The sequence below is a fragment of the Ferruginibacter profundus genome, from assembly GCF_054783275.1.
Genome location: NZ_BAAGQW010000002.1, coordinates 1,326,443 through 1,384,113, shown reverse-complemented (window position 1 = coordinate 1,384,113; position 57,671 = coordinate 1,326,443). Strand labels below are relative to the sequence as shown.

Here is a 57,671-nt window from a genome sequence, read left to right as displayed (position 1 = left end):
ACTAACATCTTTAAAATAAAAGGGCTGAATATCTCTTTTATGAAAAGGTTCATCAATAAAAGCATTTACTGTAAGATTAATCCAAATGGTTTTAGCCCTGGCATCTATTGATTTTTTGAGAAGGTGAAAACCCGTAACAAGGCTTTCTTTTTTGCCGCAGCTACCGGCAATTCTTTTTTTGATGATGGATTCATCTGCTGCTTCTGCAGGAAGCAATTTGAAAGAAATTTTTTGTTGCATGCCCCTGAATCCCCTGAAGGGGACTTTGAAGAGAATGAAAATTTTTCATTCTCTTCAAAGTTTATAGATTTAATGGTTGAATATTTAAAAACTATTTTACTCCAAGTTGCCCTTTGGGGGCGGAGGGGCTAAAATGGCAAATCATCTACTGCATCCGGCGGTGCAGAAGAAAATGTATCCAGGGGTTCCAGGTATTCATTGTCTGTTTTAGCAGTAGTGCCAGGTTGTAAAATCTGTTCAATTCTCCAGGCATCCAAATTGGTGATATAATTTACTTTGCCATCTTTTTCCCACTTACTGCCTTTGATATTAAAGTACACTTTTACATCGTCGCCGATGTTCACCCTGTCTACAATGGCTGTTTTATCCTGTACACACTGAAATTTTACATAATTGGTGATGGTGCGGCCATTGATATCCTCTGTTTTTTCAACCGCAAATTCCCGTGTTTTAAAAGTCTCTGTACGTTGAACGATGTCGTATTTGGCAACTAATTTGCCTGTTAATTCATAACTCATAATGATAATTTAATATGCCAAAAGTAATTCTATTTATTGATAAAATTTTTATTCGCTATTTTCTTTGCTGTTAAAAAAAATAACTACCTTCCTTTTGTATTTCGTCTTAACCCTCAGCTAAAACCAGCATATTCTTTTTTCAGGAAAAAATAGTAGGATTTGTGAGATTGGTAAACCCCCTTGCCACCGGGAAATTTTTGTGTGAACGGGATAGTACCGGATAGTTTGTGTGAAAAATAAAATAATCCCGAGCCATAAAGAAAAAAAATGCTGTAAAAAACTAAAACGATTGCCTGCAGTGCTTTTCAAGGATAAGTAAGCCGAAAAAATGACTGGCAGAATAACGATATGCAGGATGAAACCAGTGTGTTTTTTAGATACTGAACGGCGATAGGGTTTTAAGAGGGTTCAACCAAAAAAAATGTCAAAATCCAATACTGTGATTATTGCGAAAAAAACAATTGAATAAAAAATTTTTTTTTCAATAATTTATTCGATATTCGCTGTCCTGCTAAAAATTAATTTTCATTTAAAACTGAAACTGATTTTGGTAAGAAAATCCCCCGGAAAATAATATTCTTAAATCAACATAAATTCTAAATTGCTTAAGTAAGGACTGATGGATAAAGCGTTTGAAAAAGTTTGGGCTAATTGTTTAGAGATCATCAAAGACATTGTTGAATGGCAACATTTCAAAACGTGGTTTGAACCTATTAAGCCGGTTGCACTTAAAGAAAAAATATTAACGATCCAGGTACCAAGTCAGTTTTTTTATGAGTACCTTGAAGAACATTATGTTTCGCTTTTAGCAAAAACATTAAAAAGAGAATTAGGAAAAGAGGCCCGTTTGGAATACAGAATTATGGTGGATAGCGGTAACAGCAAAAATAAGCCGCTTACGATGGATGTTCCGGGCCATGGTTTTAAATCATATTCAAATAATGAAATGGATTTTCCGCTCGTAATAAATAATCCTGTTAAGAACCCATTTGTAATTCCGGGGCTTAAAAAGATGCAGATTGATCCGCAGCTGAATCCTGCTTATACATTTGATGCATTTATAGAGGGGGATTGTAACCGTGTTGCCCGCCGTGCCGGTAAAACCGTTGCCGAAAAACCGGGTACCACTTCTTTTAATCCTTTAGTAATTTATGGTGGTGTTGGTTTGGGTAAAACGCATTTGGCCCAGGCAATAGGCAATGAGGTAAAAAGATTGCACACGAATAAAGTAGTGTTGTATGTCAGCTCAGAAAAATTTATCAATCAGTTTATAGATCATAGCCGTAACCAGGCCATCAACGATTTTATACATTTTTACCAGTTAATTGATGTATTGATCATTGATGATGTACAATTCTTCAACCGGGCAGAAAAATCGCAGGAAGCTTTTTTTGCAATTTTCAACCATTTGCACCAAAGCGGTAAGCAACTGATCTTAACCAGTGATAAGCCTCCAAAAGACCTGGAAGGTGTGCAGGAAAGATTACTAAGCCGTTTCCGCTGGGGATTAAGTGCCGATTTGCAGGTGCCCGATTACGATACCAAGATTGAGATACTGGAAAAGAAAATGAAGAATGACGGGCTGGATATGCCTCGTGAAGTTGTAAAATATATAGCTTACAATATTAATAGTAATGTAAGAGAGTTAGAAGGTGCATTAATATCATTATTGGCACAATCTTCGCTTAATAAGAGGGAAATAGACCTCGAATTGGCTAAAAAAGTATTAAGAAATTTTGTAAAATCCTCCAGTAAGGAAATCACCATCGATGCCATCCAGAAAATGGTATGCGAATATTTTGATGTGCCTTACGATAAGCTACTGCAAAAGACCCGTAAAAGGGAAATTGTACAGGCAAGGCAGATCACGATGTTCCTGTCTAAAGCTTTTACTAAAAACTCATTAAAAACTATCGGCGAACATTTTGGTGGCCGCGATCATACCACTGTAATTCACAGCTGCCAGACAGTAAAAGATCTGATGGATACGGACAGCCTTTTTAAAGAAAGTGTATTGGAGCTTCAGCAGAAAGTGCAATTGGCAGCTATGTAAGTAAATAGTGTATCAACATAATTGAATCCAGATCCGGCAACGGGTTTGGATTTTTTGTTTGATTTCATTACACAATTGACTTGTATACAATAAAAGTTCAAGATCAGGGCTGTTCTGCAGGATGGTAAAATTTGAACTTGCGAACTTATCTATACGAATCGGGACAGGAAAATCGGGGGACACTATTTCAGAAAAATATTCCTGACAGTTTACCCAATAAAAAAGCCCCTCAATAAAAATTGAAGGGCTTGGGTTGTTCTGTCGGGATGGTTACGCCCCGAAGCGTGACGACCTTCCCGCCTCAAAGCGGGACGCTATAATTCAATTTGAATGTTATTATCTAAAAGGAATCTTCTGATCCCTCTTTTTTTTATTTTGACCTCCAATTGCATAGCCGTCGATTTATCGACACATTCAATTGTGAAAATTAATTTCCATGGCAAGCCGGCTTTAGTGCTTAAGCTTTGGCCACTATTATGCCTTTCTAAACGATCTGAAATATCATTAGAAACACCAACATAATATCTTTTTAATTTGTCACTATACAAAAAATACACAAAGCAAGGCATAACAGAAGATTTTGAACATAAAAAAGCCCCTCAATAAAAATTGAAGGGCTTGGGTTGTTCTGTCGGGATGGCAAGATTCGAACTTGCGACCTCCTGGTCCCAAACCAGGCGCGATAACCGGGCTACGCTACATCCCGAACGAAAAATATTTGCTGGGGTTTATTGGGAGCACCCGAACAATGTAAAAAGTTAATAAGAGCTTTTTTGCGGAGAGGGTGGGATTCGAACCCACGGTACAGTTTAACCCGTACGACGATTTAGCAAACCGTTCCTTTCGGCCACTCAGGCACCTCTCCTAACCTGCCCAAACCTTTACCATTTAACCGGTATTGTTTAAGGGGTGGCAAAAATACAATTCCGTACGGTATTACCCAAAACTAAATGCATTTTTAATGTAAATAATTTTCAGCGTGGCTAAAGGTGCTTATTTAATTTACTTTTTTGTTCTATACAAGCCCAACCGGCAGCTTTGTTTTAAATAAGGCAGTTTCATTTATTTTCTTTAATTTATGGTTAATTAAAATGTGCATATGAAATACGCCCCGCTAAAAAATTATATCAACGGAAAATTTGTTGATAGCGCCGCTTCCAGGGTAATGGAAGTGATTTCTCCCATCGACGGCAATTTGTTATCCACCGTGCCCATGTCATCAACAAAAGACCTGGATGACGCGGTGAAAGCTGCCAAAGCCGCTTTTCCTGCATGGAGTAAAATGCCCATTAAAGAAAGAGTACAGGTTTTCTTTCGCTATAAAACTTTATTGGAAAAGAACCTGGAAGCGCTGGCACAATTATGCAGCGAAGAAAATGGCAAAACATACAGTGAGTCTGTTGCTGAAATAGAAAAATGTATTGAACTGACAGAATTTGCCACTTCTTTACCACAATTAATTACCGGTGAGTTACTGGAGGTAAGTAAAGGCGTGGAATGCAGAACAGAACATGTGGCATTAGGGGTGGTAGCTTCGATAGTACCCTTTAATTTTCCCGCCATGGTACCAAACTGGACGATGCCGAACGCCATTGCATTGGGCAATTGTATGATTATGAAACCATCAGAAAAAGTGCCGTTGAGCTGCGGACGATTGGCCGACCTTTTAAAAGAAGCCGGTTTACCCGACGGCGTTTTTAATATTGTACATGGCGATGTGGAAATTGTAAATGCCATCTGCGATCATCCGGGTATTGAAGCAGTTTCATTTGTGGGGTCAACTAAAGTGGCCAAGATTGTTTATCAAAGAGCCACCTCCAATTATAAAAGATGTTTAGCGTTAGGCGGCGCAAAAAATCATCTGATGGTTTTGCCCGATGCCATCCCCGGCATGACGGCACAAAATGTTGCTGCCAGCATGAGCGGTTGTGCAGGGCAGCGTTGCATGGCTGCCAGTGCAATGATCGGCGTAGGCAATGTAGATGCCATCATTGATAAGATTTGTGATGAAGCCAGGAAAATTATTCCCGGTGAAAATTTAGGCGCTGTTATCAGTAAAGAAAGTAAAGCAAGGATTGAAAAATTTATCGGTGAAGCAGAAAGGGATGGCGCTAAAATTTTAGTGGATGGCAGAAATACCATCGTTGCCGGAAAAGAAAACGGTACGTATGTTGGCCCTACAGTAATTGATTTTGTAACACCAACCATGAGTGTGGCTACGGAAGAAATTTTTGGCCCGGTGATTTCCATCATGCGAACGAATACGGTTGATGAAGCGTTGGCTATTGAAAATGCCAATCCTTATGGCAATGCGGCCAGTGTGTTTACCCAGAATGGTGGTATGGCGAGGTATATAATCGACAGGGCCAGTGCCGGTATGATCGGTGTGAATGTGGGTGTACCCGTACCACGTGAACCTTTTAGCTTTGGTGGCTGGAACGAAAGTAAATTTGGTGTAGGTGATATTACCGGAAAAAGTTCGATCGGGTTTTGGACGAAGTTGAAGAAGAGTACGATCAAGTGGAATGCGGAGGCTGGGGTTAATTGGATGAGTTAGGCGGGAACACGGATTGGACGTTGAACGGATGTGAAAGGGATTTTTTGCTATGCAAAACTTTGGATGCTTCTTTTTTTGAAGACTGATTTTTTGAATAATTAGATACCTGATGAAACACGAAGAAATTACCGAAAAGATTATTAAGGCATTTTATAAGGTTTATAATACGCTTGGGTACGGATTTTTAGAAAGAGTTTACGAGAATGCCATGTTTATTGAATTAACTGCTATGGGATTTAAAGTTGAAAAACAGAAGAAGATATTAGTTTATTACTTTGGAAATATTGTTGGTGATTATAACGCCGACCTGATTGTTGAAGAAATGGTTACGGTAGAATTAAAAGCGAATGAAATTCTGGTTGGCGAAAATGAAAACCAATTAATAAACTACCTGAAAGCTACAAGTATAGAAGTGGGATTGTTATTGAATTTTGGAAAGAAGCCACAAGTAAAAAGGAAGATATTTGATAACGATAAGAAGCCGATGTTACAAAGTAAATAATTCGTGAAGCACTTATTTTTTGTAAAAAAAATAGAACACGGATACCGGAAATCGGATGAATTTAAAGGGATAAAACAATAGGTTTAATTTATCCCGATTTTCTGTGTAACAGAAAAATATCCGTTTCCCATCCGTTGAAACCGTGCAATCCGTGTTCTGAAAAATAAAAATTATGAATACAAAAACATTATCCGAAGCAACTGAAATTATTCAAGATAATCTTGATTACACATTATTCTCCTGGAGTAAACAAAAAGGTATTGCGCCTATTGCTGTAAAATATGCTGAAGGGGTTTACCTGCATGACTATGATGAAAAAAGGTATATCGATTTTTCGTCGGGGTTGATGAATGTGAATATTGGCCATGGCGATCAGCGTATAACCGATGCTGTGGTAAAGCAAATGCAGGAAGTAAGTTATGTTACCCCAAGCTGTGTAACAAAAGTGAGGGGAGCGTTGGGGAAGAAGCTGGCAGAGATTTGTCCGGGAGACCTGAACAGGTCATTCTTTACTTTATGTGGAGCCACATCAATAGAGAATGCGATTAAACTAGCAAGGCTGTATACGGGCCGCCATAAAATTATTACCCGTTATCAATCTTATCATGGCGCTTCTATAGGTGCCATGGCTGCCAGTGGCGACCCACGCAAATTGCCGGTAGATGCACAACAGGCACCTAATTTTGTGCATATTGATATCCCGGTTTTATACCGTTGGGAATATGGCGAAGAAAAATTATTGAAAGAAACCGTAGCACAATTAGAAAGAGTGATTGCTTATGAAGGGCCCGGAAATATTGCCGCTATTTTATTGGAAGGTGAAAGTGGTTCATCCGGTTGTTTAAAATACCCGGTGGGTTATTTAAAAGCGGTAAGGGCGATATGTGATAAGCATGGCATACTGTTAATTATGGATGAAGTGATGAGTGGTTTTGGAAGAACGGGTAAATGGTTTGGATTTCAAAATCATGATATCATTCCTGATATGATTGCAATGGCGAAGGGATTAACCTGCGGGTATTTACCTTTTGGTTGTTTGCAGGTGAGTGATAAAATTGCAGCTAAATATGATGATGCCATGTTGCCACTTGGATTAACGTATTCTGCACACCCGGTTAGTTGCGCTGCAGCTTTAGCCACTTTAAAAATTTATGAGGATGATAATTTAATTGCCAATACTGTGGCTATGGGGAAATATATGGAGCAGCAGGTGGAAGCAATGAAAGCCATCCATCCTTCAATTGGCGAATTCAGGAATACTGGTTTATTAGGTTGCATAGAATTAGTGAAGAACAGAACTTCCAGAGAACCCATGGCGCCTTTTAATGCAAAGCCTGACGAAATGGAAGTGATGAATAAAGTGGCGGCTAAAATTAAAGAACTGGGTATGTACACATTTGTAAGATGGAATTATATTTTTACTGCACCACCACTGTGTGTTACTAAAGAGCAAATAGACGAAGGGTTGGCGATAATAGGTGAGGCGATAAAAATTGCGGATGCGGCAACAAAATAATTTTGCCCAAAGCAGTAAATAGCAAAGAAATACATAAGAAAAATTAGGGGCCTTATTTCGGTTACGCCTTTACGAAAAAACCAGGGTAAAAAATAATGACAGAAACTACAGCCATATCTGATCCTTCTCTCATCAATGAAGACCTTGCGCCTATACCGCAATCCAGGCGTACCTGGGGCACATGGAATTATGCTGCGCTATGGATAAGTATGAGCTTATGTATACCTACCTACATGCTGGCAAGCTCACTTATACAGGGCGGCATGAATTGGTGGCAGGCCATCCTTACTATTTTTTTAGGTAACACTATTGTATTGATACCAATGATCCTGAACGGGCATGCCGGTGCTAAATATGGCATTCCTTTTCCTGTTTTGGCAAGGGTAAGTTTTGGAACAAAGGGGGCTAATATTCCAGCGATGTTAAGGGCTATTGTAGCATGTGGTTGGTTCGGTATACAGACATGGATCGGTGGCGCATCGCTCTATAATATTTTACGGGTATTAAATCCTTCCTTGGAAGAGATCAGTTATGCAGGTTTATTTCCGCAGGCATTGCCGTTGTTATGTTTTTTTATTTTCTGGTTACTGAATATGTTTATTGTTTATTTAGGAGTAGAAAGTATCAGGAAATTACTGGTGTTTAAAGCGATCTTTTTACCGGTTGCTGCATTGGCATTATTATTCTGGGCAATCAGTGCAGCACATGGGCTTGGACCCATATTACAACAACATTCAAAATTTACCGACACGCCTTCTTTTTTAAATTTCTTTTTTCCTGCATTAACAGGCATGGTAGGTTTTTGGGCTACACTCTCTTTAAACATTCCTGATTTTACACGGTATGCAAAAAGTCAAAAGGCACAGATCAACGGACAGATCATTGGCTTGCCACCCAGCATGACCTTGTTTGCATTTATTGGCGTGGTGGTAACTTCTGCCACCGCCATTGTTTACGGCCAAAGCGAATGGGATATTGTAAAACTGGCCGGAAGATTTGATAGTAAGCTGATGGTGATTATTGCAATGATTGGCATTATTATTTCAACGCTTGCAACAAATATTGCTGCAAATATTGTAAGTCCTGCCAATGATTTTGCTCACCTGGCACCTGGAAAAATAAATTTTAAGACCGGTGGTTATATTACAGGTATCATTGGCATTTTAATTTTTCCATGGAAATTAATTGCCAGCCCGGATGGATATATTTTTACCTGGCTGATTGCTTATTCCAGTTTGCTGGGTCCGGTTGGAGGTATTATGATCGTGGATTATTTTTTTATAAGAAAGAAAAATTTAGTGGCAGAGGATTTGTATCAACATGCAGGAGCCTACGGTTATAAAAACGGGTTTAATTATAAAGCGATCATTGCATTGCTGATTGGTATTGCACCAAACCTGCCGGGATTTTTATTGCAGGTAAAACTAATTGCTGTTACGGCATTCCCGGCATGGCTATCAGACCTGTATCATTATGCATGGTTTGTTGGATTTATTGTGAGCGGATTAGTGTATTTATTATTGATGAAGCAGATTGAAAACAAGAACACGGTTAACACAGATCAGATAGATGAAAACGGGTTATTTTGATAGATCAAAATCCAGGATTTCTGCAAAGCAGAAAAAAGCCGTTATCATCCGTTCAACCTGCCCAGCCCATGTTCAAAAAAAATAAAATAACATGAGCGTTCTAATTAAAAATGGAAACATCATCACGGCTACTGATAATTATATAGCCGATATTTTTATTGAAGGCGAAGTCGTAAAAATTATTGGAAAAGATTTATCTGTTACTGCAGATAAAACGATTGATGCAACAGGTAAACTGGTTTTTCCCGGAGGTATCGATCCCCATGTGCATTTAGACATGCCTTTTATGGGAACCTATTCAAGTGATAATTATGAAACAGGTACGAGGGCTGCATTGTATGGTGGCACCACCATGGTGATAGATTTTATCCTGCAAAAGCAAGGTAACAGTTTGCATGATGCATTAAATGAATGGAAAGGCAGGAGCGATAATAATTGTGTGGGAGATTACAGTTTTCATATGGCGGTCACCGATTTTAATGACCATACAAAAACAGAAATAAAAGATTTTATTGACGCAGAAGGCATCACTTCTTTTAAAACTTTTATGGCATACAAAGGGGCATTAATGATTGATGACAGGCAGATGATCGGCCTGATGGAAGAAGTGAAAAAGCATGGCGGTTTAATAAATGTGCATGCCACCAATGGAGACATGATCGATTACCTGACACAAAAACATCGTGGTGAAGGAAAACTTTCACCATTGTATCACTATCTATCGCAACCTGAAATTACTGAAGCCGAAGCCAGTGAACGTTTTGTGGATATGGCATCCTACACCGGTTGCCCGGGTTACATTGTACATCTTACCTGCGAAGGCGCATTGAATGCTGTACGCAATGCAACAAAGCGCAATCAAAAAATGTTTGTGGAAACCTGCATCCAGTACTTGATTTTAGATGCATCGTTATACGAACAAAATTTTGAAGGTGCCAAATGGGTAATGAGTCCGCCATTAAGGGAAAAAAAAGACCAGCAAACTTTATGGGCGGGTATTAACCAGGGATTAGTGCAAGTGGTGGCAACCGATCACTGCCCGTTTAAATGGGAGCAGAAATTAATGGGCAAAGATGATTTTAGTAAAATTCCCAACGGCCATCCTGCAATAGAGAACCGGATGGAATTATTATTCAGTGAAGGGGTTGCTAAAAATAAAATCACACTCAATAAATATGTTGAAGTAGCCTGTACCAATCCTGCCAAAATATTCGGCATGTTTCCCCGCAAAGGAACCATCGCTGTTGGCAGTGATGCCGATATTGTAATTTTTGATCCCTATGAAAAACATACGCTCTCTGCAACAACGCATCACATGAATGTGGATTACAGTGGCTATGAAGGATGGGAAGTAACCGGTAAAGTAAAAACTGTTGTATTAAGAGGAGTAGTGGCAATTGAAAATAATGAATGCAAAATTGAAAAAGGATTCGGTAAATTTATAAAACGCAATAAAGTGTCTCAGACAATTTAATACAGGAACAGCGGAACACGGATTGAATGGGTTGAAAGGATGGTAACAGATTTTTTTCTGCTTTGCAGAAATCCCGGATTTTGATTTATCACAACAATCCATTTTTATCCGTTCAGCCCATTCAATCCGTGTTCCCCAAAAATAAAATATATACTATGCCAAGAATTATTAAATCAGGACTCATTCAAATGAGTTTGCCCAAAACAGAAGGTGAAGGAACCATTGAGGAAATTAAAGAAGCAATGGTGCAAAAACATATTCCGCTGATTGAAGAAGCCGGAAAAAAAGGGGTGCAGATATTGTGCCTGCAGGAAATTTTTAATACCCCTTATTTCTGCCCGGGGCAGGACAGGGCCTGGTATGAAAGTGCTGAAACTGTTCCCGGTCCTACAACAGATCGAATGGCGGAGTATGCGAAGAAATACAATATGGTGATGATTGTGCCTGTATATGAAAAAGAACAGGCGGGAGTGTTGTACAATACTGCCGCTGTAATTGATGCCGACGGTACGTACTTAGGCAAATACAGGAAAAATCATATTCCGCATACTTCCGGTTTTTGGGAAAAATTTTTCTTTAAACCCGGAAACCTTGGTTATCCTGTATTTCAAACCAGGTATGCTAAAGTTGGGGTATATATTTGTTATGACCGCCATTTTCCTGATGGCGCAAGATGTTTAGGATTGAATGGCGCTGAAATTGTTTATAATCCATCTGCAACAGTTGCAGGACTCTCACAATATTTATGGAAATTAGAACAGCCTGCGCATGCAGCAGCCAATGGTTACTTTATGGGTTGCATTAATCGTGTGGGTGAAGAGAAACCCTGGAACCTCGGCAAGTTCTATGGCAGTAGTTATTTTGTTGATCCGAGGGGACAAATATTTGCGCAGGCCAGTGAAGACAAAGATGAATTACTGATCGCAGAATTTGACCTGGATATGATTGAAGAAGTAAGAAGTGTATGGCAGTTTTTCAGGGATAGAAGACCGGAGACTTATGGTAAGCTAACGGAGTTGTAAATACAGGCACATGGAATAAAATGGGAACACGGATAACACAGATTGGATGGATACAATTGGATGGTTTTGATAAATTAAGATACTGAATTTCTGCAAAGCAGCAATGAATCCATTATTATCCGTTCAACCCTTTTCATCCGTGTTCCCAAAAAAATAATTATGGCAATAACGAATAATAAATTATCACCACAACAATACGCCGAAAACTTCAGCGATATTCATCCGCCGTTTGAAACGCATAACGCGGCATTGGTGGAAGCTAACCGTTGTTTATTTTGTTATGATGCGCCTTGTATTAAAAGTTGTCCTACCGGAATTAATGTTCCGAAATTTATTAAACAAATTACTTCTGATAATATCAAAGGCAGTGCACACACTATTTTTTTGTCGAACATTATGGGAGCCGGTTGCAGTAAAGTATGCCCGGTAGAAAAATTATGCGAAGGCAGTTGTGTTTTTAATTTAATGGATGAGCCACCCATTCCCATTGCTAAACTGCAACGGTACAGCACAGAAAAAGCGATGCAACAAAAATGGCAATTGTTTGAAAGAAAAAAATCTTCGGGGAAAAAAGTTGCGGTTGTTGGTGCCGGCCCGGCTGGTTTAAGTTGTGCCCATGTTTTATCAAGAGAAGGTATTGATGTTACCATTTATGAAAAGGAAAGTAAAGGCGGCGGCTTAATGACATACGGTATTGCAGCTTATAAAGTAACACCGGAGTTTTGCGAAGAAGAAGTGAATTATATTTTATCAGTAGGGGGCATAAAAATAAAATACAACCAGGAATTAGGTAAGAATATTTCATTAACAGAATTGCAAAAAAATTATGATGCTGTATTTCTGGGCATTGGTGTTGGTTTAGCGAGGCAATTGGAAATTCCCGGTGAAGACCTGGAAGGTGTGGAAGATGCGATTGAATTTATTTACAACCTGAGAGATAAAGGATTTTCTGCAATACCTGTTGGCGATAAAGTGGCCGTAATTGGTATGGGCATGACAGCGATTGATGCAGCTACACAGGCAAAACGCCTGGGTGCAAAAGAAGTAACGATGCTGTACAGGAGAACACAGGAAGAAATGCCCTGCACACAACATGAGTTGGATATTGCGATGCTGGATGGCTGTAAAATAATATGGTTAGCTGCACCAAGAGAATTAAAAGGTGTTAACGGAAAAGTTTCTGAAATTATCTGCAGTGCAATGCAACTGGGGGAGCCCGATGCCGGCGGCAGAAGAAGCCCTGTTGAAACGGGTGAAACGTTTTCATTGGAAGTTGATATGGTAATTAAAGCCGCAGGGCAAATGCCTTTTGAGCAATTGATAACGGCTAATGGAATAATGAATAATAAAGGGAAAATTAATATTGAAAATAGTGCCACCAATCTTAAAGGTGTGTTTGCCGGTGGTGATGCAGTGAATGGTGGTAAAGAAGTGGTGGATGCCGTGCAGGCGGGTAAGGATGGGGCTGCGTCGATTATAAAGTATCTTCAAAATAATTAATAATTATTAATCAATAATTACTTAAGCATTCTTTATGGCTGATATCTCTTCAAATTTCCTCGGCATAAAATCTCCCAATCCATTCTGGCTTGCTAGTGCGCCGCCTACGGATAAAAAATATAATGTGCTTCGTGCATTTGAAGCCGGCTGGGGAGGTGTGGTATGGAAAACATTAGGCAGCCAGGTAAAAAATGTTTCTTCCCGTTATTCTGCTGTGGATTATGGCGGACAAAGAGTAATGGGTTTTAATAATATTGAACTGATCAGTGATCGTCCTTTAGCAATAAACTTAAAAGAGATTGCGGCATGTGTAAAATTATTCCCCGACAGGGCAATGATTGTTTCACTAATGGCCGACAATGATAAAAACAGCTGGCATGAACTGATAAAAAAAGTAGAAGATACCGGTGCACATGGATTGGAATTAAATTTCGGTTGTCCGCATGGCATGACAGAACGTGGCATGGGTGCGGCTGTAGGGCAGGACCCTGAAATTGCCTCTATGGTAGTAGAGTGGGTAATGGAAAGGGCAACGATTCCTGTGATAACAAAGCTTACGCCTAATGTACATTCAGTGGTACCCACAGGAAGAGCAGTTGTAAAAGCAGGTACTAATGCATTATCATTGATCAATACCATTCAATCTGTAACCGGTGTTGACCTGGATACACTGGTACCCAACCCTTATGTGGCGGGTAAATCTGTTTTTGGTGGTTACTGTGGCCCTGCAGTAAAACCAATTGCATTAAAAATGCTCACTACTATTGCACAGGATGAGTTGACTAAAAAAGTGCCCATAAGTGGTATTGGTGGTATAGAAACATGGAAGGATGCTGCAGAATTTATGTTACTGGGTGCTACTAACGTTCAGGTGTGTACGGCAGCAATGAAACACGGGTTCAGAATTATAGAAGATATGTGCGAGGGATTGAACAACTGGATGGATGAAAAAGGTTTTGCAAAACCGGATGATTTTATTGGCAAAAGTGTGGCCACCATTACACATTGGGAAGACCTTGACATCAACTATCACCACATCGCAAAAATAAACCAGGATAAATGTATCCACTGCGGTTTATGTTATATTGCCTGTGAAGATACTTCTCATCAATCTATTAAACTGGATTACGGGAAGCCCTACAATAAATACACGATCATCGATGAGGAATGTGTTGGTTGTAATTTGTGTAAATTGGTTTGCCCGGTTGATGATTGTATCACTATGGAAGAACATCGTGTAGCACCTGAATATTTAAACTGGATCGATTTTCAGAAAAAAGGCCTGCCATTGAACGATCATTAAATTTTCTTCTTCATTATTTACGCTTTATTAATCTGCTTAGTTATACCTTGCAGCCCAACCTTATTCAGCATGATCAGATTAGAATATTTTACCAATAAAGATTTTACGGAGTTAATGGGATGGATCTGTGATGAAGAAATTTTAATGAACTGGTCGGGTGCCTTATTCAGTTTTCCATTAACACAGTCCAGCATGGAATGGTATGTGGAAGATGTGAATGATATTAAAAGATCGGAAGCCTTTATTTACAAAGCTGTGGATGTAGCAAGCGGAAAAACAGTGGGGCATATTTCATTAGGCGGCATCAGCAAAAAAAACAGGGCCGGAAGGATCAGCAGGGTATTAGTAGCGCCTGAGTACCAGGGTAAAGGTTATTGCAGGCAAATGGTAAGTGCAGTGTTGAAAATTGGGTTTGAAGATTTAAAGCTGCATCGTATTTGTTTAGGGGTGTATGATTTTAATAAAGCTGCTATCAGTTGTTATCAAAAAGCAGGATTAGTAATTGAAGGTACCAACAGGGATTGTTTATTGTTTAAAGACCAATGGTGGAGCCTGGTAGAGATGAGTATTTTGGAAGAAGAGTGGGCAGCCCCTTCCGCCCCCTAAAGGGGGAGCTTGCGAAGATGCCCCTATCCCCTAAAGGGGAAATGGAGAAGAACTTAGCAAAGATCATGAAGGAGATTTTGCTTTTTGTTCCGTAGAAGCTTAAGGCGGGTAGAAAAAGTATGCAAGAAATTTCACATCGTGCCGTAGGGACCACAGGTGCTTGTGCAAAACACAATTAATGCTCAACCTGCCTGCCGGCAGGTAAAGAAATATAGTTGAAGAGTGCGACGCCACCGCAGCCAAGCAGAATTACAAATGATTGTCTTAAAAATAAAAATGGAACATTTTTAAATGTTCCATTTTTATTAAGAATGAAATGATTTTATTGCAACTTAGCTAACCATAAAGAAGCATTCATGAACAATGGAATGTGACTATAAGTCGTCCAGCCATTGAATAACGTATTGCCGGAAGCGCCGGTACCATCATCAATAGGGGAACTATCGGTAACTACATACACACGGCCTGTGCCATAAGTAGAAGATGCAGACATCAGGTTGCTGCTGTTTTGTGTAACGCCGGTTTTCCATATCAATCCCTGTACGGTTGGATTTGCCGTAGTATTTAAAGTAAGTGTTGCGCCATTATGAAAATCTAGTTGTGTTACATTGCCTTGCGTGCCATGCAATATAGGATTGGTAGCATTACCTGTTAAAACATTAGCCGTAAGTTGTGTGATATTGGTGAGGTCCACAATAAAACCAAAAGGATTGGTCACAGTGCCATTATTATTCATCAGGTCGTTCCAGATATCAGGAGAATCCCAGCCATCATTATTTCTATCCGATATGGTGTGATCAGAAACCATAAACAGGCCACCGCCATTGCTTACGAAATTTAATATGGCGGTTTTTTCTGCAGCAGTAAAACGGATATTAGGTTCGTCTACTACAAACACATCATATTTGGAAAGGTCTTGTGCATTAGATGTATTGCCATACGTAATAGTACCGGTGGATGGTAAAGTTTCAACTGTTTGCCCGGCTTTTACCAAAGCAATGCCCCAGCTTGAAATGGCGCCTGTCCAATATGTTTCTGCAGTGCCTGCTGTAATGGTGGATTGCAAAGGCGTTGGAATCTGCTGCGGACTTGCATCCTGGTCAATCACCCAATCTGCATTGCCTGCAGTTTCTGCTTTGGTATTATCAAATAAAAATTTCTTGCCGGTACCTCCACCGCCACCTGATCCAAAATCGGTGATGCTGATATCATCAAAATTAATACGGTTGGCGCTGCCATCGGTTTTGCGGATTTCGAAACGGATAGTACCTGAAATATTTACGGTAAAAGAAGTGCTCTGTAAAGTGGTACTGCTTGTTGTTATTGTTGCTCCGGTTTGTGTATAGCTGCTGCCGCTGTTGGTGCTGTACCACAATTGCCAGGTGCTGCTGGCATCGGTGCCATATTTAGCATGCAATACAGTAACGGTTGCTGCGCCATTGGTTACATTAAATTTCATGGTTAGTTTACCACTGTTACGTACACGTGCAGATTGGGTGCCATTCTTTCTGTCGCTGGTGGTGTTGCCAATTAGGGCATCATTTAAATTCCATACACCGGTGGTTAATGTAACATCGGCTGCTGCATACGCCCCTTTGGTGCCGGTTTCAAAATTTTCAGTGGTGGTTACCAGTGAAGCAGCAGCCACTGCTTTTGCAAGGCCACTGTTGGTGTTTTCATTTACTGTTATTGCTGATTCGACCGGTGTTTGTTTTTTGCAGGCAATAAAAAATACCAATACAAAAAAAGGCAAAATTGTTTTGAGTGTTTTCATTGAAAGATGTTTTTAGTTAAGGGTAAAGTAAAAACTCTGGTATTAACTTATCATGAATACCTTTAAAGCGTTATGCACCTCTTATGCACTCACAGTAATTTTACTGCAATTATACCAATGTAATTGTTAATAGTACGCAGCAGTATTACTAAAAACTACCTGTAAATTGCTAAATATCCGGCGAGATAATTTCTTTTTCTCAACTATTTGCCTTTTCTTTATTTTATAAACCAAACGTACTGTTATGAAAAAAATGTTTTTATTTATTACTGCCATTATGCTCAGCTCTGCTATTGCAATGGCCAAGGGTGATACAGATTCTGCTTCGCTTGCACTAGCCGGCCAAATTAAGCTGGTTGATTCTATTGAAAAAGCAATGAAATACGAAACGGGCAATATCGCTTTGCCAAATGGTATCATTAAATTAAATGTGCCTGCCGGATTTAAGTATTTAAATGCGGAACAAAGCAATTATATATTAACTGATGTTTGGGGCAATCCTCCTCAAACGGGTATTTTAGGTATGTTGTTTCCTTCAAACTCAGGTCCGTTCGGCGAAAATTCTTATGCTTTTATTCTTACCTACGATCCGGCAGGATTTGTAAAAGATGATGATGCGGATAAAATAAATTACGACGAACTGCTGAAGGATATTCAAAAAGAAGAAGTGGAAGAAAATAAAGCGAGGGCTTCTCAGGGTTATCCTGCGATCAATATGGTGGGCTGGGCTTCTCAACCTTTTTACGATAAAAACAATAAGGTGCTACACTGGGCAAAGAATTTACATTTTGCAGGCCAGGATGTTAACACATTAAATTATGAAGTAAGGATATTGGGCAGAAAAGGCATTTTATCTATGAATGCAGTAGCCACAGTAAATGAGATTGATTCTGTAAAAAAAGATATTGATAAAGTGTTAGCAATTCCTTCTTTTACCGAAGGCAATACCTATAAAGATTTTGATTCTAAAACAGATAATGTTGCCGCATGGACCATTGGCGGGTTAGTAGCAGGGAAAATTTTATTAAAAGTTGGCTTTTGGGGAATCATCGTTAAATTTCTGGCCGCAGCCTGGAAATTTATTTTAATTGGTATTGTTGCTATATGGGGTGCTATTAAAAAATTCTTAGGCAAAAAACCAATTGTAGAAGAAGACCACTCGGTGCCGCAATAATAGTTTTCCATTTTTAAAAGATATCCGGAGAAGGCTGTAAAGCCTTCTTTTTTGTGTTTAACTTTTGTTTTCATCTCCAACATCTTGAACACCCTTGTATTTAAATAAATCCTTCGGATCGCACACTTATACGTCATACAATCGGGTACTTTAATTGAGCATTAAAAATTCAATTGCTGAAGTTGCATTTTTTTTTAACTTTAGTAAAATAATTTATTATGGGTACCGTAGCAGAAAATAGAAGCCCTTTAACTAACCTGCAATTAGAGTTGTTAAAAAGCCTTAAGTATATGGCTTCGGAAAAGCAATTGCAAGAAATTAAATCGTTGCTGCGATATTATTTTGCTCAACAATTAGATACAGCCATTGATAAGGTAGAAGCTGAAAAAAATTATAGTGCTGAAATTTATGAAAAATGGCTTCAGGCAAACAATAACAATGATAATAGTTTTATTGCAGCATGAAAATTGTAATTGACACGAATTGTGTTATAAGTTCAATTGGAAAAAAATCTCCCTATAGAAATGTATTTGATGCTTTTCTGAATAATAAAATCATATTCTGCGTTAGTAGCGAAATATTGTTAGAGTAGAAGAAGTTTTTTTGAGGCATTGGGGTAAAGAAGTTGCTGATAATTTATTAGGCTTGTTTGAAGTAAGTGATAATTTTGTGCAAGTGCAGGTATTTTATAATTTCCTTTTAGTTGAAAAAGATAAAGACGATAATAAATTTGTTGACACATACATAGCTTCAGGGGCGGCACATTTAATTTCAAATGATTCGTCAATTACACGGCTTAAAAATAATATTTTTCCTCCATTGTCAATTCTAACGTTACAGGAATTTAGCAACATTCTTCGCTAAATGAATATATTTTAATATTCCGATCTTAGCATTGCTCCAGCGCCCCCAGAATATCGCCTAAAATATCATCCACATGTTCCAGCCCGACAGAAATCCTTATTAAGCCCGGTGTAATATTTACAGCAGCTCTTTCCGCTTCGGTAAGTTTGGCGTGTGTGGTGCTTGCAGGGTGAGACGCAATACTCCTGGTATCACCAAGGTTAGCCGTAAGCGATAGCATTTTTAAATTATTCAAAAATGTACGGCCGCTTTCCAGGCCGCCACTTAAATTAAAACTCACTAAGCCACCACCATTTTTCATTTGTTTAAGAGCAACCGCATGTTGCGGATGGCTGGGCAGGTAAGGATATTTTAACCAGCTTATTTTTGCATGGCCTTCCAATGCTTTGGCAATATGTAATGCATTTGATGCATGGCGTTCCATACGCACATCCAGTGTTTCTAAACTTTTGCTTAATACCCAGGCATTAAAAGGCGACAATGCAGGGCCGGTACTTCTGCAGAATAAGTAGATCTGCTGTATCAATTCTTTTTTGCCAAGTACAACACCACCTAAAACTCTTCCCTGCCCGTCGATCCATTTAGTAGCAGAGTGAATAACCAGATCGGCACCAAAATCAATGGGCCGTTGGTTTACCGGTGTGGCAAAACAATTATCTACATTCAATAAAACATTATGCTTTTTAGCCAGTTTACTCACCACATCTAAATCGATAACATCCAGGCCGGGATTGGTAGGTGTTTCCATGTAGATCATTTTGGTGTTGGGCTTAATAGCCGCTTCCCAACTGGCCGGATCGCCGGCACTTACATAACTTACTTCAATGCCATAGTTGGGTAAATATTTATTCAATACGGTAATGGTACTGCCAAAAACAGAACTACAGGCAATTAAATGATCGCCTTTTTTAAGCAATGCCATAAATGATGCAAACACGGCACTCATGCCTGTTGCCGTGGCATAGCCAGCTTCTGCACCTTCCAGTGCCACCATCTTATCGGTAAATTCCTGTACCCCGGGATTACTGAAACGGCTGTAAATATTATCATTGCTTTCATCCGCAAATGCAGCCCTCATATCTTCTGCATCATCAAAACAAAAACTGCTGGTTAAAAACATAGGCGTGCTATGTTCCATTTCATTGGTACGGTCGGTTTGTATTCTTATCGCTTTCGTAATCGGATTCATGATATTGCTTTAACTAATAAATAAGTTAACCAGTTAACTAGCTAACCACCACTTCCCAGGTAAGGTCGGTGCCACTCTTTCTTAATGTTTCTGCCACACTGCAATATTTATTCATTGATAATTCGCAGGCACGGTAGGCTTTTTCTTTATCAATATCTCCCTTTAAAAAAAAGGTGATCTTAGCGTTGGCCCATAAAGATGGTTCTTTTCCCGCCTCTCTTTCGCCGGTAACTTTTATGGAAAAATCATCAACCGTCTGACGTTGTTTTTTTAATATCATTACAATATCAATAGCGCTGCAACCTCCCAGCCCCATCAACAACATTTGCATGGGACGAATACCAAAATTCTGGCCACCACTCTCGTCACTGCTATCCATGTGAACAATATGTCCGTTGGCATCTTTGGCTTCAAAACCAAAGTCGCCAGATACCCGCTGCATATTAATTTCTATCATTTTAAAACATTTTTACAAATATAAATATTGCAAGCCTTTACTTTGCATTTTATTTGCTCCTTCCGCTCCCTAAAACGGGAACTTTTTTTGCGAAGATTGAAGCGTAGGGTGGGTCACTCCTTAAAGAGTGGCTCACCCGGGAAAAATAAAAGAGGGCGCATTTTAAATTGCCTGCAACAAGAGTTTCAGGCGGGAAGAAAAACGACGTTACCAATAAATGAATGTATTTAAATATACCGATAGTTTTACCTTAGAAAGTGGCTTTACCTTCCCTGCAATTGATATTGCTTATACTACCTATGGTACATTAAATGCCGATAAAAGCAATGTGGTTTGGATATGCCATGCCCTTACAGCCAACAGTGATGCGGCAGACTGGTGGAATGGCGTGGTGGGCAATGATCATGTAATTGACCCTGGGAAATATTTTATTGTTTGTGCCAACATACTCGGCTCCTGTTATGGCAGTACCGGGCCGCTAAGTATCGATCCGCTTACACAACAACCTTATTACGGCAGTTTTCCATTGATCACCATCCGTGATATGGTGAATGCCCATATACTGCTGCGCAAACATTTAGGTATTGAAAAAATATATTTATTAATGGGTGGCAGTATGGGTGGCTACCAGGCTATGGAATGGTGTGTGATGGAAAATAAAGTAGTGGAAAATTTATTATTGCTGGCCACATCAGCAAGCGAGAGCGCCTGGGGCATTGCCACGCATACCGCACAACGCCTGAGCATTGAAGCTGATGGTACCTGGAATACGCCCTCACCAAAAGCCGCAGCAAAAGGCTTGAAAGCAGCACGTGCCATCGGCATGTTAACCTATCGCAACTATGGCATTATGGTGCAACAGCAAACAGATGCGGATGCAGAAAAAACAGATAATTTTAAAGCGTCCTCCTATATCAATTACCAGGGACAAAAATTAGTGGACCGTTTTAATGCGTACACTTACTGGCAACTCACCAAAACTATGGACAGTCATCATTTGGGCCGTGGCCGTGGCGGACATTTAGAAGCGGTATTAAAAACCATTACCCCCAAAACGCTGATCATTGGTATCAGCAGCGATATTCTTTGTCCGCTGATTGAACAACGTTTTTTGGCGCAGCACATTCCCGGTGCCACAATGATTGAAATTGATTCTGATTATGGCCACGATGGTTTTATGGTGGAATCAACAATAATTTCGCAGCATCTGTCGCAATGGTTAGCGCCGAAAGCTTAACATCTCCCTGCACAGCATTACATTAGTTTTCCCTAATTTGTACTATTAAAAAATAGGTATGAAGCAGTTGCTTATTCTCTCCCTGTTATTTTTATTGGTAAAAAATAGTGTGGCGCAACAGCCGGCAGCACCCGATAAAATTTACGGCCAGTTATTTGTAGATGTGCAAATGGCAAAAATTTTTCCGGATGGTAAAACATTTGTGGATTGCACACCCAAAAGAAAAGTGAGGGATATTATGTATGACTATGGTTTGATAAAAGGCCCCGGCCTGGATCTGAAAAAATTTGTAGCAGATAATTTTAATACCCCTCCGCCACCGCCGGCTTTTAATTATATCATGAAGGAACCGGTTGCGGCCAATCATATCAAAAACCTGTGGAGTAATTTGCAAAGAGATGCAGATAAAGCGGCAGAAGGTTCCTCTCTGTTGCCTTTGCCCAAACCTTATATTGTACCCGGTGGCAGATTCAGGGAAGTGTATTACTGGGATAGTTATTTTACCCTGCTGGGTTTAAAGGAAAGCGGGCAAACAGCCATGATAGAAAATATGGTGGATAATTTTGCCTACCTCATTTATCAGTACGGCCACATTCCTAATGGTAACCGCACTTATTATTTAAGCAGGAGCCAGCCACCGGTATTTAGTTTGATGGTGGAGTTACTGGCCGGCATTAAAGGCAATAGCGTGTATGGAAAATATTTTACGCCATTGCAAAAAGAATATGCTTACTGGACAGGTAAAACACAAGATGGTGCGGGGCATATGGTAACCATGCCCGATGGCAGCCAACTAAGCCGGTATTACGACAAGGATAGTGTGCCAAGACAGGAAAGTTATAAAGAGGATTATGAACTCAGTGAGCAGGCGGTTAATGAACTGGCAATGCGTATAAGGATGGCATCACCTGAAGCATTGAAAAAAATACTGGATGATAAAAGAAATTCCGTTTGCAGAAATCTTCGTTCGGGTGCCGAGAGTGGCTGGGATTTCAGCAGCCGCTGGTTTGCAGATGAACAAAACATCAGCACAATACAAACCACCGATATTATTCCTGTGGATTTAAATTGTTTATTGTATCATTTGGAAACTACCCTCGCAAAAATCTATGGTTTAAATAAGGATAAGAAAAATCAAAAGCTACTTACCGGTATTGCCAACAAAAGGAAAACAGCCATTATAAAATATTGCTGGAATGCAAAAACCAATTTCTTTTACGATTACAATACCGTAACAAAATCACAGCAGGCAAATATTACAGCCGCCGGTTTGTTTCCCTTGTTTGTAAAGATAGCAACCACCACACAGGCCAATGGAGCTGCTGCAACGGTAACAAAATATTTATTAAAGCCCGGAGGCCTTGTTACCACTACTAACAATAGCGGCCAGCAATGGGACGCTCCCAATGGCTGGGCACCTTTGCAATGGATAGCCGTAAACGGATTGAATAATTATAAGCAGACAGTACTGGCAAAGGATATTGCCACACGCTGGCTGGCTTTAAATGATAAAGTATATGCAGCCACAGGCAAAATGATGGAGAAATACAATGTGGAAGATCTGACCGCAGCAGCCGGCGGCGGCGAATATCCCTCACAGGACGGTTTTGGCTGGACGAACGGCGTGTACCTGGCACTGAAGGCTTTGTTTAAAAAATAAATCCGTCATTCTTAAACTGATGTTTTATTTGCCCTGCCTTTTAAGGCCCGGATGCATTTAACAGGAAGGCACCGGGCTTTGGCACTACAGTATTGGACCAAAGCACGTTTGTAAAATGTTTATGTTTCACCGCTCTAAAGGGCAGTGCCATAAAAATACAAGGATACTTTGCTATTCTTTATCCACCACAAACGTTTGCAGATTTTTACGGCAGCTTGTTTTGATTACATTTATACTAACGATTCAAAACGCTGCTAATGACCTTTACCAAACCGCACTTAAGTTTCTGGCAAATTATCAATATGAATGTGGGGTTCTTTGGCATTCAGTATAGTTTTGGTTTACAACAAAGTGCTGTTAATCCCATTTATGATTTTTTAGGTGCCAGGCCGGATGAAATTCCGTGGCTGAATTTAGCCGGTCCGCTTACAGGCTTATTGATCCAACCTGTTATTGGTGCACTGAGCGATAAAACATGGATACCAAAAATTGGCCGTAGAAAACCTTATTTTTTCATTGGTGCCATGATATGCAGTATTGCATTATTTCTTTTTCCTTTCAGTAGTTCATTATGGATGGCAGCAGGTTTGTTATGGTTATTAGATGCAGGCAATAATACAGCAATGGAACCCTACCGTGCTTTTATTGCCGATAAATTAGATGCTTCACAACAGCCTACAGGTTTCCAGGCGCAAAGTTTTTTTACCGGCTTCGGACAAACATTAGCTAATGTTTCATTGTTTATTTTTCCAATGATCTTTATTGGTAAAACAGGCAAATTGCCTACCTGGGTTTTTGCTTCTTTTATATTGGGATCGGTATGTTCTATTGGTTCAGTATGGTGGAGTTCAAGAACCACTGCAGAAATTCCACCCACAGCAGAGGAATTGAAAAAAATGAAGGCAGAGCCGTTGAATATTTTATCTCCATTTATTGACATTGCAAAAGCAATCAAATACATGCCGATGGTGATGTGGCAACTGGCGCTGGTATATTTATTTCAATGGTACGCTTTGTTTTGTTACTGGCAGAATTCTTCTAAAAGTATTGCATTGTCTGTATGGAAAACCACGCCACAGCAGGATTCCAGGTTATATGAAGAAGCAGTGGGCTGGACAGGATTAGTAAACGGCTGGTATAATATCGTTACTTTTTTATGTGCTTTCGGATTAGTCTGGTTTGCAAAAAAATATTCACCCAAACTGGTGCATTTTGGTTGTTTGGTTTTAGCAGGTATTGGCTTTTTAGTTTTTCCGCATATTGAAAACAAGTATTTTCTTTTTCCTGCCATCACCGGTTTTGGTATTGGCTGGGCCAGTATGATGGGCATTCCATATTTAATGGTGGTAAGTAAAATTCCAAAAGAAAGGTATGGCGTGTACATGGGCATTATCAACATGATGATCGTGATACCTATGTTTATTCAAACGACCACATTTGGTTTTATCTTAAAACATTTTTTAAATAATGATCCGAGAAATGCAATTTCATTTGCCGGTGTATTTTTATTAATTGCAGCAGCACTAACACTTTTAATAAAAGCTGGTAAACCAACTGATGATGTAGTATTGCCTGTTGGTGGCGGTCATTAATTTTTTTTATGAAAAAAATACTTTGCATAGGAGAAGCCTTAATAGATATGATCTGTACAGATAAGGGCAGTTTATTATCTGACGGTAATAATTTTTTAAAGAAAGCCGGAGGTGCACCTACCAATGTAGCAGCGGCCATTGCAGCATTAGGCGGTACTGTAGAGTTAGCTGCCAAAGTAGGTGTTGATCCTTTTGGAAAGCACCTTGTAGAAGTGATGAATGATTTTGGTGTAAGTACCAGGTGGATGTTGCAGGATGAACATTATTTTACCACGTTTGCATTTGTATCGCTGATGGAAAATGGCGAAAGGGATTTTTATTTTAACCGCGGTGCAGACGGGCAATTAAGCAGGCAGGAAGTGGAAGCGATTGACCTGGATGAATTTTCTATTATTCATTTTGGTTCAGCAACAGGTTTTTTACCCGGGCCATTGCAGGCCGCTTACCAGGGCTTATTACAAAAAGCATTATCGAAAGATATTTTCATCAGCTTTGACCCTAACTACAGGCATTTGTTATTTAAAAATAATACCCAGACTTTTATTGACCAATCGTGGAATTTTTTAGACTGCTGTCATTTTTTTAAACTGAGTGATGAAGAAGCGATATTGATAACAGGCGCTGCAACATTAACGGATGCCGTTACGATCTTATTGGAAAAAACAGATGGCGTGTTTGCCATTACATTGGGTAAGGAGGGTACCATGCTGGGTTTTAATAACACCACAATTATCATCCCCAGCATTGAAGTAAAGCCTGTTGATACCACGGGTGCCGGTGATGCATTTGTTGGTGCGGTGTTGTATCAATTAAGCGATAAAACACTGACACAGATAAAAGCCATGACTGAAACACAATGGAAAGCAATTGTGATGAATGCCAATAAAGCCGGTGCCAGAACCTGCGAATACATGGGTGCAATGGAAGCATTCAAACATTTAAACAACAGTATTTTTAAATAAAACCTAAACCACTAAACTTCTAAACTAACCAAGTGTACGATCCGGAATTACATAAAGCCATCAGCACCGTACTTCGTAAAAAGAAGATCGATATCGGCAATGCCGACAATATGTTTTATACCCGTTTTGTTGCCAATGCCACTGCTATAAAATTTTTGTATTACGAATTATATAAAGCACACCCGGATAGCGATAGGCTATTCAATCAATTGATTGAAACCATGGCCAAAGCCTACACCGGAAGGCCTGCCGCATTAAAAGAAAGAGATGAGGAAAAAGAAAAAAAAGGCAATTGGTTTTTAAGCAATGAGATCACCGGCATGAGTTTGTATGTAGATCGTTTTTGCGGCAACCTTGCCACATTAGGCAATAAGCTGGATTATTTTAAAAAACTGGGTGTAAATTTTTTACACCTGATGCCGGTAATGGAAAGTCCGGAAGGTGAAAGCGATGGCGGTTATGCCGTTGCTGATTTTAGAAAAGTAGCCGAACGTTTCGGTACCATGAAAGAGCTGAAAGCAGTGCAGCAAAAAATGAGTGCAGAGAAAATGTACCTGATGCTGGACATTGTTTTAAATCATACTTCCAGTAAACACGAATGGGCACAAAAAGCAAGGGCAGGAGAGAAAAAATACCAGGATTATTTTTACATGTATGAGGACAGGGATATTCCTGATCAGTTTGATAAAACTATGCCGGATATTTTTCCTGAAACGGCCCCCGGCAATTTTACATACGTAGAAGAATGTAATAAATGGGTGATGACGGTCTTTCATAATTACCAATGGGACCTGAATTACAGCAACCCCCTGGTGTTTGTTGAAATGCTGGATACAATTTTCTTTTATGCCAATTTGGGTGTTGATATTTTAAGAATTGATGCACCGGCATTCATCTGGAAACAATCGGGTACTACGTGCCAGAATTTACCGCAGGCACATACCATTTTACGATTGATCAAACAATGTGTGCAGGTGGCAACACCCGGTATGGCATTATTGGGCGAAGCGATAGTAGCACCTAAAGAGATCATGAAATATTTTGGCACCGGTTTATATGCCGCCAAAGAATGTGATTTTGCTTATAACGCTACGCACATGGCATTGCAATGGGACGCCCTGGCAACAGGCGATACAAGGGTGATGCTGGCAGCTCAACATGAAATTTTACAAAAACCTTTTGGCACATCGTGGATCACGTACACAAGATGCCATGATGATATTGGATTAGGTTATGACGATTATATGATACAGTACGCCGGCTACAATGCTTATGAACACCGTAAGTTTTTAAAAGAATATTATTCCGGTGTGCATGAATTATCTCCGGCAAGGGGTGCTTTATTTTCCGTAAATCCAAAAACACAGGATGCCCGTATCAGTGGTTCCCTGGCATCGCTTTGCGGATTAGAAAAGGCGATTGATAATAATGATGCTATTGGCATTGATATTGCAATCAGGAAAATACTGCTGATGCAGGCGCATAGTTTTTTTATTGGCGGTGTACCGATGTTATTTTACGGAGACGAAGTTGGCTACACCAACGATTACAGTTATTTAAATGATGCCGGCAAAAGTTATGATAACCGCTGGATGCATCGCCCTGTAATTGACTGGCGCAAAAACGCAAAAGCAGATGAGGCAGGTACAATAGAACAAAAAGTTTTTTCCGGTACACAGCAATTGATCAGCATCAGGAAAAAGTTAGAAGTGGTAAGCGATTATAAAAATTTAACCTGGTTGCAACCACACAATATACATGTGGCAGGTTACCTGCGTACGCATAACGAAAGCAAGTTGTACTGTATTTATAATTTTACAGGAGAGCCTGCCTTCTTAACCTGGTTTGCTTTTAAACAACATGGGCAGGTGTCAGAAAAGTTATATGATCATTGGAAAGCTGAATACCACCAGGTGGGATTTGATCATGAGTATTTTATCCTTGAACCTTACAGTTTCTATTTAATGGAACCTGTTTGGGACAATGTTTAATCCGGGTGTTTTATACTGAGGGTGATAACTCAGTATTTTTCATATATGCAGTTAGTTTTGGTAAACAGCCCCCGTTTTTACGGGGGCTACCTTTTTGGAGGTCAGCAGCACTTATTAAAATAGCCGGATAGTTGTTTGCTTAGAGAAGATTGGAACACGGATGAGACGGGTAGGGATTTTATGCTGCTTCGCAGCAAAATCTGGATTGTTTAGATAATCCTGTACATCTGTCAAACCTGTTTCATCCGTGTGCCTGTATCCCGTTTTTTGCAGGGTGGCACATGATAGTTTACGCTTTTAAAAAGGTATTTTTAAAGCTGCTTAATATCGCTGTATGAAAAAAAATCTTGTTTTTATTTTGATGCTATTATTGGTGGGTAAAAGTTTTGGCCAGCAACTGGCCATCACTGATCTGCAATGTGAACATAAAGTAAATCCCACGGGCATTAATACAGCCATACCACAATTCAACTGGCAGTTGCAATCTCAACAAAGAAATGTATTACAAACCGGTTACAGGATACTGGTGTCGGATAAACTTGAATTACTTCAGAAAAATACGGGGAATATATGGGATTCCAAAAAAGTAGCCAGTAATCAATCAATACAAATTTTATTTAAGGGCAAAAAGATAAATGCCGCAACAAAATATTATTGGAAGGTACAGGTGTGGGATAATAAAAATAACATGGCATGGAGTGAGGCTGCAAATTTCGCTACCGGATTATTCACGGCCAATGATTGGAGCAATGCAGAATGGATCGGCTATGAAGCATTGCCCGATTCACTATTAACGGTGCCCGGTGTTCATAGCCCGGATATCAAAAAAAAATTAGGTCCCAATAAATTAAAGCAAAGAAGTATTGTGCCCTTATTCAGAAAATCATTTACAGCAGAAAAAGAAGTTACTGGTGCAACTGTTTATGTAAGCGGGTTAGGACAATATGAATTGAGTATTAATGGGGAAAGAATTGGTAATAGTTTTTTAGCGCCGGGCTGGACCAATTACGACAAAAAAGTATTGTACAATATTTATGATGTCACCAATATTGTAAAGAAAGGCGATAATGTTATTGGTGCAATTGTTGGTAACGGATTCTATAATATCAGCAGGGAAAGGTATATCAAACTGGCAGTAGCTTATGGTTATCCAAAAATCATCTGTAAAATGGTGCTGACCTACACTGATGGATCAACTGCAATTGTGGTGAGCGATCAATCATGGAAGACAATACCATCACCGATTACTTTCTGCAGTATTTATGGTGGCGAAGATTATGATGCTAACCTGGAACAGAAAGGATGGGATGAAAAAAACTTTAATGATAGCGGTTGGAAACAAGCAATAGCAGTGACTCCGCCAAAAGGAGTACTGGAAGCTGAGATGGACAATGCCATAAAAGTAAATGCTGTTTTAAATGTACAAACTGTAATTAAACCAAAGGACAGTGTGTACCTCTTCGACTTTGCACAAAATCTTTCGGGGATAATTGAATTGAAAGTACAGGGTAAAAAAGGACAGGTAGTAAAATTATACCCCGGTGAATTAATACACAGTACTAAGATCATCAATCAGAATGCAACGGGGAGGCCTTACTATTATTCCTACACGTTAAAAGGCGATGGGGTGGAAACCTGGCGTCCACGTTTTACTTACACCGGTTTCAGGTATGTACAGGTAGAAGGCGCTGCGCCTGATACTGCTGCTGGTGCCGGAGATTTTGCAACAATCATCAGCCTTAGTGCTTTGCACACCGGTAATTCAGCTGCATCAAACGGATCATTTGAATGTTCCAATAAATTATTCAACGATATCAATCGTTTAATTCAATGGGCTATTAAAAGTAATTTACAAAGTGTGGTAACAGATTGTCCGCACAGGGAAAAATTAAGCTGGCTGGAACAGGATTATTTAATGGGCGGTTCAATCAATGCCAACTATGATGTATACCATCTCTATAAAAAACTGGTGTATGATATGATGGAAGCACAAACAGCAGAAGGCCTGGTTCCTGATATTGCACCGGAGTTTGTTTTCTTTGATGATAATGGTTTTGGCTTTCGTGATTCGCCGGAATGGGGAAGTGCTTCGGTAATTGTGCCCTGGCTATTGTACAAATGGTATGGAGATGAGGCGATTTTAAAAACGGCTTATCCCATGATGAAAAAATATGTGGCGTATTTAAAAAATAAATCTGCCGGTAATATTTTAGATTTTGGGTTGGGTGACTGGTATGATTACGGGCCTAAGCCTCCGGGTGTGGCACAGCTTACGCCGAAGGCTTTAACAGCAACGGCCATTTATTTTTATGATGTGCAGTTATTATCGCAGATAGCGGCTGTAATAAAAAATAATGCTGATGCTGTGCTGTATAAAAAAATGGGGGAAGAAATTAATATGGCATTTACCAATAAATTTTTTAATGCTGCAACAAAAGTATATTCCACCGGCAGCCAGACGGCGATGGCGATGCCTTTATGTGTTGGATTGGTAGCCACTAAAGATAAAGCAGCGGTGATGAAAAATATGGTGGATTCAATCATTGCATCCGGAAAAAAATTAACCGCTGGTGATATTGGTTTTCATTTTTTAATACAGGCATTGCATGAAGGCAATGCGTCGCAATTGATTTTTGATATGAATTACAGGGATGATGTGGCCGGTTATGGTTACCAGCTAAAAAAAGGCGCTACAGCTTTAACTGAATCCTGGGCTGCATTGGCAGAAGTATCCAATAATCATTTGATGCTGGGCCATATTATGCAATGGTTTTACGAAGGGCTGGGAGGAATACAACAGGCTGCAAATGATATAGGCTATAAACAAATTGTGATTAAACCTGAAGTTGTTGGTGATATCACTTATGTAAATGCTAATCACCAGACCGTATATGGTAATATTGTGAGCCGGTGGAAAAAGAATGGGAATGTTTTTGAATTATATGTGGAGATTCCTGCTAATACAACAGCAATGATCTATTTGCCATCGAAGGAAATGAAAAATATCACGGAAGATAATAAGCCTGTTACCCATGCCAATGGACTATCAGATGCAGGTGTGGAAAATGGAAGGGTGAAGATAAAAACGGGTTCAGGAAAATTTAATTTTAAAATTGTGAATGCTGTTTTTTAGTTTTTAAATGACTGAACCGAACTAATAATTTTAGTGTACCTGACGCCGTGGGTGGATTCGAACCACCGTAAAAAGGTTTTGCAGACCAATACCTGTCCAGCTCGGTCACACGGCTGTGCCTGGAAGCGGAGCTTCCAGGTACTATTTTAATACATACCTGTAATAATTTTTTTGCAACGTATTGTAATACGAAATGATCATCGCCAGCACAAAAATGATAACTGCTGTTTTTATTTGCCAGTAACTGGCAGAATAAAAAGGTAAATAAAATAAAACAGCCAGCCTGATATATTCCATATAAAATACCCAGCGTTTTTGTTCCATGATAGCACCACAGTTGATCAGTGTTAATACAGTTACTAAGGCAAAAGCAATTTTAATATTTAGCGAAGCATACTGCTCCAGTAAAATAAAAATGGAAAGGCTGATGAGTAAAACGATCATTTGCCAAACCACATATTTATTCAAGGGTTTATCAATGGAAACCTGGTTCTGGTGTATATTAAAGATCGCTTGAGCTTTTTTACGTAATGCCGGATCTACTTTATCCGGCTTTCCAAATAAGATTTTTATTTTTTCTTTAAAGCCATAGGCATTTTTTATCGCCAGCCACAGTTCAATAAAAAAATGAAAATGCTGCCAGAGAAAACTATACGTATTTAAAGGCTTGGTGAGGCCATAAACAGGTTCTTCTTCTTCCTTTACAAAAGTGCCAAAGAGTTTATCCCAGATGATGAGTACATCGCCATAATTTTTATCAAGGTATTTTTCATTGCAGGCATGATGTACCCGATGATGCGAAGGTGTTACTAAAATATATTCTAAAATACCAAGCTTTCCTATCAAACGGGTATGAATAAAAAAAGGGTAGAGGCCATGCACGAGGAGTATGGCGGTTATCATGCCTGCATTAAAACCTAACAAAGGTAATACCAGCCAAAAGCCATGACGAAAAATAGCTTGCAATACTGTGATACGTGCCGATACGGTTAAATTATAATCTTCGCTCTGGTGGTGTACAATATGCGCCATCCAGAAAAGATTGATCTCATGCCCCAGGCGATGATACCAATACCAGATAAAATCAGTAGCAATAAATAAAAGTATCCACACGAATACGCCGGACTGAATGTGAAAGAGCCCGTATTTTTTCTGCACGGTATCGTACACAAAATAAAATACACCGGCTACAAAAACATCAGCCAGCCTTTCGGCAATGCCAATACTGATATTGGCAATAGAATTATGCAGGTTAAAATAATGGAGGCCTTTCTTTTTTGCAATACTGTATTCCAGCAAAATAAAACCTACAAATAAAGGGATGGCAAAACCAAGGATGTTGAGGTGCATGCGATGAATTTTATTTTTCCTTTAATTTAATAACAAGCTTTTGTGTGGTACTGGAAATGGTTAGTTTATAACTCTCGTAATTTTTATGGCAAACAATTAAGGTGATGGGCAATGGCATCCAGGTAGCAATTTTAAATTCTCCTTCTTCGGTGGTGATCGTTTCCTCAATTCTTGGAACAAAGTATACCTGTGCTCCTCCTACAGGAATATTGGTGTTGCAAATCACTTTCCCTTCTATAATGGATGGTAAAAGCTGCTGCATATTGTTATAGGATAAAATCATGATCAGAAAAAAATAATACTGCTGTAAATGTAGGTAATTTAAATAGTCTATCAAAATTATAGACTATTTAAATACAGTTTTAACAATTTAGTTTTTATAATAAAAATTTAATCCATTTTTAATCTAAAGCAAAATAATTATTCGCCTTTGGAAGCGGCGTATAACTCGTACCAGTCCTGGCGATCGAGGTCAATAGAAAAAGCATTGACGATATTTCTTATCCGCTGTTCATTAGTAGTACCAATGATAGGGAGTGCACCTAATTTTATTAACCAGGCAACAGCAGTAGATTCTACATTGGCATCATATTTTTTACCGATATCCTCCAGTTTTTGTTGTACCCTTATGGCCAATTTATCTGTGCCTGTTTCAATTCTGCCGCCGGCCAGCGGTGCAGAAACCAGGGGACGCATGTATTTCTGCTTGATATAATCCAGTTGCCCGTTATCCAATGCAACAGTATTCAATAAATTTAATTCGATATGATTGGTTACAATAGGTGTTCTTAAATAAGAGGCTAATAACTGGTGCTGAAAAACTGTAAAGTTAGCTACGCCGATATTTTTTATTTTACCAGAGCTTCTCAATTGATCTAGTTGTAAAGCGGTTTCTTCCAAATTTGAAATGGGATCTAAATGATCTAAAAGAAAAATATCAATGTAATCAGTTTTCAATTTCCGTAAAGAATTATCAACGCTTTGCAGGATATGTTCTTTTGACGTATTGTAATGCTTGATACGGATATCGGGATTACCCGGATTAGGGATATTCAATCCGCATTTGGTAAACAATACAATATCTTCTCTTTTAAAAGATTTCTGCGCCAGTACTTTTCCAAATACTTCTTCGCTTTTCCAGGAGCCATATACATCGGCATGATCAAAGGTATTGATGCCTAATTCCAAACAGAGGTTCACAATTTTTTCCATTGTGGCAGCGGTATTATCTACTTCTGCACTCCACCTCCAGAAACCGTAAATGGCGGGAGAAACTTTTGGGCCTGCGTCGCTTAAATATATTTTTTCCATACTGTTATTTTTTGTTTTCTAAGTTAAGTACAAATTGTTGAATTACTATTACGGCTTCTTATTCCTGGCATCAATGTTCTGAAAGAAGAATACTCTTGCTGCATTAATACTTTTATATTTATTGCCTGCAGCTAATTGCTGAAATACATTCATATATCCAAATTGCAGGTTGCTGGTTTCATTTACCTGGTATTTTAAACCGAGAAAGAAACGATTCTGATCAAAATAATTATTTACAATTTGTTTGCCGAAATTAATATGTACTTCATCATTTGTTATGAACGACCAGGCTTTTGGTACCACAGCTTTGCTACTCAGCGGTATTTCGTACCAGAAGTTATAACGCAGCTTCCAGCCAAAACCATAACCATCGGCTAAAGTGGAATCATTTAAGATTTTGCGCTTGTATTTTTCTTCCAGCCTGAACCACTGCATCATTCTTTTTTTACCATATTTGGTATGCCATTGAATTTGTTGCCAGGGGCGGTGTTCTGCCTGTGATATTTGTTTATGATTATCACCGGGATAATTGGTTACATAAGCATAACCCAGGGTGAATTTTGTAGCATCATTGATATAATAAGTCAAGCCCAATCTTATAATGCTCTGCGAAAAATTATTTACAAAATCTTCTTTGGTTCTTAAATGCAGATCTGTCCACAAACCAAGCTTATTACTAAAACGTGTTTGATTAAAATAACCCAGCCATACCTGGTTTAATTTTTCAGTTTGTTTGGTTTGTGCGGTACTGTGATTACAAAAAAATAATGCGGCACAGCACACATAAATTTTAAAAGCCAATAATCTTCTTTTCATCAATGCTATTGTTTTGTTGAACTGCAAATTATTTCTTTGTAAGTGAATCTATGTTTTTTTAATCCTTTTTTAATTTGCAGGAGGCTGTTCTAAACAACTCCTGCAAGGTGCTTCCGGGTAAATTTTGACGCTCTGAGTGGATTCGAACCACCCTCTGTGATTTATGAGATCACTCAGCCTCCTACGGCCAGAGCTGTGTAAGGGCATTCCTAAGAATAGGATTGCCGGTTAACGATTGTGCTATGCTCTAAATAATCGTTTTAGTTTAGTGTGTTGTACCTGGAAGCTCCGGCTTCCAGGTTTTATTTTTAATACTTTTTCAATTTACCGGAAGCCGGAGCTTCCGGCTACAATTTGACGCCCCGGTTGGATTCGAACCAACGTAAAAGATTTTGCAGATCCTGGCCTGTCCGCTTGGCTACGGGGCTGTAAGTAAAGCCCCCTTAAGAATAAGGGCGCTTTAACGATTGCTTGCTATGCTATATGAAAAAAGGTTAGTGTTTTATTTGTTTAATAAACCATCAACAGTAATGGCGGCATAATATAAAGCACCAATGGTTGGGCCACCTGCATATTGAATATGCCTGTTGTTTAAAATATCGGTGCCGCCTAATTTTATGGTAGATTTTATTTTAGGTAAACGATAAGTCACCTGGGCATCAATATTATTAATGGCCTCAACATTGCCTGTTACCAGCGGACTTTCCCATAAGAAACTATCCTGCCATTTCCATACAATATTAAAACCGATATTTCTTGTAATGGCCCTGTTACCAAAAGAAATGTTACTGGTAAACTTTGGTGTATTAAAACCGGTTACAAACAGATCAGGTGTACTGTTGCCTTTGATATTATTGTAGTTAACATTACCGGAGATGGTAAAGGTTTTATAAAAATTATACGTTACACCTAACGAAGAACCATAAGTAGTGTATTTGTTTTTTGCATTGGTGTATACCCGGTACCGCTCCTGGCCTTTGCTGGCTGCATTACCACCGCTTGCAGTGGTGGCATCCCTGTTCCTGTCTATCATGGCAATGGTTGCCGCATCTGAACCAACAGTTTCTCCAATGGGAACATATACCTGTACCTGTCCGAGAAAACCATCATAAATATTGGCATAGGCATCTACATCAATAAATACTTTATTGTTATCCAGTACAGCTTTATAACCTACTTCATAAGAGTTGATACCTTCGGGACGGCCATCAGGTAAATTTGCCACCTGCAATAAATTTTTGTTGGCTATTGCTGCAGCATCTGTATTGCCGGCAGCCTTTACCGCTGCATTAAATACGGCAACAGAGGATTGTGTGTAACTGTTTTCCCTGTAACCTAAACCTTCGTTGATAACGGGTAAGATGCCCACACGCTTTACCCTGCCGTTATTTACATAAGACAAAGCTTCAAATAAAGCAGGGAAGCGATAGCCTTGCTGAAAAGTAAACCTGAAATTATGCCTTTCATTGGCAGTATAAACTGCAGCTATGCGTGGGGTTAGTTTAGCAGTAAATTCAGGATTGTAATCCGCACGCAGTGATCCCCATAATTTTAATTTTTCGTTGAAGAAAGTTTTAGTGGCCTGTACAAAACCGCCGATCTTTTTATAGTAGGTGTCTTTTCCAAAAGTACCATCCGGTAAAACCGTATTTCTTTCTGCGATCGGGCGGGTGAAGTCAACAAAATTATTGCCATCCGGTATCAGTGCATACAAACGGGCGTCGCCACCTACCAGTAAATTAAAATACTTTACCTGTTGGGTAAGGTCTAACTGACCTTCGATATGATACAAATTACTTTTTTGAATTAATGCTGCACCACCGGTTACAGGTGCATTTGGGATAGTACTGGATTTAATATCCCAGTTGTTAATTTTAATTATGGAATCTTTTACAATATTGAATCTTTGAGTGCCCGGTTCCACACGGCCCAGGTCGGCCTGCTGGCGGGCATACGCTGTTGCTGCTGCAAGATTAGCAGAGGTTAAGCTTCCGCCATGATCAACTGCGTAACCATTTAAGGCCGCCTTATATTTAGCGCCCCATACGCTTGCGCTCCCCCCGGTATACAGATCTAAATTATCTGCCAATGGTTTTACGTTGTAAGAATCGCCGGTGTTTTCATTGGTGGTGTAAGCTTTAATGGTAAAACCTTTACCTTTTAATTCCAGTTGATGATTTTGCACCACAACATTATCCAGTTTTACTTTATTGCCTCTTTGAAAAACACCATCCATTTTGCCAATGCGATAGGTATAAGTGAGCTGTGTGTTTTTGGTAAATTTATAAACGAGTGCGGCATCAAATTTCAGGTTGTCTACTTTGGGATCAACCAGGTCTTTTTCCCAATAGCCGGTACGGGCAACCGTTAGTGTCCTGTTGGCGGTGCCATCAATGTTTAATCCTGTTACAGAAACCGTGTTGCTTCCTGCCAAGGCATCATCACCATATTTATTCCAGCCATCAAATGCAATATTGCCGGCGCCATCAAGTGAAGGGTAGGCAGGGTTAGCAGTATTTTTGTTATTAGGATTTTGGTCGGTTTGTGTATTGGATATCCAGTCAACGCCTTGTAAATAGCTGCCGTTTATTTTAAATGCAAATTTATTTTTAAAAGCTTTGGCATAACGGAATGCCGTTTCGGTTAATAAGCTTGTACTGTGGTCTGTACCATCAACATGGTTTACACCGGTGCGTTGAAATACGCTTAATCCCTGCGTGGTAAATGGATTTTTTGTAATCAGGTTCGCCATACCGTTAATAGCATTCATGCCATATAAAGCCGATGCGGCGCCAGGTGTTACTTCAATGCTTTGAATATCTAATTCAGTGGGGCCAATAGCATTACCTAATGGCACACCCAATGTTGCCGCCTGCATATCTATCCCATCCACCAGTTGCATAAAACGAAAGTTATTGGGAATATTAAAGCCTCTTGTATTGGGTACTTTAAATGTTATTGAGGAGGTGGTAAGCTGTACACCTTTTACATTACCTAATGCATCATAAAAAGATGCCGCAGGTGTTTCTTTCAATGCTTTCAGGTCAAGCTTTTCAATGCTTACGGGTGATTTTAGTATTTTTTCTGAAGTACGGCTTGCGGTTACCACCACCTCATTGGCTAAAAAAGTCTGACTGGTTAATTGGATCGCCAGTTTGGTATTGGTACTTTTTACTTCCAGCTCCTGCGGTGCAAAACCGATGGAAGAGATAACAATAGTAAAAGGCAATTTCTGGTTGATCACCAGGGAGAATTTACCGGTAGAATCGCTGCTGGTGCCAATGGAAGTACCTTTTATTGCTACACTTGCCCCTGCAAGACCCTCGTGGTTTTCGCCCACCACACGGCCGCTTAAAATTAAAGCACCGTTCAATTGAGCTATGGTAAAGAGCGGCAATGCTGTAAATAGAAATGCTATAATTTTTTTCATGTTCATTTTATTGGTTTTGGTTGCATGTAATTTGCCTGGATAACTATGCTTTTCGGTGAACAGTCTTCGGGCTCATTGCATGTTGTTTTGATATATAAGTTGATAATAAAGTCTATAAAAATAGTAGACTAATTGGATAAAAAAGTTTAAATCATCCGGAATCGCATTCGATAGCAACATCGGTGCAGGGGTGGAAGTGCATGCATAGTAAAGTCAGTCTGTTTCATCAAAATATTTATTTGATTGCAAAGATAAGGGGATTTTTATTAGTCCACCAAAATTATAGACTTTAATTTTGAAAATATTTTCACTAATGAAAATAGCAGAAAAAATAAGATTACTTTGTTATTTTAATAGCAGTATTTAAACGCTGTGCAGCATTATCCCAGTTGATGATATTAAAAAGTGCATCAACAAAATCGGTGCGTTTATTTTTGTATTTTAAATAATAGGCATGTTCCCACACATCAATTACCAATAGTGGTATAGCACCCCATTGTGTAAGTTTTTCGTGGTTTTCGCATTGTAAAACAGTAAGGCTGTCGCTGTAAGGCTGGTAAGCCAGAATGCCCCAGCCATTGCCGTCTACATTTTTTGATGTTTCGGCTATCAGGCCTTTTAATTTATCATAACTGCCAAAATTTTTTTCTATGCGCTTTAGCAGGTCGCCATTGGGATCAGTTTTTTTATTGGTGAGATTGGTCCAGAAAATGGAATGCAATACATGAGAGGAAAAATGATAAGATAATTTTTTTGTCCAGTAATCTACTGTTTCCAGGTTATTGTCATCCATGGCTTTCTTTATCATTTGCAGATCTTTATTAGCCCCCTTTACTGCACCACCGTGATGAAAAGTATAATGCAGGTGCATGGTTTCGGCATCCATATAGGGCTCTAAAAAATTTTCGTTGTAAGGTAGTGGCTGCATGATGTAATTGCCATTGGCATCCACTAATTTATCAATATCGTTATCAGTTAAATTTTTTGCAAAGGCGTTAGTGCTACCCAATAAACCGGCAGCGCCGGTAATAGCGCCTGCTTTTAAAAAACTTTTCCTGTTCATATAGCTAGTTTTAAAATAATACCAATAATTGCAGCTACAAGAATGATATAGGGCTCCTGTAGTTTCTTAATGTAAATTAAGGAAAATACGGTTGCTGTTGCAATCAAAATAGTTGGTATATCTGCAGTTGTTGAAGCACCAATAAAAATACTTCTTCCTGCAATAACAAATACAGCTCCCGCCAACGCCCCAACCACAGCTGCGGTGATACCTTCCACAAATGCTTTTACCGGTTTATTCTTTGCAATTTTATGAAAATACGGGGCAGGGATAACGGTGAATAAATAGCAAGGTAAAAAAGTGGCCAGTGCTGCTACGCAAGCTCCCGGAAAACCGGCAATAAGATAACCAATAAAACCAACTGTAATTACTACCGGCCCGGGAGTGATCATGGCAACGGCAACAGCATCAATAAACTGTTGTTCGGTAAGCCAATGATTTTCGGTAACCACGCCGCTATGCAAAAAAGGTACAATGGCAAGGCCGCTGCCAAAAACAAAAGCGCCGGCTTTGGTAAAGAAGACAGCAATCTTCTGCAAGGTGGAAAATTGAAAATCCCAAAAGCCGATTTGCAGTAATACGAATGAGTTAGCTAATTTACCCGCAGAAAATCCGGGAGGCGCTTTTACCAGCATGTACAATAACCCGGCACCAATAAACAATAAAATGTTTTCATTTTCAGTGACGAAAGTTATCACAGCGGCAGCAACAAAAAATAACCATAATAACCAGTTTGTTTTAAAAGAATGCAGGTTGAATTTGCCGATTGATTTTATAGTAAGTTTATAAGAACTCATGATGATAATGCCGATCACCGCAGCACCCACACCATAAAATACAGCATTCATCCAGCGCAGGCCGCCAAATAGTTTATAGGCAATACCCAACAATACCACCATGATGAAAGAAGGTAATACAAATGCCAGTCCTACTAAAGTTGCACCTAAGATACGGTAATGCACAAAACCTAAATAAATGCCTAATTGAGCTGCTAATGGTCCCGGTGCTAATTGTGCTAAAGCAAGGCCTTGTTTATATTCGTCTTCTGAGATCCATTTTTTATTTTCTACTAAATCTTTATGCATGTAACCTACTAATGCTACGGGGCCACCAAAGCCGGTACTGCCTAGTTTTAGAAAATATTTTACCAATGATGATAAGGAGTAGGAAGGTTTTGGTTGCATGATAGTATTTTATAAACTGCACCAATCTACAATTCAATAAAAACTCTATAGTGATATGTAGTTGGAATTCATTTCAGCAATAAAAGATCGTCTGACAAATTTGTATAAGGAGCAAAGCGCTTCTTTGTTACTACTTTAAAAATATCGCCCTGTAAATGGTAATCAATCCGCAAATGATTACTACCACACCTACTGCAACAAACATTTTTTTTGTGGGCAATTTTGCAGTGAGCATAGCAGAAAATGGCGCCGTAACAATACCTCCAATGAGCAAACCTGCCACAACATTCCAGTGTGAGATGCCAATGGTAAAAATAAAAGTGACTGCACTGGCTACAGTAAGGATACATTTTGCAACAGTTGAACTGCCGATTACAAACCTTGGGGTATGGCCATTTTTTATAAATGTACCGGTAACCAGCGGGCCCCAGCCACCACCACCAAAAGAATCGATAAAGCCACCAATTAAACCCAGTACAGTGATATTGCTTTTTTTCTTTTGCTGGTTGATGGTTTTCTTTTTAAAAGCATTCTGTAAAATTTTTATGCCCAGGTAAATAGTATATGCAGCAATAAAAGGTTTGGTAACCTTGGCATATTTTTCTCCCACATAAGTTAATAACAAGGCGCCAATTACTGCGCCGATAATTGCTGGAATGGCCAGTGCTTTTACCAGTTTTTTATTTACGTTGCCCAGTTGCCAATGACTGAAAGAGCCTGCAGCACTGGTAAATGCTTCGGCAGAATGTATACTGGCACTTACTACAGGTGGGGGCACATTTAATATTAACAGCAAGGAAGTACAGATAACGCCATAGCCCATGCCCATGGAACCAGCAACGATCTCTGCGCCAAAACCTACCAAAAGCATCCAGTAAAACCGGTAATGATCCTGTTGCAATGTCAATTGCAGATCAGTCAGCTGTTCAGCAGATAAAAAAAGATAGGTAGATAGCAGTAGCAGCAAAATAATAAATATCGCCACCATGTATTTATTGATCACTTTTCTCCTGGAAGAAGAAAGTTCCTGTTCTGCTGCCACCACTTCTTTGGAAAGGGTGATCTCTTCTATTGTTTCTTCCGGTGTATGGTTAGACATGTGTACTGCTGCTGTAAATGATATGGCTGGGCCAGAAAATGATGAAGTGTAAAAGTAAGCAAAAATATTAATCTATCAAATTAGTGGACTATTATTACAAAAAAATTACTTTTTATCCGTAAGGCCCCTGGTAAGCTCGTTAAGCTGTTTTACTTTTTCGGTGAAATCGCCACTCATTTTATTGCGGATATTCTGCATATTGTCTAATAACGCATCTATTTCATCCGGCAAGGTCTCATTTAAAACCTCTTTTACCCTTTTTGCAATGGTGGGTGATTTGCCATTGGTGCTGATAGCAATTTTTAAATTCCCTTTTTTTACCACTGAGCTTAAATAGAAATCACATAGCTCCGGTTTATCCGCTGCATTCACTAATATCTTTTTGCTTTTGGCATCTTCAGCAACCTGCCTGCTTACAACAGGATCGTTGATGGCAGCAATAATGATATCATGGCCACTAAGGTCATCAATATGGTATGGTTTTTCCACTAAGCTGATATTTGGATATTGCGCAGCCACATTTTTTATTGCATCACTTACCTGGGTTGCAACGATAGTGATTTTTGTTGCCGGCGAATTACTGAGTACCGCCTCTAATTTTTCCATGCCCACATAACCGCCGCCAACGATCAGCAATCGCAGGTTTTCTAATTTTAAAAAAACAGGAAATAAGTTGTTACTGTTTTGCATACACTAAATTATTTAGGAAAACATAGCCGCACCTTATTGGCTACAATTTTCTGAATTTTTCCCTGGCGGAACCAGGGGCTTTAGTACTCAATTTTTTCAATCCATTTTTTGGCATGCCTTGCCGCATAAGAGATAATGATATTGGCACCGCCACGTTTTAAAGCTGTCCATACTTCAATATGTGCTTTATCTCTTTCGATAATATTATTTTGTGCCAGCAATTCTATACTCTGGTATTCGCCACTTACATGGTAAGCCGCCAGCGGATGTTTTATCGTATTGCTTAATTCATGTATCACATCAAGATAGGGTAATGCAGGTTTTACCATTATAATATCAGCCCCTTCTTCAATATCCCTTAATGCAGAAAGTATGGCATCGTTTTTATTAAAGGCAGATGCCTGGTAAGTCTTCCTGTCGTGAAGATTGCAATTATTGCCTGGTGTGGATTTACAGGCATCCCTGAACGGCCCGTAAAATTGCGAACTGAATTTTGCAGCATAACTCATGATGCTGGTATCATCAAATTGGTTTTCGTTTAACGTTTCTCTTATCGCACCAATTCTTCCATCCATCATATCGCTGGGCGCAATACAATCGGCACCGGCTTTTACAACCTGCAATGCATATTTTGATAATTCTATTACTGATTCCGTATTCAACACTTTATCACGACTGGCATTTAAAATACCGCAATGGCCATGACTGGTATAGGCACATAAACAAAGGTCTGCAGCAATCCACACCGTGTTGCCAAATTTTTTCTTTATTTCACGAATGGCATTAATAATAAAATGATAATCAAAATTGGAAACACTTTTTTTTGCCGGTACCGGGAAAAGTAAAAATTTACTGATACCATTCTCCAGGTCTTTTTCAATTTGTAATAATGCAGATTGAATGGTATCGGAGTTGATTTCATGTAATGTTTCAACAGGTGTTGGTGCACTTATTGTTTCATCTAAAAATAAAGGCTGGATGAATTCTTTATGGTTCAGCTGAATGGAGGTAGCTAATTCACGGATATGCTGGTTAGCCCTTATCCTGCGGCGGTTGTTATAGTACAAATCGTTCAAGAGTTTTTCTGTTGTTTAGATTTTCCGGTCAGGATATATGACGCCAAAAACAATTGCTGCGTTGCAATTTTCTTTAAGCACATAGCCCTTCCCTTGCTAATATACCACTATAATTTACAAAATTCAGCGGGAATACAAAAATACAGATTTACTACCAGCAGGGCAGGCTGGTACAGCATTAATATACTTTCACCGGCAGTATTTTAATGTATAGGTATTCAAATGATCAGCTGATTTCCCCCAGGCTTTCTTTTGTTTTGAGGATGGTTTCGTCTAAATCGGTGTAAGTGAGTGCATTATTCAGGAACCAGCTTTCAAAGGCAGACGGAGGCAGGTAAACACCTCTTTTCAGCATGGCGTGAAAATATTTTTTAAACATTTCGTTATTGGCTGCTGCTGCAGTTGCAAAATCAGTAACTGCATGATCGCTGAAGTGAATACTGATCATAGAACCAAACTGGTTGATGACATAAGGTTGTCCCCAGGCTTTTAAAACTTTATCTAAACCATTTTTTAAATAGATGGTTTTTTCTTCCAGCTCTGTATAAATAGCGGGATTGTTTTTTAATTCCGTGAGCATCGTAAAACCTGCTATCATGGCAATGGGATTACCACTTAATGTGCCCGCCTGGTAAACATTACCCAGCGGTGCAATATGCTGCATGATGGCGGCTTTACCGCCAAATGCACCCACCGGCATACCGCCGCCGATTACTTTTCCGTACGTAACCAGGTCTGCTTTGATATTTAATTTTTGTTGAGCGCCACCGGCAGCTAATCTAAAACCGGTCATCACTTCATCTAAAATGAAAACAATATTTTCTTCATCGCAAATTGTTCTCAGCGCTTCTAAAAATCCCGGTGCCGGTAAAATGCAACCCATATTGCCTGCAACAGGTTCCACAATGATGGCTGCAATTTCATTTTTATTTTGGGCCACTAATTTTTTTACTGCATCAATATCATTGTAGGGTGCAGTTAAGGTGTCATTGGCCACACCTGCAGTAACGCCGGGTACTGTTTGAATATTAAATGTTGCCACACCGCTGCCGGCCTTTACTAAAAACGAGTCTGCGTGACCGTGATAATGCCCTTCAAATTTGATGAATTTATTTCTGCCCGTATAACCTCTTGCCAAACGTAACGCACTCATACAGGCCTCTGTACCACTGCTCACCATGCGTATCATATCCACATTGGGTACCATGCTGATAATGAGTTCGGCCATTTCAATTTCCAATTCTGTTGGTGCACCAAAAGATGTGGAACCCAAAGCTTTTTCCTGTATAGCTTTTACCACAGGTTCATAGGCATGGCCTAATATCATTGGCCCCCATGAAGCGATATAGTCGATGTATTTATTACCATCGGCATCATATAAATAAGCGCCTTTTGCATTGGTCATAAACACTGGTGTGCCACCTACGCTTTTAAATGCACGTACCGGAGAGTTTACTCCGCCCGGGATAGATTTTTTTGCTCTTTCGAATAGCTGCTTACTTTTTTCGTACATGGGTTTTATTTTAACCACAAAGGCACAAAGTTTCACTAAGAATTCTTTGTGCTATTTTGTGTCTTCGTGTTTTAGTGGTTTAAAATTCTTACTGCATCTTTTGCAAAATACGTCGCAATCAGGTCTGCACCTGCTCTTTTAAACGAAGTTAATGTTTCCAGGATCGCTTTGTCTTCATCAATCCATCCCATTTTAGCCGCAGCTTTTATCATGGCATATTCGCCGCTGATATTGTATACACTAACAGGAACGGTTACCGCATTTTTTACTTCCCTTACAATATCAAGATAAGGTAATCCTGGTTTTACCATTACAATATCTGCACCTTCTTCCACATCCATCAACGCCTCTTTCACTGCTTCAATACGATTGCTGTAATCCATCTGGTAGGTTTTTTTATCGCCAAAGCCCGGCGCACTATCCAGTGCATCACGGAAGGGGCCATAAAAACAAGAAGCATATTTGGCACTATACGCCATGATGCCGGTATTGATAAAATTATTTTCTTCCAATGCTTTTCTTATAGCGCCAATACGGCCATCCATCATATCGCTGGGTGCAACAAAATCGGCACCGGCCTGGGCATGGCTTACACTCATTTGTGCCAATACTTCCACCGTAGGGTCGTTTACAATTTGCCCGTTTTCTACAATGCCATCATGCCCGTAAGAAGAAAACGGGTCCAGTGCCACATCCGTCATCACCAGCATTTCGGGTACGGCATCTTTGATCGCTTTGATACTTCTTTGCATTAAACCATTGGGGTTTATCGCTTCTGTTCCTTTATTGTCTTTTAATTCGTCTTTAGATTTTACAAAGAGTAACACAGATTTGATACCCATGCTCCACAACGCTTTTACTTCCTTAACAGTATTATCTATGCTAAAGCGAAAGTAATTGGGCATGGAAGCAATTTCCTGGGTTATATTTTCGCCTTCGGTAATAAATAGCGGAACGATAAAATCGTTGGGCGTAAGTATAGTTTCAGCTACCATTGAACGAATAGCTGGCGATTGACGTAAAATGCGATTTCTTCTTTGCAGATACATAATTATTTTTTATAGTCGTTTCTAATCAACCGCCGACGGGGCTGTTAGCCGCCTTCGGAGTTTTAGCAAGAGTTCGATCTTTTTGCCCATTCATTTTTTTCTTCTTCACTGATTATTGCTAGCCAGTCTTTAGGATGCAGGCAGGCTTCCTGCATTTTATATTCTTCTGTTCCGTAAGCAGGCTGATAATTATATTCAAAACGTACAGTGGGGGGTAAGCTCATCAAAATACTTTCGGTACGGCCATTGGTTTTTAATCCAAACAAAGTACCCCGGTCGTGTACTAAATTAAATTCTACATAACGGCCTCTCCGTATTTCCTGCCAGTGTTTATTTTCCGGCGTGTAAGGCATTCCTTTTCTTTTTTCAACAATAGGAACGTAGGCTTTAATAAAACCTTGTCCGCATGCTTTGGCAAGGTTCATCCAGAAATGTACATCCTGTTTTTCAGTTGGCCGCTGGTGGTCATAAAATATTCCCCCAATACCTCTTCTTTCTTCATTGCGGTGATGGTTTACAAAATAATCATCACAGGTTTTTTTAAACTGCGGGTAGAATGCAGGGTCGGATGCATCGCAGGCATCTTTATAGGTCTGATGAAAATACCGGGCATCTTCTTCAAATAAATAATACGGTGTAAGGTCCGTGCCACCACCAAACCAGCGGTCTGCAAGGTTATCATTTTCGTCGTACAATTCAAACATCCTGTAGTTGCAATGCACAGTCGGCACAAAGGGATTTAACGGATGTATCACAATACTTATTCCTGCTGCAAACCATTTGCTGCTGTTAATACCTAAATGCTGGCGCATTTTTTCCGTCACATGTCCGTACACCACCGATGTATTTACGCCACCTTTTTCAAATACATTGCCGTTCTGTATCACTTTGGTTAATCCGCCGCCGCCTTTTCCTTCTGCACGCTGCCATTCATCTTCAATAAATGTTGCTTTACCGTCAACTGCTTCCAAAGCGCTGCAGATATCATGCTGTAGATGATAAATAAATTCAATCCACTGCCCACGTAGTTCGGCTGTTTCGGTTTTGTGTGTCATAGTCGTGAGTTGTGAGACGTCAGTTGTGAGTGGTGAGACGTTAATTGGAGAGCCTTTAATCATTGGAGACCCATTCACGTTTCACCATTCACGTTTCACGCCTTATATTCTTTTACTGCATCTACAAATGCTTTTGCATGATCAACCGGAACGTTCGGTGTAATGCCATGGCCTAAATTAGCAATGTAATTCTGAATGCCAAAGGCATCGATCATTTCTTTTACTGCTTTTTTAATATCCGGTATTGGTGCCAGCAATTTTGCAGGATCAAAATTACCCTGGATCGTGATCTTGTTACCGGTCAGTTCTCTTGCCATTTGCGGCGACACACACCAGTCGATGCCAATACCTGCCGCATTGCTTTCACTCAAATCTTTCAATGCATACCAGCTGCCTTTAGGAAATAAAATCACCGGGGCATCATCTTTTAATGCATCTGCAATTTGTAATAAATAAGGTTGTGCAAATATTTTAAAATCTGCAGGGCTTAAAGATCCTGCCCAGCTATCAAAAACCTGTACTGTATCGGCACCGGCTTTTACCTGTGCTTTTAAATAAGCAATAGTGATGGTAGTTATTTTTTGTAATAAGGCATGCGCCAGTTCAGTTTGTGTATAGGCAAATTGTTTGGCTTTGTCCCAGGTTTTGCTGCCTTTGCCTTCAATCATGTAACATAAAATGGTCCAGGGTGCGCCGGCAAAACCAATTAATGGTACACGGCCATTCAATTCTTTTTTAGTGAGGCTTAATGCATTCATCACATAGCTTAAACTTTCTTCGGCACCGGTGGTAATCAATGCATCAATGTCTGCTTTTGTTTTAATGGTCTTTGGCAGGGAGGGACCTTTGCCTTCTTCCATCAATACTTCCAGGCCCATCGCCTGCGGTATCACTAAAATATCAGAAAAGATGATGGCGGCATCAACGCCTACCTGGTCTACAGGTTGCAATGTAATAGCAGTTGCCAGTTCCGGTGTTTGCACCCGGGTAAAGAAATCATATTTATCCCTCAGCTTGATATAATCAGGCAAATACCGTCCTGCCTGGCGCATCATCCATACAGGCGGGCGCTCAACAGTTTCTTTTCTTAAGGCTCTTAATAACAGGTCGTTCTTTAGTTGTGTCATAATGTGAGTTGTGAATCGTGAGGCGTGAGTGGTGAATCGTCAGCGAAAAGTCTTCTATTGCAGACTGCCACTCACGACTGACGATTCACCACTCACGTAAAATATTCCATCATCTTCTGCACCAGGTTTTCTTTTCCCGGCGCATCGCTGATGATGATTTTATTATTAGTAAATTTTTTTATTGCTGTTGCTGTTGTATTACCAATGGCAAACAAAATTGTTTGATCCGGAATTTTATTATTGCTGAAAAAACTTTCTACCGCACTGGGACTAAAAAAAAGTATACCATGGTAAACTGTAGTAATTTTATGTGGTACAGCTATAGTTTGATAGACAGTGATTTCATTTACTTCAATATCATTTTGCTGCAGTATGCCTGGTAACTCATCCCTGCGCTGATCGCCGCAAAAGAAAATGACTTCATCAATAAATCGGTCTTCGGTAATTACATTGGCTAATTCGGCAGCAGAATTGGCTGTGCCTGCAATACTTTCTTTACCGAAATATTCCTCCACCAGTTTATGAGTAGTAGTACCAATGCAATAAATATTCCAATCGGGTTGCTGTTCATCTTTCCAGGCAGCCACAGCTTCTACTGCATTCATGCTGGTAAAAACTACGGTGGAAGATAAAAGCAATGCCTGTTCAATTTCCTGTTGTACTTCCGTTGTTTGTACAGGTTCGGTTTCAATAAAAGATAATTCATCAATAGCAATGCCTTTGGCAGCTGCCTCTTTAACCAAAATTGTATCTAATGGCCTGGTGCATAGTATAGCAATCTTATTTTGTTGCATTGCGGATGTCGTCGGCAATTTTTTGTCCCCCGTTGGCCAGTAAATATTCAGCAGCAGTTTTTCCAAGGCCGGCTGCCCCGGCAACAGGAACAGTTTTTTCAACCGCTACTTTTTCTTTGCCATCTACAGATAAAATATTGCCTTTAAAAATTATAGTATCATTTTTTACTTGTGCCAATGCACTGATAGGGGTTGAGCAGCCGCCCAATAATATCCTTAAAAAATCTCTTTCTATTTTAGTGCAGATAGCGGTATTGTTATCGTTAAAATGATTGCAGGCTTCCGAACAAAAATCATCGCTTTCCCTGCATACCACCATGATAGCGCCTTGTGCAGGTGCCGGCAACATCCAATCCAATTCAATGCTGTTAGTGGGGCGTAGATTGATTCTTTCTAACCCTGCTGCCGCAAAGATGGCGCCATGCCAGTTACTTTCTGCAACTTTTCTTAACCGTGTATTTACATTGCCACGCAAATTTTCCAGTATATGATCGGGAAAACGGTTGAGCCATTGTGCTTTTCTCCTGATACTGCTGGTTGCTATCGTGAGTGGTGAGTGGTGTGTGGTGAGTAAGGCTTCAAAATCTGAAGGGTCATTGACGATTGACGATTGACGATTGACGTATACAGGGTCTTTGTATACCAGCAAGTCTTTGTATGAGGCTCTTTCTAAAACCGCTGCCTGCACAACGCCTCTGGCTAATTGTGTGGGCACGTCTTTCATGGAGTGAACGGCAATATCAATTTTATTGGTGAGTAAGGCAATATCTAAACTCTTTGTAAAAATGCCCTGCACGCCCATCTCATATAAGGGTGTCTGCAGGTCGATATCGCCCTCGCTTTTAATATAGACTAACTCTGATTGAAAATTATTTTGTGCCAGTAATTGCTGCACCCTGGTTGCCTGCCAAACAGCTAACTGGCTTTCTCTCGTTCCGATACGAATGATTTTGCCCATCTGTTTTAGTTTGTGCCCGTAGCAATATATTCATTAATAGCAGCAATATAGCAACAGCCCTTTTGGTTATGGCTGCGCATTTGTATAGCCATGCCATTTACTACTTTCTGAATTTTAGTTGCTGTACCTGTGCTTGTATAAGTAGTGGTGTTCTGTCTTGCAATGTAATCAATATACAAATTACAGTTGTGCATGGCGTGTAATTTGTTTTTTATGGATTTTAAAGCGGGAACATTTTTACGCATCTCATGCCATTCTAAAAATTCAAATATCTGTTCTTTAATGATATCCTGTGCTTTTGGTACTTCCGCTTCTCTTTTATGCAAAGTGGCATCTTTAATTTTAGAGAGGTCATCTACGTTCACAAAACTGATATTACTTAATTGTTGTGCTTCAGTGGCCACATTGCAGGGAATAGAAAGATCAATAATAATTTTATTGCCCTGGTTTAAAACATGCGAAGCCAGGATTACCGGCTCTGCACTATTAGTGGCTACCAAAATAATATCTGCACTGGCAATATTATGGTCCAGTTCTTCCACCGGTGCATATTGCAATCCTAATTCGCCGGCCAGTTCTGCTGCTTTTGATTCGGTGCGGTTGATGAGGGTGATATTCCTTGTTTCCAGGTAATCCACCAGGTTCTTACAGGTATTGCGGCCTATCTTTCCTGTTCCTATCAATACAATTTTTTTACCGGAAATATCAGCAACATTTTCTTTGATGAATTGAATGGCAGCAAAGGAAACAGAAACCGTTCCGCCGCTTAACCCGGTATTGGTCTTAATTAATTTAGACGCCTGTAAAACCGCATTGATCATCCTGTCTGAATAAGCGCCTATAAAATTGCGTTCTCTGGCAAACTTAACAGCCAGTTTTAACTGGCCTAATATTTCGTAATCACCTAATATCTGAGAATCCAGCCCGGCGGCTACATCAAACAAATGTTGTATGGCAGCTTTGCCATTTTTTATGTAGGCTATTTGTGTAAAGGTTTCAACACTACCTTCTGTTTGAGTACATAATAACCGGCAAAGATCAGCGGCGTTTTCTGTAAAGCCATAAATTTCAGTACGGTTACAGGTAGAAATAACAAATAATTCGTTCAGGTTAAAGGAAGGCGCTAAACTAAGGATATTGGCATATTGATCAGTACTGATAGCGAACTGCCCCCGTAATGCAGCGTCTGTTTTTTTGTAGTTGATACCAGCTACAAAAAAGGTTGACATGTCTTTTGGTAAATGATCGGGCATTTAAAATTCGATTGCTTTTTTTAACAACACAAAAATACTTTCGATCGTTGGTGTAAACTAATTTCTTTGTCATTGCATTGTCATTTTGCTTCCTGATTGTAATCAGTTGCGTTTCTGAGTAAAGTCATATACGGAGAAGATACAATCGGTGCTGTATGAATTGTAATTTAGCGCAACAAAAATCTGACTGCACATTGAACTTTTACCGGGTGTAGTGGTTACTTTTGATATAATTTTTTTCTATGGCAATTAAAAGAGGTATTGTATTAATGAATCTTGGCTCGCCGGATTCCACATCAGTTAAAGATGTAAGGCGTTATTTAAATGAATTTTTAATGGACGGTAAGGTGATTGATGTGCCTTACCTGTTGCGCCTGTTATTGGTAAAGGGCATCATCGTGCCGTTCAGGGCACCAAAATCTGCTGAGGCTTATGCTACCATCTGGACAAAAGAAGGTTCGCCACTGGTGGTATTGACCGAACAGTTGCAACAACAGCTGCAGCAACATGTGGAAGAACCGGTTGAAATTGCCATGCGCTACGGCAATCCCGATCCTGCAACCGCATTTGATAATTTAATGAAACGCCAGCCCGGATTGGAAGAGGTAATTGCAGTACCGCTCTATCCCCATTATGCCATGGCCTCTTATGAAACAGCGGTGGACTATGCTATTGATATTCATAAAAAAAATAAATACCCTTTCAAGCTTAGTTTTATAAAACCGTTTTTTGACGAAGCAGATTATATCAGGGCGATGGCAGAAAATATACGGCCCTATCTGAATGAAGCATACGATCATATTCTATTCAGCTATCACGGCATACCAGAAAGGCATCTTAAAAAAACTGACCCTACGCATTCGCATTGTATGATGGTAAATGATTGCTGCAATGTGGCATCACCAGCACATAGCAAATGTTATCGTCATCAATGTTTTGTTACTACTAAACTTATTACGGATGCATTACACATTCCTAAAGAAAAATTCAGCATCTCTTTTCAATCAAGATTAGGCAAAGGATGGTTAACACCTTTTACTGATATCCGTTTGGAAGAAATGCCGAAGGAGGGCATTAAAAAATTACTTATTCTTTGCCCGGCTTTTGTGAGCGATTGTTTAGAAACACTGGAAGAAATTGAAGAACGGGGAAAGGAAAGTTTTATGAAAGCAGGAGGCGAATCGTACAAAATGATCCCCTGCTTAAATACTAACCCGTTGTGGGTGGAAACATTGGATAAATGGGTGAAGGAAATTAATACCGGAAACAGGGAGATGATATTGTGAGGCGTGAGTGGTGAGACGTGAATGGTGAATGTTCGTAAGGATATGAATCATCAGCTATGAGCCATGAACCAAAACAACAAAATGAAAAAATCTTTTAATGCCTTATAATTATATCAAAGCGCTGCATATTATTTTTATCGTTACCTGGTTTAGCGGTATGTTTTATATTGTAAGGTTATTTATTTACAATACCGAAGCAGGAGAGAAGGAAGGCATTGAAAAAGCAATTCTACAAAAGCAATTTTCCATCATGATAAAACGGCTGTGGATGGGGATTACCTGGCCGTCGGCAATTCTTACTATTATTTTCGGAGGCTGGATTGTATCTACTTACGCGGTAATTCCGCAATGGCTCTGGATAAAACTGGGTTTTGTTGCAGGTTTGTATGCCTATCATTTTACATTGCAAAAAATTTATGCCGACCAGATGAAAGGCCTGTTCCGGTATACTTCCAATCAATTAAGGGTGTGGAATGAAGTAGCAACTATTTTTTTAATTGCCATTGTAATGATCGTAACCGTAAAAGATAATATGAGCTGGTTATGGGGACTTATCGGGCTGGTTTTATTTACCGTAGTGTTAATGAGTGCGATTAAGATTTATAAGATCATCAGGTTAAAAAAATAAGCAATGCGCTTAAATAGCTTTGCTGAATCTTGGTGTTGCTGTGGCTGCCTGGTTGCGCAATAAATGAAGGTCAAAAGCTTTGCAGATATTCCTGATAAAATTATAGCCTAAAGCTGTTACGGTTGCGCCTTCTTCGTTCCATTGCACTAATTCATCTGCCTCCAGTTTTTCCAGTTCGGGAAAACTGAATTGCCTTAGCAAAGGAAGGTGTTCTTTTTTAAAAATCGTTTTGCCTTTGCAGCTGATATCTAAAATGTATTGTTTAAAATCCACATCTTCTTCGTTTAAAAAATAGCCCCGCTTTACAGGTAATTCATTACGTTCAATGCCGGCATAGTAATCATGCAATGTTTTTTCGTTTTGTGCATAAGCTACGCCTGCATCACTGATGCTGGAAACACCCAACCCTAATAATAATTTGGTGTGCTGCGTGGTATAGCCCATAAAGTTCCTGTGCAGGCGGCCTTCTAATTTTGCAATGTACAAATCATCAGATGGCAATGCAAAATGATCCATACCAATATCATGGTATCCATTTTCTGTAAGTAATTTTTTACCGAGCTGATACAGTTTCATTTTATCATCTGTCGAAGGCAGGTCTTTCTCATCAAATAATCTTTGTCCGCGGCTCGTCCAGGGTACATGCGCATAACTGTAAAATGCAATACGGTCGGGTTGGATAGCAATCGTTTGCTCAATTGTTTTTTGTAAACTGGCAATAGTTTGCAGGGGCAAACCATATATCAAATCAAAGTTCACCGATTTAAAACCCACAGCTCTTGCTGCATCAGTTGCCTTTTGTACGTTTTCAACGGGCTGAATTCTGTTGATGATCTGTTGTACTTTGGGATCATTATCCTGTACGCCATAACTCACCCTGCTGAAACCAAGATCATACAAAGTTTGCAAATGTTCTCTTGTAGTATTATTGGGATGCCCTTCAATACTAAATTCATGACCAGGTGCAATGACCGATTTTTCAAAAATGATATGTAGTAAACGGCTTAAATTTTCCGGTGTAAAAAATGTAGGCGTACCACCACCTAAATGTAACTCCCGTATTACCGGCGGTTCCTTCATCAGTTGCAGGTACAATGCCCATTCTTTTGCAATCACCTGTATATAATCTTCTTCCACACTATGGTTGGTGGTTATTTTTTTATTGCATCCGCAATAGGTACATAAAGATTCACAAAAAGGCAGATGAATATATAGACTGATGCCTTCTTTTTTATTGTGCAGGTTAAATTGCTGTTGAAAAATATGTTGCCATTGTGCCGCATCAATACCATCTTTCCAAAACGGAACTGTAGGATAACTGGTGTACCTGGGCACAGGCACATTGTACTTATTCAATAGAGAAGATTCAATAGTCATAGTCTTGTTTTGTCGGTACAAATCTATTGGTTACCACAAAAAAACGGGCTGATTTGCATCAGCCCGGCTATTGAACAATATCATATTTCAGCTATACCAATGCTTTTCTTACAGCAAAGTCGCCGAATTTTTCTTTGGTATTTCGTTCTTTTTTATACGCAGCAAATAAACCATCCAGCTCGGCTAATATGGCCGGCTCTTCCAGGTTTTCTTTATATAATTTATTCAAACGTTCGCCCTGGTTATCACCACCCAAATGCAGGTTGTATTTTCCGGGAGCCGTGCCAATAAATCCAATTTCTGCCGCAGCGCTTCTGCCACAACCATTGGGGCAACCGGTCATGCGTAAAATAATATCTTCATTGCTTAATTCATGTTTATCCAGTAAAGGTTCAATTTTACTGATCAGTTCCGGTAGATAACGTTGTGCTTCTGCCAATGCCAGCGGGCAGGTAGGCAATGCCACACAGGCAATGGAATTTTTGCGGAGCAACGAAGCACTTTCTGTATGCTCGGGCAATTTGAATTTTTGCAGGATGGTATTGATACTTTCTTTATTCTCATCTGCCACATCACTGATAATAATATTCTGGCTAGATGTAAACAGGAAATTACATTGGTCTGTTTTTGCAATTTCCAGCAATGCCGTTTTCATCGCCAGTTTTTCATCATCCAGTACCCTGCCGTTTTCTACAAACAAAGTATAATACCATAATCCGTTGGGCGCTTTCTGCCAGCCATAAAAATCTTTACGTTCCTCAAAAGTAAATGGCCTTGCCGGTTCCAGTTGAAAGCCCGTTCTTTTTTCCACTTCTTCTTTATATTTTTCTACACCTAATTTATCAACAGTATATTTTAACCGGGCTAATTTTCTATCACTGCGGTTACCAAAATCTCTTTGTACCGTTACTACTTCATAAATAGTTTTTAATATTTTTTCTTCGGTATCCGCAAAGCCAATTACTGTTGCCAGTCTCGGGTACGTTTCTGCATTACCATGTGTGGCAGATAAACCGCCACCAATAGCGATATTAAATCCTTTCAATTGTCCTTCTTCAATTATTGCAATTAATGCCAGGTCGTTTATTAAAACATCCACTTCATTGTTAGGTGGAATACCAATGCCGATTTTAAATTTTCTCGGTAAATACCTATCCTGGTATAAGGGATCTATCTCTTCATTTTTATCGGCAACCTTTTCATCATCGATCCATATTTCGTAATACGCTTTTGTTTTTGGAAACAGCAGATCACTGATCTTACCGGCATACGCAAATATCTCTGCATGCAAAGGCGATTGTACGGGATGCGATGCACAGGTTACATTACGATTGATATCACCGCAGGTAGCAATAGAGTCTAAATTGGCTTGGTTAAATGCAGTGATGGTAGGTTTTATTTTTGATTTTACAATCCCATGCAATTGTATGGTTTGCCGGGTAGTAATTTTTATGACACCGGTAGAATTGTCATTGGCAATTTCATTGGCGGCGATCCATTTTTTTGCACTGACGGCGCCACCAGGTAATCTTAAACGGATCATAAAAGAATACAAGCGGTCTAATTTTTTTTCTGCCCGTTCTTCCCTTCTGTCACGGTCGTCTTGCTGGTACATGCCATGAAATTTTATCACTGCCTGGTCGTCTTCACGAATAGCACCGGTAATTTCATCGGTCAAACTTTCTTTGATAGTGCCCCGCAGTCCGTCACTATTCACTTTTATTTTTTCAATTGCGGATAAATTATTTTTTCCTGACATTATTGTAAAACTTCGGTTTAATTTATTTTGAACGGGAGGGTCACTCTTTATAGATTGACTCTACCGGTTCGAAATTTTGTAGTGTGCCAGCTTTATGAGCAATGGCTTTTTTTTCCTTTTGCCGGGTGAGCCACTCATTAAGGAGTGACCCACCCTACGCTACAGCTCCTCCACAATCAGTTCCCCCTTCAGGTGTCGGACGGGGTTTTTAATACACATCCTTCTCATACCTTCCCTGTTCCTCCATATGCTCTAAATATTTTTTTGCTTCTGCTTCTGTTTTATTGCCATGCTGCTGAATGATCTGCAGTAATGTATTTTCAACATCGGTACTCATCGGGTGTTTTTTACCGCATACAAAAAATGAGGCACCACCATTCAGCCATTCGTATAATGTTTCGCCATGCTCCAGCATTTTGTGCTGTACATAGATTTTTTCTTTCTGATCTCTGCTGAAAGCCAGATTCACTTTATTCAATACGCCGGTCTCAAACCAGTTTTGTATTTCTGTCTGGTACAAAAAGTCGGAAGCGAAATATTGTTCACCAAAGAACAACCAGTTTCTGCCTGTAGCACCGGTGGCATCACGCTCTGCTAAAAACGAACGGAAGGCTGCAATACCTGTACCGGGCCCCACCATGATAATATCTTTATTTTCTGCTGGTAAACGGAACCGTTTATTAGGTTGTACAAAAAACTGTTGTGTACTATTTATCTTAAGCCTGCTTAAATAATCAGAACACAGGCCAAATCTTTTTTTATCATTTACGTAGTAAGTATCTTTTACCACAACAATATGTACTTCGCCCTCGTGTGCTGCGGGAGACGATGCGATGGTGTATAATCTTGGAGAGATGGCATTCAGCGTAACCAATATCTCTTCAAATTGCGCCGCATTTTTTACAGGATATTGTTTTAACAGGTCCAGTAAATCATACCTGCCGGCAGGAATTGCATGACCGGTTGCGGTAGCATATAACAGCACTAATCTTTCGGTGAGGTGAACGATATTGATCTTTCTCTTCAATAATTCATACACCGTAAATTTTTCTTTTTTAAATTCCAGCGATTTATTACCATCCACATTTGCAGTGGCGATAATATCAGTTACCAGTTGCGAATCATTTTCGGCAAGTATACCGATAGAATCGCCGCACTGATATTCCAAACCAGGTGCTTCAATTTCTATATGGTATGTTTCTTTATTAGAACCCCTGTCGTTTAAATTGATAGCCGTTAATACTTTGCCGCTATAAGTTTGTTTGCCTTTTTTTGCAGCAGGTGCCACTGCAGGAGCAGCAACAACTGCAGCGGTTTCTTTTTCAGGCGCTGTTATATTTTTTAAAACCGTATTGATCCAGTTATTAGCTTCATCATCATATTCCACGTCGCATTTTTGTAAGGGCACAATGCGGCTGCCACCAAGCTTGTTCAATTGTTCATCCACATCTTCACCGGTTTTGCAAAACAGAGGGTAGGAGGTATCCCCTAATGCCAGTACACCGTATTGCAGTTTTTCTAATTTAAATCCGTTGTTGTGTATATGGTCGTAAAATTTTTTTGCAGCAGCAGGTGGTTCGCCTTCGCCATGTGTACTGATAACCGCCAGTAAATATTCTTCTTTGGTAAGATCCGTTAAGCGGTATTGGTCCATACCAATTACTTTAGCATGCACATGATTTTGTTTTGCTTTTGCAGCAAATTCAGTGGCCAGTTTTTTTGAATTGCCGGTTTCCGTACCATATACAATGGTAATTTTTTTGGTGGCACCTCCGGTAACAGCTGCTGCCGGTTCCACAGATGCTATTGTATTTTTTACAATACCATTCAAATAACCATTCATCCAGATCAACTCCTCGTTGTTTGAATTTTTGATCAGTTCTTCCAGTACTTTCAATTTTACATCAGCCAGCATTATACAATAATTTATTTTTTAACTA

47 protein-coding genes and 4 tRNA genes (2 of these 51 running past the window's edge) are annotated in these 57,671 nt (G+C 39.6%); 20 read left to right on the top strand and 31 right to left on the bottom strand.

Annotation, left to right across the window (positions count from 1 at the left end; translation table 11 throughout):
- Positions 1-216, bottom strand: the start of a protein-coding gene (locus ACYVM0_RS16040) for an NAD(P)/FAD-dependent oxidoreductase (RefSeq protein ID WP_460558487.1). The gene continues 1,362 nt to the left of window position 1, outside the view; 216 of the gene's 1,578 nt are visible here — the first part of the coding sequence; its start codon is at positions 214-216; its stop codon lies beyond the left edge, outside the window.
- 152 nt (positions 217-368) lie between these two features.
- A complete protein-coding gene (locus ACYVM0_RS16035) occupies positions 369-758 on the bottom strand; it encodes a DUF3127 domain-containing protein (RefSeq protein WP_460558485.1) in 390 nt (129 codons plus the stop codon).
- Between the two features lie 619 nt (positions 759-1,377).
- Between ACYVM0_RS16035 and dnaA the strand changes: the two genes are divergently transcribed.
- On the top strand, positions 1,378-2,811 hold the full coding sequence (gene dnaA, locus ACYVM0_RS16030) for a chromosomal replication initiator protein DnaA (RefSeq protein ID WP_430986456.1): 1,434 nt from the start codon (positions 1,378-1,380) through the stop codon (positions 2,809-2,811).
- Between the two features lie 314 nt (positions 2,812-3,125).
- Here dnaA and ACYVM0_RS16025 read toward each other — a convergent pair whose 3' ends face one another.
- The 3 genes from ACYVM0_RS16025 to ACYVM0_RS16015 all read right to left on the bottom strand — a co-directional run bounded on the left by ACYVM0_RS16025 (position 3,126) and on the right by ACYVM0_RS16015 (position 3,676).
- Entirely contained in the window at positions 3,126-3,380 is a 255-nt protein-coding gene (locus ACYVM0_RS16025) for a GIY-YIG nuclease family protein (RefSeq protein WP_460558482.1), read from the bottom strand.
- A 62-nt stretch (positions 3,381-3,442) separates the two neighbouring features.
- Positions 3,443-3,517, bottom strand: a tRNA-Pro gene (locus ACYVM0_RS16020).
- 70 nt (positions 3,518-3,587) lie between these two features.
- Positions 3,588-3,676 (bottom strand) — tRNA-Ser (locus tag ACYVM0_RS16015).
- A gap of 234 nt (positions 3,677-3,910) precedes the next feature.
- Here ACYVM0_RS16015 and ACYVM0_RS16010 point away from each other — a divergent pair.
- The 9 genes from ACYVM0_RS16010 to ACYVM0_RS15970 all read left to right on the top strand — a co-directional run bounded on the left by ACYVM0_RS16010 (position 3,911) and on the right by ACYVM0_RS15970 (position 14,880).
- Positions 3,911-5,368: a CoA-acylating methylmalonate-semialdehyde dehydrogenase gene (locus tag ACYVM0_RS16010; protein ID WP_460558480.1), complete on the top strand. Its 1,458-nt coding sequence runs from the start codon at positions 3,911-3,913 to the stop codon at positions 5,366-5,368.
- Between the two features lie 109 nt (positions 5,369-5,477).
- The gene (locus ACYVM0_RS16005) at positions 5,478-5,870 is read left to right on the top strand and encodes a GxxExxY protein (protein WP_460558478.1); all 393 of its coding nucleotides are present in this window, start codon (positions 5,478-5,480) and stop codon (positions 5,868-5,870) included.
- Positions 5,871-6,042: 172 nt separating this feature from the next.
- Positions 6,043-7,386, top strand: a complete 1,344-nt coding sequence (locus tag ACYVM0_RS16000) for a PLP-dependent aminotransferase family protein (RefSeq protein ID WP_460558476.1) — start codon at positions 6,043-6,045, stop codon at positions 7,384-7,386.
- 95 nt (positions 7,387-7,481) lie between these two features.
- Positions 7,482-8,975 (top strand): NCS1 family nucleobase:cation symporter-1, encoded by a 1,494-nt coding sequence (locus ACYVM0_RS15995; protein ID WP_460558474.1) that lies wholly within the window; start codon positions 7,482-7,484, stop codon positions 8,973-8,975.
- Positions 8,976-9,066: 91 nt separating this feature from the next.
- On the top strand, positions 9,067-10,449 hold the full coding sequence (gene hydA, locus ACYVM0_RS15990; RefSeq protein WP_460558472.1) for a dihydropyrimidinase: 1,383 nt from the start codon (positions 9,067-9,069) through the stop codon (positions 10,447-10,449).
- Between the two features lie 155 nt (positions 10,450-10,604).
- Positions 10,605-11,471, top strand: coding sequence for a carbon-nitrogen hydrolase family protein (locus ACYVM0_RS15985; RefSeq protein WP_460558470.1), 867 nt, complete (start codon positions 10,605-10,607; stop codon positions 11,469-11,471).
- 159 nt (positions 11,472-11,630) lie between these two features.
- A complete protein-coding gene (locus tag ACYVM0_RS15980) occupies positions 11,631-12,971 on the top strand; it encodes an NAD(P)-dependent oxidoreductase (protein WP_460558468.1) in 1,341 nt (446 codons plus the stop codon).
- Positions 12,972-13,005: 34 nt separating this feature from the next.
- Entirely contained in the window at positions 13,006-14,274 is a 1,269-nt protein-coding gene (preA, locus tag ACYVM0_RS15975) for an NAD-dependent dihydropyrimidine dehydrogenase subunit PreA (protein ID WP_460558466.1), read from the top strand.
- Positions 14,275-14,343: 69 nt separating this feature from the next.
- Positions 14,344-14,880: a GNAT family N-acetyltransferase gene (locus ACYVM0_RS15970; RefSeq protein ID WP_460558464.1), complete on the top strand. Its 537-nt coding sequence runs from the start codon at positions 14,344-14,346 to the stop codon at positions 14,878-14,880.
- Between the two features lie 322 nt (positions 14,881-15,202).
- Here the strand turns inward: ACYVM0_RS15970 and ACYVM0_RS15965 are convergent, their stop codons facing one another.
- Positions 15,203-16,654 carry a hypothetical protein gene (locus ACYVM0_RS15965; protein ID WP_460558462.1) on the bottom strand — a complete coding sequence of 484 codons (1,452 nt, stop codon included), beginning with the start codon at positions 16,652-16,654 and terminating at the stop codon, positions 15,203-15,205.
- Positions 16,655-16,898: 244 nt separating this feature from the next.
- Between ACYVM0_RS15965 and ACYVM0_RS15960 the strand changes: the two genes are divergently transcribed.
- Positions 16,899-17,828 (top strand): DUF2167 domain-containing protein, encoded by a 930-nt coding sequence (locus ACYVM0_RS15960; RefSeq protein WP_460558460.1) that lies wholly within the window; start codon positions 16,899-16,901, stop codon positions 17,826-17,828.
- 218 nt (positions 17,829-18,046) lie between these two features.
- Positions 18,047-18,292 (top strand): hypothetical protein, encoded by a 246-nt coding sequence (locus tag ACYVM0_RS15955; RefSeq protein WP_460558458.1) that lies wholly within the window; start codon positions 18,047-18,049, stop codon positions 18,290-18,292.
- Positions 18,293-18,717: 425 nt separating this feature from the next.
- Here ACYVM0_RS15955 and ACYVM0_RS15950 read toward each other — a convergent pair whose 3' ends face one another.
- Both ACYVM0_RS15950 and ACYVM0_RS15945 read right to left on the bottom strand, forming a co-directional pair.
- Complete coding sequence (locus ACYVM0_RS15950; RefSeq protein WP_460558456.1) at positions 18,718-19,881, bottom strand: trans-sulfuration enzyme family protein; 1,164 nt, start codon at positions 19,879-19,881, stop codon at positions 18,718-18,720.
- Between the two features lie 37 nt (positions 19,882-19,918).
- Entirely contained in the window at positions 19,919-20,338 is a 420-nt protein-coding gene (locus tag ACYVM0_RS15945) for an OsmC family protein (RefSeq protein WP_460558454.1), read from the bottom strand.
- A 217-nt stretch (positions 20,339-20,555) separates the two neighbouring features.
- Between ACYVM0_RS15945 and ACYVM0_RS15940 the strand changes: the two genes are divergently transcribed.
- The 6 genes from ACYVM0_RS15940 to ACYVM0_RS15915 all read left to right on the top strand — a co-directional run bounded on the left by ACYVM0_RS15940 (position 20,556) and on the right by ACYVM0_RS15915 (position 30,913).
- Positions 20,556-21,575, top strand: a complete 1,020-nt coding sequence (locus ACYVM0_RS15940) for a homoserine O-acetyltransferase family protein (RefSeq protein WP_460558452.1) — start codon at positions 20,556-20,558, stop codon at positions 21,573-21,575.
- Between the two features lie 58 nt (positions 21,576-21,633).
- The gene (treF, locus tag ACYVM0_RS15935; protein WP_460558450.1) at positions 21,634-23,235 is read left to right on the top strand and encodes an alpha,alpha-trehalase TreF; all 1,602 of its coding nucleotides are present in this window, start codon (positions 21,634-21,636) and stop codon (positions 23,233-23,235) included.
- A gap of 257 nt (positions 23,236-23,492) precedes the next feature.
- On the top strand, positions 23,493-24,827 hold the full coding sequence (locus tag ACYVM0_RS15930; protein WP_460558448.1) for an MFS transporter: 1,335 nt from the start codon (positions 23,493-23,495) through the stop codon (positions 24,825-24,827).
- Between the two features lie 8 nt (positions 24,828-24,835).
- Positions 24,836-25,789, top strand: a complete 954-nt coding sequence (locus tag ACYVM0_RS15925; RefSeq protein WP_460558446.1) for a carbohydrate kinase family protein — start codon at positions 24,836-24,838, stop codon at positions 25,787-25,789.
- Between the two features lie 32 nt (positions 25,790-25,821).
- Positions 25,822-27,780, top strand: a complete 1,959-nt coding sequence (locus ACYVM0_RS15920) for an amylosucrase (RefSeq protein WP_460558444.1) — start codon at positions 25,822-25,824, stop codon at positions 27,778-27,780.
- Between the two features lie 334 nt (positions 27,781-28,114).
- Positions 28,115-30,913, top strand: a complete 2,799-nt coding sequence (locus tag ACYVM0_RS15915) for a family 78 glycoside hydrolase catalytic domain (protein WP_460558442.1) — start codon at positions 28,115-28,117, stop codon at positions 30,911-30,913.
- Positions 30,914-30,955: 42 nt separating this feature from the next.
- Here the strand turns inward: ACYVM0_RS15915 and ACYVM0_RS15910 are convergent.
- From ACYVM0_RS15910 to hemA, 19 genes are all read right to left on the bottom strand, one after another.
- Positions 30,956-31,028: transfer RNA gene (locus ACYVM0_RS15910), tRNA-Cys, on the bottom strand.
- A 26-nt stretch (positions 31,029-31,054) separates the two neighbouring features.
- Positions 31,055-32,263, bottom strand: a complete 1,209-nt coding sequence (locus ACYVM0_RS15905) for a sterol desaturase family protein (RefSeq protein ID WP_460558440.1) — start codon at positions 32,261-32,263, stop codon at positions 31,055-31,057.
- A gap of 10 nt (positions 32,264-32,273) precedes the next feature.
- Positions 32,274-32,525 carry a carboxypeptidase-like regulatory domain-containing protein gene (locus ACYVM0_RS15900; RefSeq protein WP_460558438.1) on the bottom strand — a complete coding sequence of 84 codons (252 nt, stop codon included), beginning with the start codon at positions 32,523-32,525 and terminating at the stop codon, positions 32,274-32,276.
- Positions 32,526-32,683: 158 nt separating this feature from the next.
- Positions 32,684-33,574 carry an aldo/keto reductase gene (locus ACYVM0_RS15895; RefSeq protein ID WP_460558436.1) on the bottom strand — a complete coding sequence of 297 codons (891 nt, stop codon included), beginning with the start codon at positions 33,572-33,574 and terminating at the stop codon, positions 32,684-32,686.
- Between the two features lie 48 nt (positions 33,575-33,622).
- Complete coding sequence (locus tag ACYVM0_RS15890; RefSeq protein WP_460558434.1) at positions 33,623-34,390, bottom strand: DUF2490 domain-containing protein; 768 nt, start codon at positions 34,388-34,390, stop codon at positions 33,623-33,625.
- A 357-nt stretch (positions 34,391-34,747) separates the two neighbouring features.
- Positions 34,748-34,818 (bottom strand) — tRNA-Cys (locus ACYVM0_RS15885).
- 74 nt (positions 34,819-34,892) lie between these two features.
- Positions 34,893-37,820, bottom strand: a complete 2,928-nt coding sequence (locus tag ACYVM0_RS15880) for a TonB-dependent receptor domain-containing protein (protein WP_460558432.1) — start codon at positions 37,818-37,820, stop codon at positions 34,893-34,895.
- 337 nt (positions 37,821-38,157) lie between these two features.
- Positions 38,158-38,883 carry a Fe-Mn family superoxide dismutase gene (locus tag ACYVM0_RS15875; protein ID WP_460558430.1) on the bottom strand — a complete coding sequence of 242 codons (726 nt, stop codon included), beginning with the start codon at positions 38,881-38,883 and terminating at the stop codon, positions 38,158-38,160.
- On the bottom strand, positions 38,880-40,067 hold the full coding sequence (locus ACYVM0_RS15870) for a chromate transporter (protein WP_460558428.1): 1,188 nt from the start codon (positions 40,065-40,067) through the stop codon (positions 38,880-38,882). The genes ACYVM0_RS15875 and ACYVM0_RS15870 overlap by 4 nt, the downstream gene beginning before the upstream one ends.
- Positions 40,068-40,197: 130 nt before the next feature.
- Positions 40,198-41,166, bottom strand: a complete 969-nt coding sequence (locus tag ACYVM0_RS15865; protein WP_460558426.1) for a sulfite exporter TauE/SafE family protein — start codon at positions 41,164-41,166, stop codon at positions 40,198-40,200.
- A gap of 105 nt (positions 41,167-41,271) precedes the next feature.
- The gene (locus ACYVM0_RS15860) at positions 41,272-41,856 is read right to left on the bottom strand and encodes a precorrin-2 dehydrogenase/sirohydrochlorin ferrochelatase family protein (protein ID WP_460558424.1); all 585 of its coding nucleotides are present in this window, start codon (positions 41,854-41,856) and stop codon (positions 41,272-41,274) included.
- Positions 41,857-41,936: 80 nt separating this feature from the next.
- Complete coding sequence (hemB, locus tag ACYVM0_RS15855) at positions 41,937-42,932, bottom strand: porphobilinogen synthase (RefSeq protein WP_460558422.1); 996 nt, start codon at positions 42,930-42,932, stop codon at positions 41,937-41,939.
- Positions 42,933-43,158: 226 nt separating this feature from the next.
- Positions 43,159-44,445, bottom strand: a complete 1,287-nt coding sequence (gene hemL / locus ACYVM0_RS15850; RefSeq protein ID WP_460558420.1) for a glutamate-1-semialdehyde 2,1-aminomutase — start codon at positions 44,443-44,445, stop codon at positions 43,159-43,161.
- 71 nt (positions 44,446-44,516) lie between these two features.
- Positions 44,517-45,494 (bottom strand): porphobilinogen synthase, encoded by a 978-nt coding sequence (gene hemB, locus ACYVM0_RS15845; protein WP_460558418.1) that lies wholly within the window; start codon positions 45,492-45,494, stop codon positions 44,517-44,519.
- 62 nt (positions 45,495-45,556) lie between these two features.
- Positions 45,557-46,549, bottom strand: a complete 993-nt coding sequence (hemF, locus tag ACYVM0_RS15840; RefSeq protein WP_460558416.1) for a coproporphyrinogen III oxidase — start codon at positions 46,547-46,549, stop codon at positions 45,557-45,559.
- Positions 46,550-46,644: 95 nt separating this feature from the next.
- Complete coding sequence (gene hemE, locus ACYVM0_RS15835; RefSeq protein WP_460558414.1) at positions 46,645-47,676, bottom strand: uroporphyrinogen decarboxylase; 1,032 nt, start codon at positions 47,674-47,676, stop codon at positions 46,645-46,647.
- 92 nt (positions 47,677-47,768) lie between these two features.
- The gene (locus ACYVM0_RS15830; protein WP_460558412.1) at positions 47,769-48,470 is read right to left on the bottom strand and encodes a uroporphyrinogen-III synthase; all 702 of its coding nucleotides are present in this window, start codon (positions 48,468-48,470) and stop codon (positions 47,769-47,771) included.
- The gene (hemC, locus tag ACYVM0_RS15825; protein WP_460558410.1) at positions 48,457-49,428 is read right to left on the bottom strand and encodes a hydroxymethylbilane synthase; all 972 of its coding nucleotides are present in this window, start codon (positions 49,426-49,428) and stop codon (positions 48,457-48,459) included. Before hemC ends, ACYVM0_RS15830 begins: the two co-directional genes overlap by 14 nt.
- A 5-nt stretch (positions 49,429-49,433) precedes the next feature.
- Positions 49,434-50,657 (bottom strand): glutamyl-tRNA reductase, encoded by a 1,224-nt coding sequence (gene hemA, locus ACYVM0_RS15820; protein WP_460558408.1) that lies wholly within the window; start codon positions 50,655-50,657, stop codon positions 49,434-49,436.
- Positions 50,658-50,923: 266 nt separating this feature from the next.
- Between hemA and hemH the strand changes: the two genes are divergently transcribed.
- A complete protein-coding gene (gene hemH / locus ACYVM0_RS15815) occupies positions 50,924-51,967 on the top strand; it encodes a ferrochelatase (protein WP_460558406.1) in 1,044 nt (347 codons plus the stop codon).
- Between the two features lie 97 nt (positions 51,968-52,064).
- Positions 52,065-52,595 (top strand): CopD family protein, encoded by a 531-nt coding sequence (locus ACYVM0_RS15810; RefSeq protein ID WP_460558404.1) that lies wholly within the window; start codon positions 52,065-52,067, stop codon positions 52,593-52,595.
- Between the two features lie 9 nt (positions 52,596-52,604).
- On the opposite strand, the gene hemN is transcribed toward ACYVM0_RS15810, so the two are convergent.
- The 4 genes from hemN to cobA all read right to left on the bottom strand — a co-directional run.
- On the bottom strand, positions 52,605-53,972 hold the full coding sequence (gene hemN / locus ACYVM0_RS15805) for an oxygen-independent coproporphyrinogen III oxidase (RefSeq protein WP_460558402.1): 1,368 nt from the start codon (positions 53,970-53,972) through the stop codon (positions 52,605-52,607).
- A gap of 91 nt (positions 53,973-54,063) precedes the next feature.
- On the bottom strand, positions 54,064-55,731 hold the full coding sequence (locus ACYVM0_RS15800; RefSeq protein ID WP_460558400.1) for an assimilatory sulfite reductase (NADPH) hemoprotein subunit: 1,668 nt from the start codon (positions 55,729-55,731) through the stop codon (positions 54,064-54,066).
- A gap of 208 nt (positions 55,732-55,939) precedes the next feature.
- The gene (locus ACYVM0_RS15795) at positions 55,940-57,646 is read right to left on the bottom strand and encodes a diflavin oxidoreductase (RefSeq protein WP_460558398.1); all 1,707 of its coding nucleotides are present in this window, start codon (positions 57,644-57,646) and stop codon (positions 55,940-55,942) included.
- Positions 57,647-57,664: 18 nt separating this feature from the next.
- On the bottom strand, positions 57,665-57,671 hold the 3' portion of the coding sequence (gene cobA / locus ACYVM0_RS15790; RefSeq protein ID WP_460558396.1) for a uroporphyrinogen-III C-methyltransferase. It continues 794 nt past the right edge of the window; 7 of the gene's 801 nt are visible here — the last part of the coding sequence; the start codon falls outside the window, past its right edge — the gene reads right to left on this strand; it ends in the stop codon at positions 57,665-57,667.

Bases quoted from the DNA above. Each gene is read 5' to 3' on its own strand.
- ACYVM0_RS16035 (WP_460558485.1), bottom strand. From the start codon at position 758: ATGAGTTATGAATTAACAGGCAAATTAGTTGCCAAATACGACATCGTT.
- dnaA (WP_430986456.1), top strand. From the start codon at position 1,378: ATGGATAAAGCGTTTGAAAAAGTTTGGGCTAATTGTTTAGAGATCATC.
- ACYVM0_RS16025 (WP_460558482.1), bottom strand. From the start codon at position 3,380: ATGCCTTGCTTTGTGTATTTTTTGTATAGTGACAAATTAAAAAGATAT.
- ACYVM0_RS16010 (WP_460558480.1), top strand. From the start codon at position 3,911: ATGAAATACGCCCCGCTAAAAAATTATATCAACGGAAAATTTGTTGAT.
- ACYVM0_RS16005 (WP_460558478.1), top strand. From the start codon at position 5,478: ATGAAACACGAAGAAATTACCGAAAAGATTATTAAGGCATTTTATAAG.
- ACYVM0_RS16000 (WP_460558476.1), top strand. From the start codon at position 6,043: ATGAATACAAAAACATTATCCGAAGCAACTGAAATTATTCAAGATAAT.
- ACYVM0_RS15995 (WP_460558474.1), top strand. From the start codon at position 7,482: ATGACAGAAACTACAGCCATATCTGATCCTTCTCTCATCAATGAAGAC.
- hydA (WP_460558472.1), top strand. From the start codon at position 9,067: ATGAGCGTTCTAATTAAAAATGGAAACATCATCACGGCTACTGATAAT.
- ACYVM0_RS15985 (WP_460558470.1), top strand. From the start codon at position 10,605: ATGCCAAGAATTATTAAATCAGGACTCATTCAAATGAGTTTGCCCAAA.
- ACYVM0_RS15980 (WP_460558468.1), top strand. From the start codon at position 11,631: ATGGCAATAACGAATAATAAATTATCACCACAACAATACGCCGAAAAC.
- preA (WP_460558466.1), top strand. From the start codon at position 13,006: ATGGCTGATATCTCTTCAAATTTCCTCGGCATAAAATCTCCCAATCCA.
- ACYVM0_RS15970 (WP_460558464.1), top strand. From the start codon at position 14,344: ATGATCAGATTAGAATATTTTACCAATAAAGATTTTACGGAGTTAATG.
- ACYVM0_RS15965 (WP_460558462.1), bottom strand. From the start codon at position 16,654: ATGAAAACACTCAAAACAATTTTGCCTTTTTTTGTATTGGTATTTTTT.
- ACYVM0_RS15960 (WP_460558460.1), top strand. From the start codon at position 16,899: ATGAAAAAAATGTTTTTATTTATTACTGCCATTATGCTCAGCTCTGCT.
- ACYVM0_RS15955 (WP_460558458.1), top strand. From the start codon at position 18,047: ATGGGTACCGTAGCAGAAAATAGAAGCCCTTTAACTAACCTGCAATTA.
- ACYVM0_RS15950 (WP_460558456.1), bottom strand. From the start codon at position 19,881: ATGAATCCGATTACGAAAGCGATAAGAATACAAACCGACCGTACCAAT.
- ACYVM0_RS15945 (WP_460558454.1), bottom strand. From the start codon at position 20,338: ATGATAGAAATTAATATGCAGCGGGTATCTGGCGACTTTGGTTTTGAA.
- ACYVM0_RS15940 (WP_460558452.1), top strand. From the start codon at position 20,556: ATGAATGTATTTAAATATACCGATAGTTTTACCTTAGAAAGTGGCTTT.
- treF (WP_460558450.1), top strand. From the start codon at position 21,634: ATGAAGCAGTTGCTTATTCTCTCCCTGTTATTTTTATTGGTAAAAAAT.
- ACYVM0_RS15930 (WP_460558448.1), top strand. From the start codon at position 23,493: ATGACCTTTACCAAACCGCACTTAAGTTTCTGGCAAATTATCAATATG.
- ACYVM0_RS15925 (WP_460558446.1), top strand. From the start codon at position 24,836: ATGAAAAAAATACTTTGCATAGGAGAAGCCTTAATAGATATGATCTGT.
- ACYVM0_RS15915 (WP_460558442.1), top strand. From the start codon at position 28,115: ATGAAAAAAAATCTTGTTTTTATTTTGATGCTATTATTGGTGGGTAAA.
- ACYVM0_RS15905 (WP_460558440.1), bottom strand. From the start codon at position 32,263: ATGCACCTCAACATCCTTGGTTTTGCCATCCCTTTATTTGTAGGTTTT.
- ACYVM0_RS15900 (WP_460558438.1), bottom strand. From the start codon at position 32,525: ATGCAGCAGCTTTTACCATCCATTATAGAAGGGAAAGTGATTTGCAAC.
- ACYVM0_RS15895 (WP_460558436.1), bottom strand. From the start codon at position 33,574: ATGGAAAAAATATATTTAAGCGACGCAGGCCCAAAAGTTTCTCCCGCC.
- ACYVM0_RS15890 (WP_460558434.1), bottom strand. From the start codon at position 34,390: ATGAAAAGAAGATTATTGGCTTTTAAAATTTATGTGTGCTGTGCCGCA.
- ACYVM0_RS15880 (WP_460558432.1), bottom strand. From the start codon at position 37,820: ATGAAAAAAATTATAGCATTTCTATTTACAGCATTGCCGCTCTTTACC.
- ACYVM0_RS15875 (WP_460558430.1), bottom strand. From the start codon at position 38,883: ATGAACAGGAAAAGTTTTTTAAAAGCAGGCGCTATTACCGGCGCTGCC.
- ACYVM0_RS15870 (WP_460558428.1), bottom strand. From the start codon at position 40,067: ATGCAACCAAAACCTTCCTACTCCTTATCATCATTGGTAAAATATTTT.
- ACYVM0_RS15865 (WP_460558426.1), bottom strand. From the start codon at position 41,166: ATGTCTAACCATACACCGGAAGAAACAATAGAAGAGATCACCCTTTCC.
- ACYVM0_RS15860 (WP_460558424.1), bottom strand. From the start codon at position 41,856: ATGCAAAACAGTAACAACTTATTTCCTGTTTTTTTAAAATTAGAAAAC.
- hemL (WP_460558420.1), bottom strand. From the start codon at position 44,445: ATGTACGAAAAAAGTAAGCAGCTATTCGAAAGAGCAAAAAAATCTATC.
- hemB (WP_460558418.1), bottom strand. From the start codon at position 45,494: ATGTATCTGCAAAGAAGAAATCGCATTTTACGTCAATCGCCAGCTATT.
- hemF (WP_460558416.1), bottom strand. From the start codon at position 46,549: ATGACACACAAAACCGAAACAGCCGAACTACGTGGGCAGTGGATTGAA.
- hemE (WP_460558414.1), bottom strand. From the start codon at position 47,676: ATGACACAACTAAAGAACGACCTGTTATTAAGAGCCTTAAGAAAAGAA.
- ACYVM0_RS15830 (WP_460558412.1), bottom strand. From the start codon at position 48,470: ATGCAACAAAATAAGATTGCTATACTATGCACCAGGCCATTAGATACA.
- hemC (WP_460558410.1), bottom strand. From the start codon at position 49,428: ATGGGCAAAATCATTCGTATCGGAACGAGAGAAAGCCAGTTAGCTGTT.
- hemA (WP_460558408.1), bottom strand. From the start codon at position 50,657: ATGTCAACCTTTTTTGTAGCTGGTATCAACTACAAAAAAACAGACGCT.
- hemH (WP_460558406.1), top strand. From the start codon at position 50,924: ATGGCAATTAAAAGAGGTATTGTATTAATGAATCTTGGCTCGCCGGAT.
- ACYVM0_RS15810 (WP_460558404.1), top strand. From the start codon at position 52,065: ATGCCTTATAATTATATCAAAGCGCTGCATATTATTTTTATCGTTACC.
- hemN (WP_460558402.1), bottom strand. From the start codon at position 53,972: ATGACTATTGAATCTTCTCTATTGAATAAGTACAATGTGCCTGTGCCC.
- ACYVM0_RS15800 (WP_460558400.1), bottom strand. From the start codon at position 55,731: ATGTCAGGAAAAAATAATTTATCCGCAATTGAAAAAATAAAAGTGAAT.
- ACYVM0_RS15795 (WP_460558398.1), bottom strand. From the start codon at position 57,646: ATGCTGGCTGATGTAAAATTGAAAGTACTGGAAGAACTGATCAAAAAT.